This is a genomic window from Flavobacterium piscis (assembly GCF_031457575.1).
GTDB classification, from domain to species: domain Bacteria; phylum Bacteroidota; class Bacteroidia; order Flavobacteriales; family Flavobacteriaceae; genus Flavobacterium; species Flavobacterium piscis_A.
Map to the genome: position 1 here is coordinate 1 of NZ_JAVDWQ010000007.1, position 57,671 is coordinate 57,671.

Below are 57,671 nucleotides of genomic sequence, written 5' to 3' on the forward strand. Positions count from 1 at the left end.
GGTTTAACAGTCCTTGCCCGACAGCTCGGATATGCGCAAAGTTAGCGCGGAAATTCTTTCCGTGCCCGCAACAGTTAGACATCTAAATTAAAACTGGATCACCATCAATAACAATTTATCCACGATAATTATTTTTAAAATGTTAAAAATAAAAGATACAATACTTATTAATAAATATGGGCAGGGAATAACTGATATTTCTCCCATTTTAAGTCTATTTAAAAGTTTTAGTGTAGAAGAAAAGAGAGATTATCTTGAAGAAATAGCATCTCTTATTTTACAATCTAAGCCAAACAATAATGATATAGAGACTGCAATAAAAGAAAGCCAATTAAAGGCAACTTATACACCATGTGTTTTACTTACAAAAGGAGTTGAAAATCATAATTTAAAAAAAATAATCAATTTGCCAAAAACTGAATTAGAAAAGGTTTTGATGTTACTAATGAGTTTATTTAGAATAGCCTATCAGAGAAGATTTATTGAAGAGAAAAATAATTCTGGTAAATGGTGGTATTGGGATTTATCAGATGAACAAAAAGTTGAAATGATATTAAGAAATTATTTTTAAGAATACTACTTAGTCTCCTGCCCTCCAAAGTCTTCCTAATCAAAAGCTGCTCCGCTTTTATATATAGACCCAAGTGGCAATATGACACAACCAAATGGATCTGGCAAAGATTGTGTAGATTGTGGTTGGGGGTAGCTATTGGTAGTGCTATTGCTACTATAGGCCAAAACTGGGATATTGGCGAATTAAGGATTGGGCTAACAGAAATATTAATGGAGACAAGATTAGCGAATTGTGGAAAAGCAAAGTAAGTTTTAAAAATATCTTTGGCGGACGTAATAAAAACTCTGCTCCGCCTCCGCCACCTCCTAATTTGAGTAGTTATGTGAATCTGAATTCAGTCTCTGATTTCGCACAGGGTTTTGGAAAGATGGGTGTCCAAACTGTGATTGATGGCTTTGATTTAATATCGCCAGGTTTTAGTTCAACTTTTGATAAGTTTGGAGGTACAGATTATCTTAATTTAAGACCTACAGATAATCAAAAAGCAGGTTATTATACTGCTATGGCTCTTACATTTTTGTCGCCGGCGGGTGCGGAAGTTGGAGCTGAAAAGTTAACCGTTAAGGGATTAAGGAATATCCTTAAAGGAGGGAAGAGCTTATTAAGTGCAGGAGAATTAGCAAGGATGATACAATGCTCCAATTACATTGAAAAGCGATGATGTAATCCGTCAAAATATTTATATTTAATCGGGATTATCAGGGAACTATTTTAACCATAACCGATGAAAATACAGCTATGTTGAAAACGACTGTTTGATACCTGGGGAAGTCTGATTAAAGTATAGGATGGAGCGGGTGATTTTAATCTTTATCTTTATCAATCACTTGTAAGATGTACCCAATAGTTTGGTTTAATGCCTCATTATAAAATAAAATCGCATTTCTAAATTAAAATTAGAAATGCGATTTTATTAATTGTAAGTAACTTTTATTGCAATTGCTTTTTATAAATCGAATAGATTGTATCTATTGTTTTTCTATCTAAAGTTGAACTCATGTCGGTTTGAATATAATGTAGTTTAAATGCTATTATTGCCGCAGAAAGATTTTTAGTGTTGTATCCAATAATACGCAAAGCAGTTTCTATTTTAAAATCAAATGGAGCTTCTTCTAATATTTCATCTGGCCAAATTCCAAATCCTTTTTCTGCTAATGTTTTCCAGGGAAATAAAGCACTTGGATCTTGTTTTCTTCCTGGTGCAATATCAGAATGGCCTAATATATTTTGAGTAGGAATATTGTAATCTTTTTTTAATTTGGTCAATAAAGCCACTAAACTGCTGATTTGTGCTTCAGAAAAAGGTTCAAAACCATTATTGTCAAGTTCAATACCAATAGAACAAGAGTTTAAATCTGTGGTTTTTCCCCAGTTGGAGTTGCCGGCATGCCATGCTCTTAAATAATCATTAAGCATTTGAACTACTTTTCCGTCGTCAGAAATAATATAATGGGCACTTACTTGTGTTTTGGTCTTTGTAAAAGTACTGATTGTTTGTTGTAAAGAGTCTTGTGCAGTATGATGAATAATAATAAAACTAGGTTTTCTTAAATTAAAATTTACTGTTCCAATCCATTCGGTATTAATCCCATTTAATAATGGTGTTGAGCCGGTTTTAGATAAAGAATCTTTTATAATATGCAATTGTAGTGCATATAAACTGTCAATACTTAAAGGTGCAACAGGCGGTATAGGTTCTACTTCCTTGCTTGTAATTTGTTGTTCTAACGTTTTTAATTGCTGATCATAAATTTTTTCAGTAGCCTTGTAAGGGTTTTTTGTAGCGCAGGAAGTAATAATAATTGCTGAAATCAGGTAAAAAAGAGATCTTTTTAACATGGTGGTGAATTATATTGTGTGATTTTATTTAAGTTGAAACAGTTATTCTGTTGCTTTTATTGTTTCTGCTTCTTCTTTTATTTCTTTAGAATCTTTTTTCTTTTTTGACTTTGTTTTTTTTATTTCTTTGAAATTAGCCATAAAATTGGTGTATTTTTCTACTTGGTCAGGGTTTAAAAAAGCGGTTATTCTTTTTGTAGTTACTTCCCGAAGCGCTTTCATTTGCTCCATTTTCTGTTCCTGATTGCTGTTTTCGTTTTTTAATAATATTCCTTGTTCTCTCATGCTGTCTGCCAAAACATTCGTTATGGCAATTGCCTGCAGTTCATCAAGATTTACTTCGGGTTTCATTTGCTCCACAATTTTCGCTGCAGTTTCTTCAACCGGAATTTCTTTAGGTTTACTCGGTTGCTGACTACCCTGATCCATCATGCTTCTGTCTCTTCCCATTCCGCCGCCTCTTCCGTAACCATTATTGTACCCATTTCCGTATTGGGCAAAAACGGAGTTAAAGCAAAATAGGGAGAAAACCAAAATAAAGAAAAAGTGGATAGGTTTCATAAAGCGTCTTTTTAAGTTTAGTAAAAAAAGGTATTGTAAATTTAAGCAGGTTCTCCGTATAAATCAAATTCTGTTGCTTCTATTATCCTGATATTAACAAATTCGCCCGTTTTTACGTAATGTTTAGAGGCATCTATTAAAACTTCATTATCTACATCCGGGCTGTCAAATTCAGTTCTTCCTATAAAATGCGCACCCTCTTTTCTGTCGATAATACATTTGAAAACCTGACCTATTTTTTCCTGATTCAAATCCCATGAAATTTGTGATTGTAATTCCATGATTTCATTGGCTCTGGCTTGTTTTACATCATTCGGGACATCATCTTCAAGTAAAAAAGCATGAGTGTTTTCTTCGTGAGAATACGCAAAACAACCCATTCTGTCAAATTTCATTTCCTGAACAAAATCTTTAAGAATCTCAAAATCTTCCTGAGTCTCACCAGGATAGCCAACAATCAGAGTAGTTCTGATAGCCATTCCCGGAACAGCAGCACGGAAATCTTTTAATAATTGAGTAGTTTTAGCCTGAGTTGTACCACGGCGCATTGATTTCAAAATAGAGTCCGAAATATGCTGCAACGGAATATCGATATAATTACAAATCTTTGGTTCGCGTTTCATTAATTCCAAAACATCCATCGGAAATCCGGTTGGGTAAGCATAGTGCAAACGGATCCACTCAATACCTTCTACTTTCGCTAAAGCTTCCAAAAGTTCGGCAAGATTTCTCTTTTTATAAATGTCAAGACCATAATAAGTCAGGTCCTGAGCAATTAAAATCAATTCTTTTACGCCATTTTTAGCCAAACCCTGAGCTTCTTTTACTAATTTTTCAATTGATTGTGAAACATGGGATCCTCTCATTAACGGAATTGCACAAAAACTGCAGGGTCTGTCGCAACCTTCTGCAATTTTTAAATAAGCATAGTTTTTGGGAGTTGTGGTTAAACGCTCTCCTAATAATTCATGTTTATAGTCGGCTCCTAATGCTTTCAGTAATTGAGGCAATTCTGTTGTGCCGAAATATTGATCTACATTCGGAATTTCTTTCTCTAAATCAGGTCTGTAACGTTCAGATAAACATCCTGTTACAAAAACCTTGTCAACTAAACCTCTGTCTTTTTTATCAGCATATTCCAAAATCATATTTACCGATTCTGCTTTTGCATTATCAATAAAACCACAAGTGTTGATTACGATAATGTTTCCCTCTTCAGCTGCTGGAGCTTCGTGTTGTACATCTTTATCATTGGCGCGAAGTTGTCCCATCAGGACTTCACTGTCATACACATTTTTCGAACACCCAAGAGTGATTACGTTAATTTTGTTCTTTTTTAAAGACTTGGTTCTCATACTTTTATAAATTGGAGTGCAAAATTACACTTTTTTATCCAAACACCGTCTGTTTAGGTTTGTTTTAGGTGTTTTTCAGGAGCTATTTCCCGCTATTCGTTACAATCTTTTGTGCCGAACACCGGCACAAAAGGATTTTCACTTCTATCGGGGCTAAAAAAAATCCGTCAAGCAAAAACCTGACGGAAATTTTCATTCATCTATTTATTCTTAATTACAATTCAAATAATAAAGTCAACGAAACATTATTTAGTTTCGAAGATATGTTTGCTCCGTCAGTGAAGCCTCTGGCAAAAAATCCCTGATTCGATTTTCTTTCCGCGTAAGAATAAGCTAAATCTACTTTGGTAGCGCCAAAATTAAAGCCTAAACCACCAGAATAGCTATTTAAATCACCAATTGTTGTTCCGTTTTTATAAGGACTTCCTTCAAAACGATATCCACCGCGAAGGCTTAGTCGTTTTATTTTATATTCACCGCCAATTCTAAGTTCTCCATTATTGGTTAACTCATTGCTAATATCATTGTTTAGATTTCTAAAACCAGAATCATTTGTTGGTTTGTATTTTGTACTTGCATAATCTTTAATTGCATAGTCAATGCTGATTAACCCAGATTTTCCAAACACATAAGCAGCACTAAATGTTACTTTTCCAGGTGTTTGTAAGGTATATGAGTCGTAAATATTTATTATATTTGGATTGACATCATAGTCAAATGCCTGATTCGCATCATTTTCTGTAGTTGTATATAAACTTTGTGAGACTTCGTCATAAAGTTCATACCAGGTGTTCGATTCGTATGCTAAACCAACTCTAAATGATTCTGTCACTTTAGCAATAGCTCCTAATTGAAAAGAGAATCCATTTCCATAAGTATATAATTCATTGTTAAAGCGCAGATTTGAAATGGTTTCATTTGGCTGAAGTGCATTTAAATTAGACTCGTAAAAACTGCCCGATCTTCTGTAATCGGTAATGTGAACGTTTAAATTTGCGCCAATGTAAAGAATATCTTTAAATGATGTTGCTGCATTAAAGCTCAGCTTACTATTGTATCCTCTGGTGTAAACCTCGTTTTCGTGATAATAATTACCGCCGGCAGGAACATTACTAGTATATTGAGTGTTAGCATTGGTATTTGTAACTGGATTTATTACTCTTCCGTTAACTCCAAAGTAAGCCTGTTGTTCATCATAAAATAAATCTCTGTAGCTAAAACCATTTATATCACCTAATGGTATTCCGTTAGCATAAGCTAAAAAATAATCATCAACAGAATGAGTTGGATTGGTACCTGCAGAAAAAATATTATTATTGAAATTGTTTGTGTTTTCAAAATTAGCCCCAATAACAATTTTTTTCCAGTTGCTATTTGGATTTCGGTCATTAAAAACAAAGATACCACCAACCTGATTCATAATTAATGAATTGTCGCAATCTTCCGTTTGGTTGCCAAAATAATTTGAATTATTTTTTATGCTTCTATTGCTTAATGTAGCACCAAACTGATTATTAGAAAATATTGCTGAACCGGCCGGATTAACATTTATTGAAGATAAATCACCCCCTACAGCTCCAAAAGCACCACTCATGGCCCTAAAACGGGCAGTACCTGTAAGGTCATCTTGTGAATAACGAATGGCATCTGAGATTTCTTGCGAATAAAAGCTGTTAAAAGTCAGTCCTGTTATAACTAGGAAAAATATTTTTTTCATTGTTCAAGGTTTATTGAGTTTGAAATTTGATGAAAGAAAATTATCGTCTGCCTCCTCCACCGCCTCCTGAAGATCTTCCACCGCCACCGCCACCGGATGATCTCATGCTTCCTCCTCCGCTATTAGATGAACGTGATGGGCTAGGAGAGTAACTTCTGGTTTGAGATGAATTGTTGTTACTATTGTAATTACGATTGGTAGTGGTTGTGTTATTTGATGATGATCTTCTTGATGAATTATAAGTACTGTTATTGTTTTGAGTATTAGAACTTCTTCTGTTAGTAAAAGTAGGGCTTGAAGTCGAATTTCTGTTATTTATAGTACTGCTTCTTCTATCTGTAAAATTACTTGATCGATTAGTACTGTAACTTCTGTTTGTTGTATAGTTTCTATTGTTAGTACTGCTTCTGTTAGTAGAATAGTTTCTGTTTGTAGCATAACTTCTTCCATTATAGTATGCAGCAGAACCTCTGCGTCCTGAGTTGTAAGCATAATGTGAATATCCCGGTCTTCCGCCATATCCCCAATATCCGCCATATCCCCAACCGTATCCAGGACCCCAAAAACCACCACCGTATCCATAATATGGGTAGCCCCATCCGTATCCGGGATATCCCCAACCTCCGCCGTAACCCCATCCATAATAAGGATATCCAAATCCTAAACCAAATCCCATTGCCCAGGTTGGATCAGAATAAACATTTATGGAAACTTCTGAATTACTGCTTCCCCAGGCGGGATAAGCTGTAGCTTGTGTATTGTCATTTTCGGCATAATTACCGTACGAATCTACGTCTGTAAAAATTTCAGTTGGCTGATTATCATCTTGTAACGATCTGAAATAGTCTTTGTACTGATTATTTGTTTCAGTATTTGTTGATTGAGTATAGGAACTTCGTGTATTACCATAAACTCCATCATTATCATTATAGGAAGTATTTTGGTAAGAACCACACGATGTTAGGAGAAAACTCAGTAATCCAATAAAGTAGAAATGAGTTGTGTTTTGTCGGAGGGAAATATAAGTTTTCATATCTGTGGTGTTTTTTATTGTTGCACATTACAAAAATAGTTAGTTTTGCGTAACTATTTAGTTAAAAAAAATAAAACAAAATTTGTGCCAAACTATTCAATATGAGTAAGAACCTTACTACACGATCAGAAGATTATTCAAAATGGTATAATGAACTGGTTGTAAAAGCAGATTTAGCCGAAAATTCAGGAGTTAGAGGATGTATGGTTATTAAACCCTACGGATATGCTATTTGGGAAAAAATGCAGGCTGAATTAGACAGAATGTTTAAAGAAACCGGACATCAGAATGCGTATTTCCCTTTATTTGTTCCAAAAAGCATGTTTGAGGCTGAAGAAAAAAATGCAGAAGGATTTGCAAAAGAATGTGCTATCGTAACACATTACAGGTTAAAAAACGACCCGGATAAACCTGGTAAACTGATGGTAGATCCAAATGCTAAACTGGAAGAGGAACTTATTGTTCGTCCAACAAGTGAGGCAATCATTTGGTCTACTTATAAAGGATGGGTGCAGTCTTATCGGGATTTGCCTTTGCTAATTAATCAATGGGCTAATGTAGTGCGTTGGGAAATGCGTACAAGATTGTTTTTGAGAACTGCAGAGTTTTTGTGGCAGGAAGGTCATACGGCTCATGCTACTAAAGCTGAAGCAATAGAAGAATCTGAGAAAATGATGAATGTTTACGCTGATTTTGTACAAGACTTCATGGCTATTCCTGTAGTTAAAGGTATAAAAACCGAAACAGAACGTTTTGCCGGAGCAGATGAAACCTATTGTATTGAAGCGTTAATGCAGGATGGAAAAGCATTGCAGGCTGGAACATCCCACTTCTTAGGGCAGAATTTCGCAAAAGCTTTTGAGGTGAAGTTTGCAAATGCAGAAGGAAAGCAAGAATATGTCTGGGGGACTTCATGGGGGGTTTCGACCCGTTTAATGGGTGCTTTGGTTATGACGCACTCTGATGATAACGGATTGGTTTTGCCTCCTAATCTGGCACCTGTACAAGTGGTTATTGTTCCTATTTTTAAAACCGATGAACAATTTACTGAGATCAGTATTGCTGTAAATGAATTAGTGGCTAAACTAAGAAAACTAAAAATTTCAGTTAAATATGACGACAGAACAACTCAAAAACCAGGATTCAAGTTTGCTGAATGGGAATTAAAAGGTGTGCCTGTTCGAATTGCCGTTGGTCCAAAAGATTTAGAAAATGGAACTTTCGAAGTTGCAAGGCGTGATACGCTGACTAAAGAGATTGTTTCAGGAGAAGGAATCGTGACTTATATAAACGACCTGTTAGAACAGATTCAATCGGATTTGTTTAACAAAGCATTAGATTATCGTAATAGGCATATTACAGAGGTAAATAATTTTGAGGAGTTTAAGGAAGTTTTAGATGGTAAAGGAGGCTTTGTGTCAGCTCATTGGGATGGTACGGCAGCTACTGAGGAAAAAATAAAAGACTTAACTAAAGCAACAATTCGTTGTATACCTTTGAGTCATGTAGAAGAGGCGGGAACCTGTGTGTTTACTGGGAATCCTTCTTCAAAAAGAGTATTGTTCGCTAAGGCATATTAAAAAAAATGATTTTTTTTTACATCAACTATTGTACATCTTAAAAATAGTTGTATTTTTGCATCCGCATTAGAGAAGCAGGCCCGTTCGTCTATCGGTTAGGACGCATGGTTTTCATCCATGTAAGAGCGGTTCGATTCCGCTACGGGCTACTACTTTTATTGCAGATAATGTTCATTGAACTAAAAATGGCCCGTTCGTCTATCGGTTAGGACGCATGGTTTTCATCCATGTAAGAGCGGTTCGATTCCGCTACGGGCTACAAAATTCAATTTATTTAGATTGAAAAAACTTAGAAGGATACTGGTCCGTTCGTCTAGGGGTTAGGACTCCAGGCTTTCGTCCTGGTAACAGGGGTTCGATTCCCTTACGGACTACAAAAAAGAATTATAAAAAAGGTAAAAAATAATAAAATGGCAAATCACAAGTCAGCTTTAAAAAGAATCAGAAGTAACGAAAAAAGAAGAGTTCTTAACAGATACCAGCATAAAACTACTCGTAATGCTATCAAAGCGTTAAGATTAGCTACTGAGAAATCTGATGCTGCTTCTAAATTATCAACTGTAATTTCTATGATTGATAAATTAGCTAAAAAGAACATCATTCATGATAACAAAGCTTCAAACCTGAAGTCTAAATTAACGAAACATGTTGCTAAATTGTAATTAATTGCAATTTCCTAAATATATAAAAAGTCCTCTTTTGAGGACTTTTTTTGTTTAAAAAAATACAGTTCACTTCCTGAATCTTATAATAAGAAGAAATAAATAAGCTAAATGAACTATTAGATTGACATAATTACTAATTTTGTAAATCTAAACTACATTTCAGATGAATACTCATTTGTTTAAAGAAAGTCCTTTCAGAACTATAATATCGTTCCATAAACTAATTGAATCTTTCGAAGAAATTGCCTTGTCAGATGTTGATTACCGTTCTAATTATGCAAAAGCAATTCTTAAAGAAATTGACCATTTGCCGGAATTCAGAACTGGTATTGAAGATTATAAATTCATTCAAAAAAATGAAGTTCTGATAAAAAATTTACTGGCAGATTTGTTTCCAACTGCTTTAACGAATAACGAGATAAAAGCAGTTACAATTCCTTTTCAGAACTTAACTTTTAATTATACAGAGCGATTCAGGAAAATTTTGAGCAATGCAGGTTCAGAATTTGATATGGAAATTCGGGATTTTGATGAAGATCAGTTTTATATCAATAATTGCTGTTTGATTTTAGCGACTTATTATAATCAAAAAATTGATTTTAATAAACCTTTTTTCTATGATATTCCAGATGAAATAGGGGTGCTAAGGCATTATCGCATCTTGTATAATGCAGATTTTATAGAAATAATTCCTACTGAAAACTCAATACAACTTACTAAAGATGATATTGATTTGCTGATAGATAATTATAATGATATTGAACTTTGGAAATCAAAATTCCCGGCAGGAAGCTGGATTCTAAAAGGTTTCGGAATTGTTTCCTTATTTGATGCCACTACCGAAAATGCTATTTCAAATTTAAAAAGTAATTTATTAAAACCAGAAGATACAATTACCCCAACCGAAATTATAGAATCTATTTTTATATCGTTATTTAAAATTCCGGGCTTAAAATTCGGCTTTATAATTTACAATCCTGAAGAAGAGAAATTCAACAGACCTGCCAAATTTGATACCCAAATGCATAGTTTTTTACTTTTGAATGATCATGAAGTACATTGTAAAAATGCCTTATTTGGATGTTCTTTTGAAAATTTATTAGATAAAAAAGAACCTTTTGTGATTTCGAATGTAGAAAAATTTTCTCAGGAAGCAGGAAATGAAAGACTGGGTCAACATTTACTGGCTCAAAATATTGGCAGTTGTATTTTTGCCCCTATTATCAAAGATGATCATTTATTAGGTGTACTGGAAATAGTATCTCACAACCCAAGAGAATTGAATAGTGTAAACGCAACAAAGCTTGAGTTGATTTTACCTTATTTAACAGATACGATCGATCGTTATAATACGGATATGCAGCATCAGGTAGAAGCTATTATCCAACGGGAGTATACTACAATACACCCTAGTGTTTACTGGAAATTTAAAAAGGAAGCGCAGAGCTATTTTCAAAATATTAACCATTCCAAAGATTATATTTTTAAGGAAATTGTATTTAAAAATGTATTTCCGTTGTATGGGCAAATTGACATCAAGGGTTCCTCTGAGCATCGAAATGAAACAGTAAAAAATGATTTAAAAAATCAATTAACGGCTCTTTTGCGTATTTTTGAAAACCAGGATGCAAATACGAATCTGGTGCTTCTTGAGCAACGAAAATTTGAATTAGAATCAATGCGGCAAGAATTGGATCTTCCTTTGAAAGCTGATACTGAGCAACATATTCAACGCTACATTGAAGAGGAAATTCATCCAATTTTAAAAAACACCAAAGATACTGCTAAAAACGAAAAATTAGAACGGTTGTATTTTGAGAGCCTGGATGAAAAAACAGGAATGTTCTATCAAGACCGAAAGAAATTTGATAATGCAATGTCTATCGTCAATAAAAAACTGGCCACAATTTTAGACAGAAAACAATTAGAAGCACAAGAGATTTACCCACATTATTATGAGCGTTTTAAAACGGATGGTGTGGAACATAATTTATATATAGGAGCTTCTATTTCGCCAACAAAGCCCTTTGATATTATGTATTTGCATAATCTTCGTTTGTGGCAATTACAAACTTTATGCGAAATGGAATTAGAGCATCATCAGCTAAAATCGTCATTGCCGTATGAACTTGACGTGACTTCGTTAATTTTAGTATTCAGTTCAGCACTTTCTATTCGTTTTAGAATGGACGAAAAACGTTTTGATGTTGACGGAACTTACAATGCACGTTATGAAGTTGTAAAAAAACGTATTGATAAGGCTAATATAAAAGGATCAAAAGAGCGAATTACAGAAAAAGAAAAAATTACAATTGTTTATTCTCAAAATAGCGAAGAGGCAGAATATTTAAAGTATATCAAATATTTGCAGCATAAAAAAATACTGGAACCTTCAATAGAGCAATTTGCAGTTGAAGATTTACAGGGCGTTTCCGGATTAAGGGCAATTCGGGTAAAGGTGGTAAATAATACAATAAATTTAGCCTCTCAAAAAATTATTACATATCAGGATTTATTAGATGAACTCAATTAAAGCCCGGCCGTTTTAAAAGCGACTACAAAAGCTATTACAGTAATAATGATTCCGGCCATAAACAGGTTGTAAGCAATACGTAATAAATTGTATTTTCTTTGTAAAACCAAGCCGAGGTAATATAGATCTTTAATCATATTAGAATATAAATAATTACGATCTTTCATCATTTCATTCATTGCCCATTCGTATTCATTTAAGGGCATTTTGAAGAAATTTCCAAAAAACATCAAATTTACCTTTTTAGCCTCAACGTCTTCACGGGTAAAATAACCTGAAGTTACTTTCGGTCTTGTTGAAAGGATGGCGAAAATAATTGTGATTACACTGGACATCAGCATAATAAAAGTAGGGATTACCAAATGGGTATTCTTCGGACTGTCTAATTTTGGAATAATTGACGAAAGTGCAATCGAAATAATAATGGCATTTACAGATAACAATATATTGGCTTTGCTATCAGCAATACCACTTAAACGTGTATGATTTCCTAATGTTACACGAAATAAAGTATCAACGCCCCGATCAGTTTTTTCTGTTTTTTCTTTCTTTTTGCTTTCCTCTTCAATTTTTGCAGTCTCTTTTGTTTTTTGTTTTTTTATTTTTTTCTGAATGCGAATGAGGTTTTTCTCTTTTAATGGTTGCCAGTTTTTTTGAGCATATTCAGTATAAAACCGGTGTTTATTTAGTAAAAAATCAAAATTTTCTGTTGCCCATTCTAAATTAGAAAAATTAATATTTCCGATGTTTTGCAATTCAAGGCGTAATAATTCACATGTGGATACATATTCAGCACTAATAATGTGAATATAATCAGCGTCTTTTATTATCTTTTCTAAATGTGACTGTGGTAGATATTCTTTGGCAGTAGCCGTAATTAATTTTGAGACTTTAGCAATGAATTCCTCTGATTGATTTTTCTCTTTTAAAAATTCTGAGGCAATTTTTACGCTTTCGTTTTCATGGTTTTCAAAACCTTTTACATAGCCAGTGTCATGAAACCAGGCAGCTACTATAAGCAATTCTCTTTCGTCTGCATTTACTTTTTCATTATCGCAAAGTTCTTTTGTTGCATTAACCACACTTTGAGTATGATTAAAATTGTGATAAGAATATAAATTAGATAGTTTATCTTTGAGTAAATTACTGACGAATTCTTCGGATTGTTTAATTAGATTCATGGAGAATTTTTTTATACCACTAAATTATGAAATTGTTTTTGGATAATCATTTTATTGCTAAGATTAAAACCTTTTCCGCAATAATAATCTTATTATTTTTAATCTATTCCTGTGCCACACATCGTGCTCAATTTGGGAAAAATATTAGTATTAACGAAAACGAAAACGCTACAGATACCATAAAAATTGCACATACTTTTTATTTAGTGGGGGATGCGGGAAATTCTGATGAAGACCAAGCTCAAAAAACGCTTGAGTTATTGCATAAAAAATTAAAAAAGTCAGGCAAAAATGCCACTCTGTTGTTTTTGGGAGACAATATTTATCCCAAGGGTTTTCAGACGGATAATGCTGATGTTATAAAACAGGCAGAAATAAAACTTACCAATCAATTAAAACTTACAAAAAGGTTTAAAGGAAAAACAATTTTTATTCCTGGTAATCATGATTGGTATAGTGGTATAAAAGGACTCGAAAGTCAAGCGGAATTTGTATCTAACTATCTTAATAATAAAAAAGCTTTCTTACCTTCAAAAAGATGTGCCATTGAAGATGTAAAAATTGACAGTACAGCTACTTTAGTGACTATTGACAGTGAATGGTTTTTAGAGGATTGGGACAAACACCCAACAATTAATGACAATTGCGATATTAAAACCCGTGAAGATTTTTTTGATAGACTGGAAAATATCTTAAATAAAAACCAGGAAAAAACCGTTGTAGTGGCGATTCATCACCCTTTAATGAGTAATGGTACCCATGGAGGACAATTTTCTTTAGAAAAGCAATTATTTCCTTTAGAGCAAAAAATACCGCTTCCGGTTATAGGTTCATTTATCAATTTAGTACGAAAAACATCTGGCGTAAGTCCTCAGGATGTTCAAAATAAACAATACACCATTTACGCAAAAAGAATAAAAGCTTTGCTTCAGGGGCAAAAAAATGTAATTGTTGTTTCGGGTCACGATCATAACCTACAGTTTATTAATAAGGAGAATATTAATCAAGTTATTAGTGGAGCGGGGTCAAAATCTGAGGCTGCCAGAGCTGTAAACCCAAATGATTTTTCGTATGGCGGAAATGGTTATGCAACATTAACCCTGTTTAAAAGCGGAGATGCAAAAGTGCATTTTTTCGGAAACGAGAATAACAAAGAAAAATTGCTTTTTGAACGTGAAATTATAAAAGCCAAAGAAATCAACTGGGTAAAAAATGCCTCGAATGATTTTCCTAAAACAGTGACGACTTCTATCTATTCAAAAGAAATGACCCAAAAAAACGGGTTTCACAGATTTCTTTTTGGAAATCATTATAGAAAATACTACAGTTTGCCTATTGAAGCAAAAACAGCAGATCTGGATACACTTAAGGGAGGCCTTAAACCAGTAAGAGAAGGAGGAGGGCATCAGTCTGTATCGTTAAGAATGGTTGATTCTCAGAAAAGGGAATATGTAATGCGTGCTTTAAAAAAGAGCGCTACTCAATTTTTACAAACCGTTGCTTTTAAGGATCAATATGTTGTAAATGATTTTCAGGATACTTATGCCGAAGGATTTTTACTGGATTTTTATACTACATCACATCCTTATACACCATTTGCAGTTGGTAATATGGCGGATAAATTAGGTCTTGCACATACAAATCCGGTATTGTATTATATTCCAAAACAAAATGCATTGAAGGAGTTTAATTCGAATTTTGGAGATGCACTATATATGATTGAAGAACGTCCGGCTGATAATCATCTTGATGCTAAAAGTTTTGGAAAACCAACTGATATTATCAGTACTGAAGATATGATGAAAAATCTTCATAAGGATGAAAAGTACATAGTCGATGAAAAGGAATATATGAAAGCACGTTTGTTTGATATGCTTATTGGGGATTGGGACAGGCACGAAGACCAATGGCGATGGGGAGAATATAAAGAAGGAGGTAAAGTAGTGTACAGACCTATTCCGCGTGATCGTGATCAGGCATTTACCAAATACGACGGAACTTTACTTTCATTATTGATGAATATTCCTGTGTTGAGACACATGAGAACTTTTAAAAAAGAAATCGATAACGTAAAATGGCTGAATCGGGAACCTTATCCATTAGATTTGGCTTTTGTCAGGACTTCTGATAAAAATGACTGGGTCGCTCAGGCTCAATATATTCAGGAGCATCTTTCGGATCAAGAGATAGACAAAGCTTTTGATAATTTGCCTAAAGAGGTTCAGGATGAAACTATTGAGGAAATTATACAAAAATTGAAAAGTAGAAAGAAAGAGCTTCAAAAATATGCAGCTGTCTATTCTGATGTTTTATCACGCACTGTAATGATAGCCGGAACAGACAAAAAAGATAAGTTTGTGCTAAATCATAATGCAAAAAAAAGTCTCGAACTAAAAGTTTATCGCATCAAAAAAGACGGCGAGGAATTAATTTATACTAAGACCTATAGTGATAAAACAACCAAAAACCTTTGGATTTACGGATTAGATGGTGATGATGTTTATGAAGTGAATGGAGATCAAAAATCCAAAATTTTAATTCGATTGATTGGGGGGCAAAACAATGATTTGTATACCATTGCGAATGGAAAAAGAGTGAGGATTTATGATTTTAAATCAAAAATAAATACTTATAATCTGGATAAGAAAGCACAAACCAATCTTACGGATGATTACGATGTGAACTTGTATAATTTTAAAAAACCAAAATATAATGTATTTTCAGGTTTGCCAACAGCGGGGTTTAATCCTGATGATGGCGTAAAATTAGGGGTCAATATTAATTATACTGTAAACAATTTCAAGCAAAATCCCTATACCCAAAGACATGTCGTAAATGCATATTATTACTTTGCAACCGGAGGCTTTGAGTTAGATTACACTTCTCATTTTCCTGGCTTATTAGGAAATTGGGTAATTGATGTTGAAGCAAAATATACAACACCCAATTTCGCCATTAATTATTTTGGATATGGAAATAAAACCGAAAATAATGATCAGGATCTGGGAATGGATTATAACCGCGTTCGCATCCAGAAATTAAAAGTAGCACCAGCAATCAGGCATGTAGGGCGCCATGGAGGTGAATTTGCTTTTCAGACGGTTTTTGATCAGATGGAAGTGGAAAATACAGAAGGACGATTTATTAATTCACCCGGAATTGTGAATTCAAAAATTTTTGGAAACCAACAATATGGTGGTGCAAAAATGCAATATAGTTTTAAAAATGCCGATTTTAATTCAAAACCAACTTTAGGAATGGGATTTTTGGTTGCAGGAAGCTGGACTACAAACTTGAATGACACCAAACAAAACTTTCCTGCTTTAGAAAGCAATTTAAGTTTTGTTCATAAAATTGATTCAGAAGGAAAATTCGTTTTTGCCACAATTTTTAAAACCAAAGCTATCTTAAATAATAATTATGAATTTTATCAGGGTGTGACATTAGGTGGAGATAAAGATTTACGTGGATATAGAAACGAACGATTTTTAGGAAATACTTCATATTCGCAGAGCAGTGATTTGCGTTATAGCATTGGTAAAATTCGCAAGACTATCGTTCCGTTAACTTATGGAATTTTAGCCGGATTTGATTATGGACGAATTTGGTTAGATGGTGAGGATTCAAAAAAATGGCACAATGACTTTGGTGGCGGAATCTGGCTTAACGGAATCAACGTAATAACCGCAAGGATTTCTTATTTCAAATCACCGGATGAAGTAGGGCGGGTTGTTTTAGGTGCTGCTTATAGTTTTTAAGGCTTATCGTTATTTCAGCTTAAATTCATAAACATTCCCATTCAATTTATTTGTCTTTTCATCAGCAATGAGCAAAGTATTATTATCTTTAAAAACAACAGATTCTTTTTGAGAAAAATGATTCAGGCTGATTTCGGTTTGAGTTCCTTTATGAAATTGATCATCCTGAAAATTCTCAAATAAAACAATTTTATCGTGACTTAATACTACTACTTTTTTACCATCCGGACTAATTGTGGCGCTGGTTAAAACGCAGTGGTTATAATTATCACAAGTTTTGAATTCGCCCATTTTAATTGCTTTTTGAATTCCGGGAGCATTTAATATTTTGTAAATAAAAGCAGTTCCGTCAAAACCTTTGCTTCGGTTTTTGGTAAAAAGGTAAAAGTAATTCTGGTATTCGAAAAAGCCTTCGACATCGTAGAACATTTCTTTTTTCTTTGGAGGAAACTCATTTTGCTCCGGATATGAGAATGAAATCTTATATTCAGCTACTGCATTTTCTTTATTTAATTCATTATTATTGATTTTATAAATGCACAAATCCCTACGTTTATTGTCATTGTTGCCAAAATCGCCTATGTATAAATTATTGTTTTTATCTTTTGTGATATCTTCCCAGTCAATATTTTCGGCATTTGTAATGGTAATTATTTTTTCTAATTGACCTTCAGAATTCAATGCGTAAATTTTATTAGGATTTCCCCTGTCTTCCAGAGTATATATCAGTTTAGATTCCGGGAAATAGGTGATTCCGGAAACTTCTTTTAGTTTTTTAGGAAGTGAATACAATGTTTTTAAATCAGCATTTGATTGTTGTTGGCAAGCTAATAATATAGCAGAAACGGCTAATAAAAAAGGCTTTTTCATGTGTAAATCAATTAAATAGTGTTTTTAAAATTACGAATTATAAATTCAAATGCAGCAAACATAACATGCCCCATTGATTTTGCATTTTTAAACTTCATATCATTTGTATAACGGTACAATTCCATTTTTAGTTGATTTAAATGTTCATCAGTTGAAATAGTGTCATGACACATAATGTTCAATAATTTATTGACTCTGTTTTCGGCAGAGTGAATTCGCTTTGCTAAAATGGCCCGTTCTTCATCTTTATATTGAACAATTGAACGCTCTTCGAGTTTTTCCTTAATTAATTTTATCATTGGATAATTTTCCTTAAAAAACTGAGGGCGATACACTTTAAAGTTGCCTTCATAACACTGTTGATCAAAATCTATCGGGCGAATTTTATAGACTACCTGATCAAAATCATGTATGGGGACAATTACGTAGTTATAGGCACGCATATCGCCTAAAAGCCGAATCATACAGCGTTCATTAAACTTTACAAATTCTTTAGCTATCTGGGATTTTTCGGTTTCGGTGCAGGTTTCCAGTAAAGTATCCATAAAAACATCTCCGGGAATTCCGATAATATGTTCCTCAATTAAAGTATCATTATAAACCAGAAAATTGATTTTATCCGGTGAAAGAATATCTTCCAGCTCCAGACCGTAAATCCTCGATGCATCAGCCTTTTTGATATAAAAATGAACATAGTTGTCGTTCAGGATATTCCTGACTTTTATTCGGAAAGGTTTTGAGTTTCCAAACGTACAATAATCAATCGCATCAATATTGAGAAACTGAATGATTTCGCTGTTTCCATCAGAATGTAAAAGGGAATATATTTTTTTAAGATTTAAATCGATTTCATTTCTTTCAAATTCATTATAATAAACCCTAATCCATAAGGTATCAGTGTTATTCTTGTCATATACATTTACAGATCCCGAAAAGCGCAATAAATCATCATAGAACACAGATACTTTCGAAATTCGCTCGTATCGTTCTAAATAATTTAAAAGGGATTGTGTTAAAGGATATGAAGGTTTTTTTAACACCATTAAAGGTTCGCTCATTTTGAATATCTTTAATGCAAATTTACATTAATTTATATTCAACCGTAACAAAAATCAAGTTGAAACGTCTTACTAAAAACTAAAAACGAAATAATTTGGAAACCATACTTACTATTGAGAATCTTCATAAAAGATACGGGCGAATTCAGGCCTTGAAAAATGTATCTTTTGAAATACAAAAAGGCCGTGTTTATGGCATCCTGGGGCCAAACGGAAGCGGGAAATCAACTACTTTGGGAATTGTACTGAATGTTGTAAACAGAACATCTGGAAATTACAGTTGGTTTGGCGGAACAATGCAAACGCATGATGCCTTAAAAAAAGTTGGTGCCATTATAGAAAGACCAAATTTCTATCCTTACATGACGGCAGAAGAAAACCTGAAACTTGTCTGTAAAATAAAAAGCATCAATTATTCTAAAATAAACGAAAAGCTGGATTTAGTTGGTTTAACCGAAAGAAAACACAGTAAATTCAGTACTTTTTCGTTAGGAATGAAGCAACGTCTGGCCATTGCTTCGGCACTTTTAAACGATCCCGAAATTTTAATTTTGGATGAACCTACGAATGGTTTAGATCCACAGGGAATTCATCAAATTCGGGATATTATCAGGAAAATTGCTTCACAGGGAACTACTATTTTATTAGCTTCACATTTATTGGATGAAGTTGAAAAAGTATGTTCGCATGTTATTGTTTTGCGAAAAGGAGAAATCCTATATTCAGGTTCAGTTGATGGAATGTCAGCTAATGAAGGTTTTTTTGAACTTCAGGCTGATGATAATGTAGCTTTGAAAACAGTTTTAAAGGAGCATTCAGCCATTGATAGAATCACCGAAGAAGAAGGGAAAGTCCTGGTTTATTTAAAATCAGATTTATCAGCTTCAGAACTGAATCAATTTTTATTTTCTAAAAACATTGCATTATGTCATTTAGTGAAACGTAAAAATAGCCTAGAAGCCCAGTTTTTAGAATTAACCAAAAACGCAACTCCCAAAAACAACTAAACCATGAACAGACTTATCTCTATAGAATTACAAAAAATCTGGAAAAACAAAGCCAGTAAAGTACTTACATTAACTTATTTTATCCTGCTTTCTTTTATCGCTTTAATTGCTTCCATAAAATTTGATTTAGGAATTTTTAAATTTCATTTGGCTGAAATGGGAATCTTCAATTTTCCGTTTATATGGCATTTTAATACTTTTATCGCTGCTTTTCTAAAGTTTTTCTTGGCTATAGTTATTGTTTCCATGATGGCAAATGAATACAGTTATGGGACTTTAAAACAAAATTTAATTGATGGCTTAAGCAAAAAAGAATTCATTTTATCAAAATTCTTAACAGTTGTATTATTTGCTTTATGTTCTACTATATTTGTATTTGTGATGAGCTTAATTTTAGGATTGTGCTTTTCATCTTACACGGAAATTGGAATCGTTTTTACTGATTTAGAATATCTTTTTGCTTTTTTTGTAAAGCTGACAGGTTTCTTTTCCTTTTGTTTGTTTTTGGGTATTTTGGTAAAACGTTCTGCATTTGCATTAGGTTTTCTCTTGGTTTGGAGTATTGTTGAAGGGATTATAAAAGGGATTTTAGCGTTTAAAATCTTTCCGGATAGCAATACAGATGATTATATTATGCAATTTCTTCCTTTAGAGGCAATGTCAAATTTAATTATTGAACCCTTTTCCAGATTATCTGTAATAAAAACCATTGGTAATCAAATAGGTGTTGCAGGAGCGAAAGATTACAGTGTGCATTGGTTTTCAATTGTGATTGTTTTAGTATGGACTTTTTTGTTTGTTTATTTCTCGTATAAATTGTTGAAAAATAGGGATTTATAGTGTTTTTTTGGTGTTGTAATTTCTTTTAGGAGATCTGAACAGGAGTTTTTCTAAAATATGTAAAAGATTATTTTAGTTTAAAAGGTAATGTAAAAATTATTACTTTTAAAATATGCTAAAAAATATACTTTTATATCTTTCTATACTGCTATTACCACTTTTTGGTTTTTCGCAATTTAGTAAAACTCATTATATTCCGCCTATAGTGGCTTCAAGTGGTATGCCTGTAGGGGAGCAATATATTTATATTTCTACTCCAAGCTTAACTCCTGTAAGCTTTAGCATAAACGAAATTGGCGGATCAATTATTACAGGAACAGTTTCCAGGGATATTCCCTATATTTTTGACATTAATGCACACAATGCAAATCAATTGGTTCTTGATGAATTTGAAGTAAGCAGCGTTAAATCTAATCGAGGCTATATTATTGAAGCAGCAGATATTGTTTATGCTACAGTTAGGGTTATTGACAGAACAGGGAATCAAGCAAGTGAAGTAGTTTCTAAAGGTTTAGCTGCATTGGGAACTCAGTTTAGAATTAATGGTCTTACAAATAAATTTAATACTGGTTATTCTGACAGGCATTTGACATTCGCATCTGTTTTAGCAACTGAAAACAACACAGTCATCAATTTTAGAGACATCAAAGCAGGGGCAGTTTTGATTAATAATACCCTTACAGGAAACTCGGCACCCAGTATTATCTTAAATAGCGGGGAGAGTTATACTATTGCAGTACAAGGTCCTGTACCGGCTAATAATGATGCGCTTATTGGGGCATTAATTTCGTCGAACAAACCTATAGCTGTAAATTGTGGCTCCTTTGCAGGCTCGAATGGTGAAATAAGAAATAATGTAGATTTAGGATTCGACCAGATTGTTTCAGCAGAAAGAACAGGAACTGATTATATTTTTATTAAAAGTACGGGTTCTCAAAATGTAGAAAAAGTAATTTTAATTGCCCATGAAGTTAATACGGAGATATTTTTAAATGGTTCTGTAACTCCAAATTATACCATTAATGCTGGTGAATACGTTTCGTTTTTAGGTTCTGATTATAATTCTCAGGGTAATTTGTATGTACGCTCTAACAAAAACATCTTCGCCTATCAGAGTGTGGGTGATGATTCAAGACCTGATGAAGCCAATCAGGAAATGTTTTTTGTACCGCCTTTAAGTTGTCAGACTCCAAAATCAATAGACAATATTCCCCATATTGAGTCAATTGGAAATCGTGTTTTCACAGGAAGGGTTACGCTTACGACTAAAACGGGTTCAGATTTAAGTTTTATAATTGATAAGATTCCTTATACTTTGGCTACATTGCCTTCCTATGTTACCGTTTTAGGACCGACTACTGTTACCGGAAATGCAGAATATGAATGTTATGTTCTAACCGGACTAACTGGAAATGTATCTGTTTTTTCTACTTCTCAATTGTATTTAGCAGCATATGGCAGCGATGGGGCAGCAACATTTGGAGGGTACTACTCCGGTTTTACTTTTAAACCAGAAGTGAATTTCCAACAATTGAATGTAACCCAGTCTAGCTGTATACCTAATGTTCAGCTTAATGTGAGCTCCTTGACAGGTTTTGATATATTTCAGTGGTATTTTAATAATGTTGAAATTCCCCACGCTAATTCCAATACATACTTACCAACACAACCTGGATATTACAAAGTAAAAGCGACATTGTCGACTTGTGGTATAGAATTGTTTTCTGATGAAATTCCTGTTAGTGATTGTCCGGCAGATATGGATAATGACGGGACTAATGACAATGTAGATCTGGATAACGATGGGGACGGAATTACGAATTGTACTGAATCATTTGGAAATCAAAGTATTGATGTCTCTGAGGTAAGTTCAAAAACTATTTCTATTGGTACTTATACTAATTCATTTATACAAACGATCGCTACTTCGACAATAGCAAGCAGTGTGCCTTTTTCAGGGAATGCTGACGGAAGTTTTGTTAGTGAAGTACCTGCAGGAAAAACAAACTGGATGAAATATACTATGACCTTTGCTCAACCCATTTCAATTGGATTGGATTATATTTCAACAGGAAATACTACTGATTTATTGAATTCTACAGCTGAATATGTTGTGAATTCAGAAATAAACAAAACTATAACCGTATTAAATCCGAATAATCAATTATTGATTGATACTAATTATGATGGTTTTTATGAAAGTGGTGTAACTGAATTTTCATCATTTGAAATTCGTTTCCGGTTAAATGGTGCTGTCCCATTAACAGCTGGTACAGGAGCTTTTAAGTTTTTAACGAATCAGTCTAAAATGATTAGTTTTAAGCATCAAAACCTTTCCGATACAGCATTAAATAAAACAGCCTTAAAATTCTATTTGGTTTGCGTTCCTAGAGATTCTGATAATGATGGGGTTTCAGATCAGTTAGATCTGGATAGTGATAATGATGGTATTCCGGATTCTATTGAAGCACAAGGTGCAAACTTTAGGGTTATGACAAATATTGATGCTAATCATGATGGGATTGATGACGCTTATGAAAACGGTCTAATACCTGCAGATTTTGACAATGATAATGTTGCTAATTATTTAGATCTGGATAGTGATAATGACGGAATTTACGATCTAACAGAATCAGGAAGTAATGCTGCAGATACGAATTTAAATGGTATAATTGATGGGAATGATTTTGGAATAAACGGATTGGCAAATTCAGTGGAAACTATTCCTGAAAGCGGAAAATTGAATTATAGTATCCTGGATACCGACTCAGACGGTATTTATAATTATATGGAGCTTGACAGCGATAATGATTTGTGCTCAGATGTAATAGAGGCAGGATTCGTTGATAGTAACAATGATAATTTTCTGGGAGCTGTTTCTCCTCCAACAGTAAATTTAAAAGGTGTTGTGACAAGCGGAATCGGCTATACAAATCCGAACTTAAATTATACTATTGCCGCACCAATCATTATTGATAATCAGCCAGAAAATAAATCGATTTGTGAATTACAAAATACAACGTTTACAGTTGTTGCTGCTTCAGTTTCAGGTTATCAATGGCAGGTTTCCAGCAACAATGGTGCTAGTTGGACTGACTTGGTTAATAATGTGACATATTCGGGAGTAAATTCCTTAATGTTAACAGTATCAAATGTTTCCAGGTCGATGAATATGTACCAATATAGAATATTTTTGAGTCGAACAGGCAATTCATGCGGATTATATTCTAATGCTGCAACATTGACAATACTAGCATTGCCAACAATCAATTCAGTAGTAACTCTGGTACAATGTGATGATGATACAGATGGGATTTCGACATTCAATCTAACACAGAAAAACAATAGCATTTCTGCGAATTCAGCCTTTGAAAGTTTTAGTTACTATACAACCAGGACAGCAGCAGAATTAAAAGATAGTTCATTATTAATTGCGAATCCACTGGCTTATACTTCTTCAGACCAAACAATTTATGTGCGTATTGAAAATGCAAATGGCTGTTTTAGTATCTCACAGCTTAATCTTGTTGTTTCTGTAACCCAAATCCCTACTAGTTTTCAAATTCCTGATTATCAGATGTGTGATGATTTTATAGATGAGATAAACAATGATAAAGACGGTATTTCGAGTTTTGATTTTAGTAATGTAACTCAGGAAATCAAAAACACACTTCCGGCTCCATCAACAAATTACACAATAAGCTATTATAAAAGCAAAGCTGATTTTTTGGCTGAAACAGATGCTTCCGGAAATTCATTAGCGATTCCAAATATTTCAGATTATCGAAATATGGAACATCCAAATAATCAAGAAATATGGGTAAGAGTAGAAAATTCCTTATCTAATGATTGTTTTGGATTTACTACTTTTAATTTAATCGTAAATCCACTTCCCAATATAAATCTAAATATTGACGGAAGCGAAAATAAAATTATCTGTAGTAATTTGCCTGAATTTTTGATTACACTTGAGGCAGGAATTAATGATGGTATACCCATAAATGATTATACTTATCAGTGGTATTTGAATGGAAATGTGATTTCAGGGGCAACAACTTTTTCTATAGAGGTTAATGCAGAAGGAACATATAGTGTTGATGTAATAAATAAAAATAATTGTTCCAGAACGAGAATTATAAAAGTTGTGGCATCAAATGTAGCTGAAATTAAAGAGATTGAAGTTAGGGATTTAAGCGATAATAATTCAGTTTTAATAAATGTTACGGGTTCCGGACAGTATGTTTACAGTCTCACGGATTCAAATGGACCTTATCAGGATTCAAATTTGTTCGAAAATATTGCTGTAGGTTTTCATACCGTTTATATCAAAGATTTGAATGAATGTGGTATCACTGAAAAAACAATTGCAGTTCTGGGAACTCCAAAATTCTTCACTCCAAACGGTGATGGTTATAATGATACCTGGAATGTTGAAGGTGTAAATGCAGATTTTTATTCTAAATCAATCATTTATATTTTTGACAGGTTTGGAAAGCTTATCAAACAAATTTCTCCTTTAAGTTCAGGCTGGGATGGGACATTTGAAGGTAATCCGTTACCTGCTGACGATTATTGGTATACTGCAAAATTTGAAGATGGGCGAGAAGCAAAAGGACATTTTAGCTTGAAAAGATAATGGTGTTTATAAATTCCAAATTCAAAAACCTAAATCCCAATTCTGCTAAATTTAGAACAAAAAAAAACCAAACTCCTGAAAATAGGAATTTGGGTTTTTATATATTGAAATTTAAAACTTATTAGAATTTGAATCTTTTTCTATCAGTTTCTGTCAAATAAATTTTTCTCAAACGAATAGATTTTGGAGTAACCTCTACATATTCATCTTTTTGAATGTATTCTAAAGCTTCCTCTAATGAGAAAATAATCGGAGGGATAATCCTTGCTTTTTCATCATTTCCAGATGAACGAACGTTAGATTGTTTTTTCTCTTTAGTTACGTTTACACACATATCATCACCACGGGAGTTTTCTCCAATTACCTGACCTTCGTAAATTTCGGCATTTGGTTCAACAAAAAACTTACCACGATCTTGCAATTTATCGATAGAATAAGGAATGGCTTTTCCTTTTTCCATAGAAATCAATGAACCTTTGTTACGTCCGGCAATTTCTCCTTTGTAAGGCTCATATCCTATAAAACGGTGTGCCATAATAGCCTCACCAGCAGTAGCAGTAAGCAATTGGTTACGCAATCCAATAATTCCACGTGATGGAATATTAAATTTTACAATCATACGTTCACCTTTAGTTTCCATACTCAGCATTTCTCCTTTACGCATAGTAACGAACTCAACCGCTCTACCCGAAAGTGTTTCTGGCAAATCGATTGTCAATTCTTCGATAGGCTCACATTTTTTACCATCAATTTCCTTGATGATAACTTGTGGTTGACCAATTTGCAATTCATAGCCTTCTCTTCTCATTGTTTCAATAAGAACAGACAAGTGAAGTACACCACGACCAAAAACCATAAACTTGTCAGCAGAATCAGTTTCACCCAATTTCATTGCTAAGTTTTTCTCTAATTCTTTTGTTAAACGGTCTCTAATATGACGAGAAGTTACAAATTTACCCTCTTTACCAAAGAAAGGAGAGTCATTAATTGTAAACAACATACTCATAGTAGGCTCGTCAATATCAATTGTTTTCAGAGCCTCAGGGTTTTCAAAATCAGCGATAGTATCTCCAATTTCAAAACCTTCAACTCCAATAATAGCACAAATATCTCCGGCAATTACTTGTTGTACTTTTTTACGGCCAAGTCCTTCAAAAGTATGAAGTTCTTTGATACGTGATTTAGTGATAGTACCATCTCTTTTTACTAGTGAAATTGGCATACCTTCATTCAAAATTCCTCTTTCCAAACGACCAATAGCAATACGGCCAGTAAATGCAGAGAAATCTAAAGAAGTAATCAACATTTGTGGTGTTCCTTCAGAAACTTTAGGAGCAGGTACATTTTCAACAACCATATCCAATAATGCTTCAACATTATCAGTTACGTTTTCCCAATGATCAGACATCCAGTTATTTTTAGCAGAACCATAAACTGTTGGAAAATCCAACTGCCATTCTTCAGCACCTAATTCAAACATTAAGTCAAAAACTTTTTCATGAACTTCTTCAGGAGTACAGTTTTCTTTATCAACTTTATTGATAACAACACAAGGCTTAAGACCTAAGTCGATCGCTTTTTGTAATACGAAACGAGTTTGTGGCATTGGACCTTCAAAAGCATCCACTAATAAACATACACCATCGGCCATGTTCAATACACGTTCTACTTCACCTCCAAAATCCGCGTGGCCTGGAGTGTCAATAATATTGATTTTTGTTCCTTTATATTGAACTGAGACATTTTTAGAAGTAATAGTAATACCTCTTTCACGCTCTAAATCGTTATTATCAAGAATTAAATCACCTGTGTTTTCGTTATCACGAAATAACTGACAGTGATACATAATTTTATCAACCAAAGTGGTTTTACCGTGATCGACGTGGGCAATAATTGCAATGTTTCTAATAGATTCCATCTGAGATTTTTAATGGGTGCAAAGGTACACTTTATTTTGACATAAAAAACCTTTTACAGATAGTTTACGTACTGCCAACCAATTAGTTTAAAAAAACAGTTTCAAGTTAGCTTTTAAAAATGTATCATTTTATTAAAATTTGCTTAAAATACTTATATTTGAGTAATGAAAAGTAAACCAAAACAAATCACACTGATTTATATTGTCATTTCGTTATTTATGGCCATTTTGTGCCATAAATTCCTTATTAACTGTGGTTTGAAAGACGGATACTATTATTTTGGTTTTGTAAAAGATATTATCTTTATTCTTTTGACCGGATTGATTTTTAATTTCGTACTAAGTAAAAATGAAAGCAGAAATGTTGCTATTTTGAAAAAAATGGAAGCTGCCAACGAAGAAATTAAAGAATCAAACGAAAAGTACGATATAGTTGCCAAAGCAACGAGTGACACTATATGGGACTGGAAAATTCAAGAAGATTACATGATTTGGAATAAAGGAATTGAAACTGTTTTTGGTTATACACATGAAGATGTGGGATTAACATCAAGTTGGTGGTTTGATAAAATTCATCCGGAGGACTCAATAAAAATGTCAGTCAGATTATATTCTTTTATTGAGCTTAAAACCCAAAATTGGCAGGATCAATATCGTTTCAGATGTGCAGATGGGACGTATAAATATGTTTTGGACAGAGGTTTTCTTTTAAAAGATGAAAACGGTAAAGGAATCAGGATGATTGGGGCTATTCAGGATATTACCAAACAAAAGGAAGAGGAACAACGTCTAAAGCTTTTAGAAACGGTAATTACACAATCAAAAGATTCAATTGTTATCACCGAAGCTAATTCAGTAGATGGTCAAATTCCAAAAATTGTTTATGTAAATCCTGCATTTTCAAAAATGTCCGGATATTCTTCTGAGGAAGTTTTAGGTAAATCACCAAATATTTTTAAAGGCCCCAAATCCAATGCTACAGAGTTAAAAAAACTTTTAAATGCAATCAAAAAAGGTGAAGAGTGCTTAATTGAAACTATAAATTACAGTAAATCGCAAAATGAATATTGGGTTCGTTTGTCTATGATACCCATTTTTAATCCAGAAGGCGATATCTCTCACTGGATTTCTATACAAAGGGATATTAGTGAAGAAAAGAAGCTGGAGACAGAAAAAGAACATTTGATACGTGAATTAACACAAAACAATAAAGACCTAAAACAATTTTCATATATTACATCGCATAATCTTAGGGCTCCTTTGTCTAATTTAATTGGCTTGTTGAATTTAATAGAAGATATTCTTATTGAGGATGCTGAACTGGAAGAAATATTAAATGGCTTTCATAAATCTACTCATTTACTAAATGAAACAATTAATGATCTAGTAAAAGTAATTATCATTAAGGACAACTCTTCGATGCAAAAAGAGAAAGTTTCACTCAATGAAGTTTTTGAAAATGTATTTAGCCAGCTATCTTTTCAAATTGAATTGCATAAGCCTATTATAAAATTAAAATTAGATAAAGTGCCTCTGCTGGAGACTAATAAAGCCTATATTGAAAGTATATTGTTGAATTTACTGACCAATTCCATTAAATACAAATCAGAAAACAGGAAGTTAAAAATAACTGTGACTGCTGAACAAATTGGTGAAAATATTCATTTAACATTTAAGGATAATGGAATCGGAATTGATTTGGAGAGGAATAAGGATAAGGTATTTGGATTATATCAAAGATTTCATAATTATCCCGACAGTAAAGGACTTGGTTTGTATTTGGTGAAGTCTCAAGTTGAATCAATGGGAGGGACTATCAGTATTGAAAGTGAAGTGAATAAGGGAACACTATTTACCTTAACGTTTAAAAATTAATTATATGCTTGAACAGATTTTATGTATTGATGATGATCCTATTACATTAATGTTATGTAAAAAAGTAATTGAAAAAGCATCATTTTCTACAGAAATAATTACAGCTCAAAATGGGGAAGAAGCTTTACGGTTTTTTAATGAACTGAAGTATAGTAAAAATAAAGCTAAAAAACCACAACTTATTTTTCTTGATTTAAATATGCCGGTTATGGGTGGCTGGGAATTTTTAGATCATTTTACCTCTGTTGATTATGAGGAATTTAATTCGATAAGCATAATTGTATTGTCTTCTACAATTAATCCGGAAGATTTAGCAAAAGCAAAGAAATATCCTGTAGTTATTGATTTTCTTTCAAAACCCATTTCAAAATCAATGCTGGAATATTTAAAAAACAAGATGGGGGTATAAATCAAAAACCTCAATTGCAAAAAGTAATTGAGGTTTTTAATTTATTTTCAATAGAGAAAATGAATAATAATTAATTAGCTTTTTTCTTCTTTATTAAAATAAACCAAGTAATAATACATTTGTTTCTCTTCATCCCAGCCTTTTTCAACAAATTTCTCGGCACTTTCCGGATTAATGAAATCCATTTTAATCTGAATATGAGTATCCAGATTAATCACATTTTTAATCGATTTTCTTGCGTCAGAAACTGCTGCGTTGGCAATTGGGAATGAGGTTATATCTTCAATACTGTATTTTTCTCCCTTATCAACTTTATAGTTTTTAAATTCCGGAATTAAATCAGGATTATCTAACACCTCATTTAAGAAATTTTGCTCTTCAAACTGATCATTTTTAGCGAAATAATTCACAGACCGGTTCATAAACATTACTTCCTCTTTTTTGTCTTCTGCCGGTAAAACTACATCTTTTGCGAAGTTTTGGCAGAATTTAAGGTATTTTTTTGTGATGAAGTTCTCATCTTCAAAAGCATCAACAGATAAAAAGTGCTCTAACCAATAACGCGCATCATATCGGTTGCTGTCAACAGTTAAAATTTTATAGCCTTCTTCTTTTTTGTAATTAAAAATTAAACACCCTTTGTCTAATTTACTAAGGTTGATTCCCTGTTGTAAAATCATTTCCAGGTTGCTGTTTTTTTCTTCAAACTGTAAAAAATCAGATTGTAATTCGCTTTTGAAAATTCCAATAGCATCAACCACATTATTGTCTATGCTTAAATTGGTTAGATATGTTACATAAACTTCCCCATTTTTAATGTGCGGATGATTAGATTGTTCGAATAAATGTGTGGTAATTTTTTTTGAAATCTCCTGTAAATTAGCCGGGTTGTCAAAAATTTCAGTAGCATATTTAAACATGTCGTTATAATCCAAATCGACTTCGTGTGCAAACTGATAATAGTTTTCCTCCTTATCTCTGAAAGGCTTAAAAAAATACTCTTTTATTAAAGGCACAATTTCATCATTCAAATTAAAAGGCTGTTCTGATAAAAAAATTGCTTCGTTTCTGCTTTTGTTTCCTACGCGGTGTATGGCAAGCGTCTCGATGTGGGTGTTGAATAAGTTGATCATGTTTTTAGTATTTTGTAGATGAAAGAGCCAAGAAGAAAGACAGCATTGAAGTCTTTATTCTTGGCTCTTGATTCTTAATTTGTTATGTCTAATTCCAATTCTCCTCAAAACCAAAATCTTCAAAGTTGTCATCGCCTTCAAGCATATCCAGATCCTCTTCGTCAAGGTCATCTTCAAATTCACTGTAGATATCATCATGCATATCAGCTTCAAAACTTTTTTCACCAGAATCTTCAGGTATTTCTCCATGAGAGAATAAAGTTTCAGGATATGGTGCTCCGGCAATTTGATCTTCAATAGCAGCCAATTCGACTAAGAATGTCCACATATTAATAAAATCATAAACATAGATTATTTTGGTGTTTTCCTTGTCTAAGATAGAAGATAGCGGATAATCACTCATAGTTCGCTGCTCTCCGGGAATATCTCCGGTATCAAAAAGTGGAATTTCATCTTCCTGATTCCAGGTTTCATCGCAAGTATAAAACGAAGCTACTTCCATTCCGTCAAAACCAAAAGCGTTGAAGATGGCATTGTGTAAGTCTTCAAGAGTATCGTCTTCAAGAATTGCAATGTCTCTAAAAATATCTTCTTCGGCGTCAAGAATTACTCTAAATTTATAAACCATAATCTTTGTATTTATTGAAAAGCCAAAGGTAAAATATAAATTATGATTTACGAATTAGGAATTACGATTTGTTGAAAAGATTTTAGTTGATAAATTTTCGGCTTGCATGTCATTTCGACGTAAGGAGAAATCACACTTGAAGCTCCGTAAGGAAAATCGCCCATCTTTGTCGAGTTACGCGTGTGATTTCTCCTTACGTCGAAATGACAAACCAAACTTATTTTCCAGTCAGTCTTTTTCTGATTTTGTGATAATGTTTATGATAGGTGCTATGACTTGGATACGTTCTGCTGGAAGTCATATTATTAAAAATTAAAGCTGTAAAAAGCAAAATTAAAACGCCAATTAATACTGGTGAGAGGACATAAATATAACCCAAATCCTTAATTTTATCTGAACCAATAATAGCAATAAGGGCTGTCGCACCACCGGGAGGATGTAAAGTTTTGGTAATCTGCATTAATATTATAGAGAGTGAAACAGCGAGCGGTGCTGCAATCCAGATAATATCAGGAGCCAGTTTGTGTACCGTAACACCAATGAGCGCAGAAACTAAATGCCCGCCAACTAAATTTCTGGGTTGCGAAAATGGACTTTGAATAATACCATAGACCAAAACACTCGACGCACCAAATGAGCCAATTAAATAAACAGCATCGTTTCCTGAAAAATGAATAGACTGAATATAAGCCAAAATTCCGATACCAACAAAAGAACCTAAAAAAGACCAAAATTGCTCTTTATAATCTATTAAAGTTTCCTTGTAAAGAATGTAACGTGTTTTGCGGTATCCTCTTTTTATTTTTTGAACAGGCATGGTTTTCTATTTTAATAAACTTGGAGAATAAGTATAAACCGTAAACGGATAAATCATTTTTGCAGTATATTTTGAAATTAGGCAAACCACCATGATAGGCAAAAATAAAGTATAATCGTTTGTTAATCCGCAAACTAAAAAGATAGCTGTAAATGGAGCATGGATGCTGGCGCTTAAAACCGCTGCCATTCCGATAATCATAAAATTAACCGGAATTACATGTACCTGAAAAAAGGTATTTAAAATAGAAGCAAGCAACAAGCCAAGAAAAGCCCCAATAAAAAGACTTGGAGCAAAAACACCACCGTCACCACCGGAAGCAAGCGTTATTGATGTTACAATTGGTTTCAAAATTAAGATTCCAATAAAGGTAAAAGCTAAAGTTACAGTTAATGGAATTTCAGATGGATTACCAAAAATTACTTTAATGGCATGATATCCTTCTCCGTACAGTTGCGGAAAAATAAAGAGTGAAATGCTCAATACAGCAGATCCTAGTATGATTTTGTAATAATGAGTTCCGATTTTTCCAAATTGGGATTTAAAAAATAATACGCAGCGGGTTAAGTAAACAGAATTCATTCCGGCCAAAATTCCTAAAAGAATAAAGTATGGTATCGCTTTTAAATGCCAGGTTGTGATAGAAACTGTAAATAAAGGTTCTTCTTTTAAGATAGAAAGTAAACCGAAGGCAATTGAAACTGCAATGATATTTGAAATAATAAAAGCCCGGGTGACTTTTCTGGAAATCACTTCAAGAGCAAATAAAATTCCGGCAATCGGGCTGCTGAACAAAGCGGTAACTCCAGCTGCAACTCCGGCACAAATTAATTCTGTTTTGTATTTACGAAATACGTTTTCTTTTTGCTGCGCTACAGAGCCAATTGTGGCTGTAGCAACAACTGTAGATACTTCGATTCCGGTTGAACCACCAAAAATAACAGTCAGTAATCCGTTTATAAAGTGAGATGGAATTTTATAAGAAGGCAGATTTTTTGATTTTGATTGTGTACTCTCAAAAACTTCTTTGATACCTTTGTTTTCTTTTTTCTTAAAAAGATATTGCCTAAGGAAATAAATAACGGATAATCCGAAAACCGGAAATAAGATATAATAAAGAGGATTTACCGTGACTTCATAAAAAAAGATTTCTTCGTAATATTCAGTAATTTTTTTAAGTGAAATTCCTAAAAAGGCAGATAAAAAACCAATTAAAATTGATACAATAACTAATTTTTGAAGAACAATAAATTGATGATTTTTTTTGATTTGCGCCGTTTTGTTCATCAGGTTTTTTAATTTTTTGAACCGTAGAGTTTTTACGATTTCACAAAATTAAAGAATCAAATTGGTTTTATATTAATATTTGCTCTACATAAAATGTTAAATTTATGAATATGATTTTTTATGTATTTGATTTATACACTGATAGCTAATCTTGCGAAGTTCTCAGTAAATAAATACTTATTTTTCATAAAACTCTATTGGCAGTAAATCCGGGTCAGCGATAAAAGTAAATCGTTTTTGTGTTGTTTCATCAATTCGGATAGGTTCTGATTCGATTTTTTTAGAATTCAAAAAAGCAATTGTTTCGTCTAAATCTGTTACTTCAAAAGCGAGATGACGTAAACCAACAGCTTCTGGATTTGACGGACGTTCAGGCGGATTGGGAAATGAAAACAATTCGACTATATAAATTCCATTCAATGCTAAATCAAGTTTGTATGACTGACGTTCTTCACGATAGATTTCCCTAATAATAGTCAGTCCTAAAACGTTGGTATAAAAAGTTTTGGATTTCTGATAGTCAGAACATAAAATAGCAATATGGTGAACTTTATTTAAGGTAAGCATTATGATTTTGATTCAGGTTCCTGATTTAATTTTCGAATTACTTTTGCCGGATTTCCAACGGCTAATGAATTGTCCGGAATATCTTTGGTAACAACAGATCCTGCTCCTATGACACATCCTTTTCCAATCGTTACACCTGGACAAATAACAGAATTTCCGCCAATCCAGCAATCATCTCCAATTGAAACAGGCAAGGCGTTTTCTAATGTTTTTCTCAATTCAGCGTCAAGGGGATGAGTTGCTGTATATATTTGCACATTCGGGGCAAAAAACACATTTGAGCCAATATTTACTGGTGCACAATCCAGAACCACACAGTTTACATTAAAATAAACGTTGTCACCACAAGTAATGTTATATCCATAATCGCAATGAAATGGGGGTTCAATATAAAAACTCTTGCCTGTATTCGCAATTAATTCTGCCAAAATTTCTTTGGCTTTTTTAGTCAGACGATATTCCGTGACATTCAGGCGATGCAATAGATTTTTTGCTTTTCGGCGCTCTTTTACTAAAACAGGATCACCCGCAATGTAATATTCACCGGAAATCATTTTTTCTTTTTCTGTTTTCATATAATGCGTTACATTTTTTTCTTGGCAATTTTTTCGTGTATTTTTAAGGTTTCTGCCAAAGCTGCGGTTGCATACCAAGGCGTTAATTCGGCTTCAAGTAAATTAGCGTTTATTGCCGGATCTGTTGCTACGAGTACTTTTGCTTCTTCAACAGTTTCTACATTAAAAATATAAATTCCTCTATAATTTCGGTCATTTTTCATGAAAGGCCCGGCTACAACCAATTTTCCTTCTTTGGCTAATTTGCTGATATTCGCCATGTGACCTTCAAATAATTTTTGGGTTTCTTCTTTTGATGCAGCTGTGTTGGTACCTGTTTTTAAAAGACAGAATACATATTTTTTCATTCCGTTCTGGTCTGCATTTAAGGATTTGGCCAGTTTTTCGTCAAATTTTGCTTCGGTTTCCTGTGAAATTCCGATAGCATTCATGAATAAAAACACGAATAATACTATTGATTTTTTCATGTGAAATGTTTTAAAGTAACTTTTTCAAAATAACAATCTGCCCCAAATGATAAACATCATGCTGAATAATTCCGTGAATATGTTCGTAATATGTATGATTATTGTTAGCGTATATTTTTTCAAAATCCGCATCATTAAAATCATCGAAAAAGGTATTCCACAATTCTTGTGATTTTGCCAGACTTTGTAGTGATTGTTCCCAGGCTGCTTCAGATGAATCTAAAACAGGTACAAAATAATTATGATCAGGAGTTGTGATTATTTCTCCCTGAACCCGTCTTAAAATATTTCTTCTCCATTGTATAAGATGGTTGACAATTTCCCAAATCGTGTTTAAATTAGGATTTGTTTTTTGGTATGCCTGCTCTGCAGTTATATCTTTTAGTGTATTTGCTAAAGTTACTTCCAGCCACGGATTTCCATTATAAATGGATTGATACAGATTTGAAATTCTTTTGCTTTCTGACATAATTAGTGGTTTTGCAATTCATAGCTAAGATACAAATTAGAAATTTACAACTCATCCTTGATTTTCTACAATTGGGTTATTTAATATTTTTTAGCTACGATTGTTAAAATACATTTGGCTCATCAAAACCAAATGTTATGAAAACCAAACTACTTTTTACGATTACATTTTTATTTCTTACTACTTTAAATTTTGCTCAAAATACCATTTCAGGAAAAGTGGTTGATCAAAAGGGAAAACCGGTTCCGGGTGCAAATATTTATATAGACGGGACTTATGATGGAGCTACAAGTTCTGAAACAGGAGAATTTTCTTTTGAAAGCACATCCACAGGTAATCAATTTTTAGTGGTGAGTTTTTTACTTTATGAAACATTCAAAAAAGAAATAGACGTTACGAATTTTAAAAACCAAACGGTTAAACTAAGAGAAAATGTCAATGCACTCGATGCCGTTGTAATTACTGCCGGAACTTTAGAATCAGGAGATAAAGCAAGAGTTTCAGTTTTAAAACCTTTAGATATTGTCACTACAGCAGGTTCTGCCGGGAATATCATTGCCGCACTGCAGACATTACCGGGAACACAAACGGTTGGTGAAGACGGACGTTTATTTGTACGCGGGGGAGAAGCCAGCGAAACACAGACTTTTGTTGACGGAATTCGTGTTGCACAGCCTTATGGGGCAACAACCAATAACTTACCGACACGAGGCCGTTTTTCTCCTTTTTTGTTTAGCGGAATTGCTTTCTCAACAGGAGGCTATTCAGCTGAATATGGTGAAGCGCTATCAAGTGTTTTATTGCTGAATACACAAGATGAACCGGATATGAATAAAACGGAAATTGCTTTAATGACAGTTGGTTTAGGTTTAGGGAATACGCAAAAATGGGAAAAAAGTTCATTAAGTGTGAATACGGCTTATATTAATCTGGCACCTTATCAGGCGGTAATTCCACAAAATGTAGATTGGAATAAACCGTATCAGTCTTTGTCAGGGGAAACCGTTTATCGTTATCATTTTACAAATGGAATCTTTAAACTGTATGCTGCTTTTGATGCTTCTAAATTTGATCTGAACCAAAAAAACATCAACTTCGAGGATAAAATAAGAACCGATCTGAACAACAATAATTTTTATATGAATGCTTCTTACAAAGGAACTTTTGGAACTGGCTGGCAATTAACTTCAGGGATGAGCTACGGATACAGTAAAAACAAAATCAAATTTAATGTAAGTGATATTGATAATGATGAAAACGCAGCTCAGTTAAAATTAAAGTTGAGAAAAAATGTCTCAGATTATTTTAAATTATCTTTTGGAGCCGATTATTTCATAACCAAATTCAATGAAAATTTTGATGATAATGATTTAATTCAATCAGCAACTGGTTACGAATCAAATATAACCGCATTTTATACTGAAGGAGATATTTTATTTTCAAAAAATCTGGCAGCAAAAGTAGGTTTCCGACTTTCCAATAATAGTTTGTTAAACGAAACGGATATTGCACCAAGAGCTTCAATTGCTTATAAAGTTTCTAAAAGAAGTCAGTTTTCTTTTGCGTATGGAGATTTTACACAGACGCCGGTGGTTGATTATATCAAATATTCAAGATTCCATCAGTTTGAAAGTGAAAAAGCAAGTCATTATATCCTGAACTACCAGTTTACAAGACCAGGGCAAACTTTTAGGGCAGAAGCATATTATAAAGATTACAGCAATCTTGTACAATACGATACGCAGGATATTCAATACAATTCGGTTTTCAATAATAATGGATCAGGTTATGCCAAAGGCTTGGATTTATTTTGGAGAGACAGCAATTTGTATAAAAATCTGGAATATTGGATATCGTATTCCTATATTGATTCAGAAAGGCAGTACAAGAATTTTCCAACTATGACGACCCCAAATTTTATTGCCAATCATAGTTTATCTATTGTAACTAAATATTTTATCACCGACTGGAAATCACAAATTGGTTTCACCAACAGTTATAGTTCAGGACGTCCTTATAATGACCCGAATCAAACGCAGTTCATGAACGGTAAAACGAAATCATACAACAGTTTAAGTTTTAACTGGGCGTATTTATTAACTACTCAAAAAATCCTTTATTTTTCAGTTTCAAATATTTTAGGAAGCCAGAATGTTTTTGGATACGATTATGCAAGAACACCAGATGCAAATGGGACTTACAATAGACAAGCCGTTATACCAACCGCAGATCGTTTTTTCTTCGTTGGTTTCTTCTGGACGATTAGTCAGAATAAAAATGAGAATCAGTTGAAGAATCTTTAGAAAAGAGGTTCACAGTAGCAGAGGTACAGAGGTTTCTTTTAGCTTTTTTAATACCTCTAAAATTCGCAGAATTTAGAGAAAAATCTTTATCCCTTTGTAACTCTGAACCTTTGAGCCTCAAGAAAAAACAATTCAGTAACCAAATTCGACAACTCAGTATCATTTAATTTTAAAACAGCTAAAACCAATATACTTTTGAAGTATAAAATAAATAAAGTTTCAATCATCAAAAAATAATAACTAAAAACAAGAAATCATGACCAAAATTATTACAGCGATTACATTATTTATCTGCAGTTTATTATCTGCCCAGACACAATTTGAACAAGGAATGGAAAAAGCTATGGGGCTTTGGAAAGAAGGGAAAAATGATGAAGCTTCGGCCATGTTCGAAAGAATTGCTTCGGCAGACAAAACAAGTTATTTGCCAAATTATTATGTAGCCTTAATCAATACTACATCAGCATTTACTGAAAAGGATAAAACGAAAATCGATTTGTTATTGGTAAAAGCGCAGGATGCTTTAGATATTGAATTAATTAAAGACCAGAACAATGCAGAATTAAATGTATTGCAGGCTTTGATTTATACAGCCTGGGTAGTGGCTGATCCTATGACCAACGGAATGAAATATTCGTCTAAAGTAATGGAAGCTTACGCAAAAGCAAAAGCAATAGACGCGAATAACCCAAGAGCCGTTTTTGGTGAAGCAGATTATCAGTTAGGCGGAGCAAAATGGACAGGAGTTGATACCAAACCTCTTTGCGTGCAGGTTGATAAAGCTATCGAACTTTTTGCTACTTTTAAACCAGAAACTGCTTTCTCTCCAAAATGGGGATTGGAAAGAGCGTTGGAAGCACAGAAAAATTGCAAAAAATAAAACCAATCTAAGCTGATTACAATGAAAGATCATAGAAATACATTTTCAGATTTAAAGAATGGAACAATAGTGTGTTTCAAGATTTCTATGATCTTTACGGTTATATTTTCAGCCTTTTTAGGTGCAGACTTAACCTTAAGAAATGTCGTAATTACGTTCTTATTAAGCTGTCTCTATTCATTTGGACTTGGTTTCGGCAACGGTTTTATCAATGTTTTTCTGGATAAAAAATGGGACTGGCTTGAACAAACCAATTTACGGGTCTATTTCGGAATTTTGGTTACTATCTTATATACCGTTCCCGCTGTTTTAGGTGTAAACTATATAGTTTTTGTATTGATACAAAATCTTCCTTTAGAAAAATTTTTCAGCGAAAGAATGATTTGGGTACATCTGTTTTATGTTATTTTATCGTTGGGAGTTTCCACTTTCATGCAGGCGAGAAGTTTTATGGTAAAATGGAAACAGGCATCAAAATTTGAAATTACACAACAAAAGATTATTGCGGGAACGGCAAATGCTAAATTCGAAAGTTTAAAAAATCAAATCGACCCGCATTTTCTTTTCAATAGCCTAAATGTATTAAGTTCCTTGATTGAAGAAAATCCTGATAATGCCCAGCGATTTACCACTTCTTTATCAAAAATTTACCGTTATGTTTTAGAACAAAAAGATAAAGAACTGGTTTCGGTTGAAGATGAATTGTCGTTCGCTAAAACGTATATGAACCTGCTGAAAATGCGTTTCGAAAATAGTTTGTTTTACGAATTACCAACAACAGAGATTAATCCGGATGCAAAAGTAGTTCCGTTGTCATTACAACTTCTACTGGAAAATACCGTAAAGCACAATGTCGTAAGCGAACAAAAGCCATTGCATATCAGAATTTTTATTGATGGGGATTATTTAGCTATCCAAAATGATTATCAAAAGAAAGAAGTCTTACAAGACAGGCAGGGAGTTGGGTTGCAAAATATTGTAAACCGTTACGGAATTGTAACCAACCGAAAAGTATTGATTGAACAAAATGAACAAACATTCACAGTTAAGATTCCGGTTTTAACAAAACAAATAACAGTTATGGAAACAAGTGCAGACTATAGCGATGAAAATAAAGCTTATTTCAGAGCTAAAAAAAGAGTAGAAGAATTAAAAGGATTTTATGGAAATGTAATTTCGTATTGCTGTGTGATTCCTTTTTTAGTTTTTATAAATTTGAGGTATTCTTCTGGATTTCAGTGGTTTTGGTTTTCGGCTTTAGGATGGGGATTTGGAGTTGTAATGCATGCTTTTAAAGTTTTTGGTTACAGCTCAGATTGGGAAGAAAGAAAAATCAGAGAGATTCTGGAAAAAGAAAACAACAAACAAACATGGAAGTAATTATGGAGCCTAATTATGCAGAAGCACAACGTTACTATCAAGCTCAAAAAAGAGTAAAAGAAATAAGGGAATTTTACGAGCATTTGACTGCTTATCTTATTTGCAACCCTATTGTAATAGTGGTAAACCTTATGACATCACCGGGTTATTTATGGTTTATATGGTGTGTATTTGGTTGGGGCTTTGCAATTGTTATGCACGGATTGAAAGTTTTTAGAATCTCACCGATTTTTAATAAAGATTGGGAAGAACGAAAGATCAAAGAGTTGATGGATAAAGAAAAAGAAAGTGTAAAGCAAATATGGAAATAATTATGCAAACAAAACTTGATAATGATCAGAAAGAGCTAGAACGAAAATTGCATAAATTAGCCAGTAAAAATGTTGCAAAACTGAAGGCTTTTTATTCACACGCTTTTATTTATATTATTGGTGTTATAATCTACATATTAAAAGAATATTTTGGGGCTCCTTTTAATTTTTTTCCAATACAATACCTTAACTGGTTTGTAATGTGTATCTGGACAACTGTATTTTTAGTATCTGCAGTAGAGTTATTCACTTACAATAACATCTTTGGAAAAGAATGGGAGAAACGCAAATTGAAAGACATCTTAGAGAAAAAAACAACAACACAAAAATGGGAGTAGTCATGGAAATAAATTATAACGAAGAGGACAGATACTATCTGGCAAAAAAGAAAGTCGAAAATATAAAAGGTTTTTATAGTAATTTAACTTCTTACATTGGTGTTAACATAGTTTTGATTTTTATCAATTTATACACGACTCCACATCATTTATGGTTTTATTGGCCATTAATTTGGTGGGGACTGGGCGTTGTTTTTCATGGGTTGAAGGTTTTTAACGTATTTCCGGTTTTAGGTAAAGGTTGGGAAGAAAGAAAGATCAGGGAGCTTATGGATAAAGAAAAAGAGAACCAAAGAAAGTGGCAATAATTTTTAAATAGGAATAAAATGGGAAACTACAGAAGACGTATGTACGAAGATTACGGACAGGAGTTTAATAATGACGAACGTTTTGAAATGGCATTCAAAAAAGTAAAAAGAATAAAAGGCTTTTACTCGCATTTGAAGGTTTATATTATTGTAAATATTATAATTATCATCTCAAATTTAAATAGGGATTTTGCTGGATTTAGATTTCAGGAGAATGATTTACTAAATTGGCATACCTATTCTACAGCATTTTATTGGGGTATAGGTTTATCAATTCACGCCTTTACAGTTTTTGGACCAGATTTATTTTTCAATGGGGATTGGGAGCAAAGAAAAATCAGGAAATACATGGATAAGGAAGCTTCGAATGGCAATAAATGGGAGTGATTTTAAATTATTATTTTTCAATTTTTTCAGTTTAGTACATGACCACATTAATTATAGAAGACGAAAAACCGGCAGCAAGATTATTGCAGCGAAAGCTGGAAAAGTTAGAGATTGGCGTAGAAACCATGTTACACTCTGTAGAAGAATCAATTCATTGGTTTGAGAACAACGAGCATCCGGATTTGATTTTTTTGGATATTCAATTATCCGATGGTTTGTCGTTTGAAATTTTTGAAAAAATTGATGTTAAAAGCGCTATCATTTTTACAACAGCGTATGATGAATATGCTTTAAAAGCATTCAAGCTAAACAGTATAGATTATCTTCTGAAACCAATTGACGAAGATGATTTAGAAGTGGCCGTTACTAAATTTAGAGCACGTTTACCAAAATCAAATTCACAGAATCAAAATCTTCAGCTTGATTTTGAACAAATCCGAAGAATGCTTTCAAATCCTTTTGAGAAGAATTATAAAAAGCGCTTTACAGTCAAAATCGGTCAGCATTTAAAAGTTATTACTACGGATGAAATTGAATGTTTCTTCAGTGAAAACAAAGGAACATACATTCATACTTTCGATAACAGAAACTATTTAATCGATTCGACATTGGAAATTCTGGAGCAGGAATTAGATATGAAGGATTTCTTTCGCGTAAGCAGAAAATTCATTGTGCCGCTTCAGGCAATCAAAGAAATTCAGGTGTATACCAATTCACGCTTAAAAGTAATTTTACCTACTTATAAAGAAGATGAGGTTATTGTAAGCCGTGAAAAAGTACAGGATTTTAAGAGTTGGCTGGGCTAGCTTTTTTAGCTTCTAATATCATATAAAACTGAATTCCAAATAGGATAGAGGCTATTACCAAATGTATCGCCTGGCTTCCAGCAGGGAAATCAAAATAAGCCATAGCCAATCCGGTTATAATCTCAAATCCAATTAAAATAAGTACCCAGTTTATTTTTGAAAAGCCTAAGCCCAGTTTTGTATTTCTAACATACAAATAGACATTTACAAGTAAGACCAATATTGAAAACGAGCGGTGAACGTAAAAAGTAACCGAGGGATTTTGTAACCAGAGAATGCTTTCAGTTAAGCCGTTTTTCACTTGCTCATCTACAAATTGACGAACTTGTGTGCCTATTGCAATCTGAATTAAAGTTAGTAAAAGTGAAAATAACAGTACATTTTTAAAGTTTGTATTGTATCGCACGGCAGCTAATCTTGGTCTCGCTAATTGAATGATATACAAAATTACGGCAACAATCACCAAAGCCATAACCATGTGAACCGAGATCTTTATTGGATTCAATACAGAATAAACGACTTTTGCTCCTAACCATGCCTGAAAGCCCATCATAAATACAACCAGCCACGAAAGGAGTGTGATTTTTTTGTTTTCTTTCCAAAATTTGAATGAAGCAATTGCCATAATAAAACAAGCTATTCCTGCTAAAGCACCGAACAATCTGTTGATATATTCAATCCACGTATGTAACGGATTAAAAATCGCATAATCGTGTTTGGTGTATTTTTTCCAATAAGAAGCATCAAAAGAAGTTTGGGTTGTAAAATTATCTTTGGCAACCAAAAGTGTTTCATCTTTAATAATTACCTGACCTTTCTCGAAAACACGATTTGGCGACCAGGTCAATTCTTTTAAATCGGTTGGCGGAATATAATATCCAAAACATTTTGGCCAGTCCGGACATCCCATTCCGGAACCTGTCATACGAACCAAAGCACCTGCAACGATTACTAAATAAACTAAAACTAAGGCTGTTTTTGCGATTGTAGGGAAATGTTTTTTCATTCTTTTTAGAGTGACTAAGATTCTATGTTGCTGAGGTTCTATGTTTTATTTTATTGGAAAATTATTGGGATTCTGTCGAGTGTCCCAGATGTCAAGAACAATTATTTCGTTTGGAGTTATTTTATAAATTATTTCAAAATGACTAACAATTTTAAGGCGGATATTAAAATTATCTGATTCAATTGAGCTTTCAGGAAATTTCAAAACTTGGTTTAAAGCTTCCTGAAATAAAACGTTTAATTTTCTACTGTAAGCTGTTGATTTATTTCTTTGATTCCAATACAAAAAAATAGTGTATTTTGACTCTTTTGCAAACGTAGTCCAGACTATTCTTCTTGTTCTTTGAACCATTTTTCTAATTCGATTTGAGCTTCTTCATTAGAGATGTATTCTCCGTTTTCGTATTCTCTTAGAGCCTGATCTATTTTTTTTTGTTCTGAAGTAGTAAAAATTCGGATGTTTGAATTCTCTAAATTTTCATATTTTAGAGCAGGTTCATTTACTGAAGATGAATTTTCTTCGGATATCAAATAATTATTTTCTTCCAATAAAGATTTTATTTTTAACAACAAATCACTATCGTCAGTTTTTATTATTTTTCGTATTAAATAAAGTTTTAATTCGGAAGCTGTCATAACTCATAAATTTTTATAAAATTAGAATAAAATCTTTTACAATTTTTTAAAACCTAAGCTTAAACTTTTTTAAGTCCTAATTTCTCAGCACGCTTTAATATAAATTCATAAGCTGCATTGTATTCATTAGGAATATCACCTTCTAAAATGGCTTCTTTTACGGCTTCTTTCAATACCCCGATTTCACGAGAAGGTTTCAAATCGAACATCTCCATGATTTCTTCACCAGAAATAGGCGGCTGAAATTTACGAACATGATCGCGTTCTTCCACTTCAACAATTTTCTTGCGGACGATTTCAAAGTTTTTATGGTATTTTTTAAACTTCGACGGATTCTTGGTTGTTATATCGGCTTCGCACAAAGTCATTAAATTTTCGACATCTTCACCTGCATCAAATACCAAACGACGAACAGCACTATCGGTTACAAGATCCTGCGCCAAAACAATAGGACGGGAACTCATAATCACCATTTTTTGCACAAATTTCATTTTGTGATTTAATGGCATGTGCAGGCGTTCAAAGATTTTTTTAGCCATTTTTCCGCCAAGAAATTCATGCCCATGAAACGTCCACCCTTGTTTTTTATTGAAACGTTTTGTAGGTGCTTTTCCAATATCATGCAATAAAGCAGACCAGCGTAACCAGACATCATCGGTATTCGGACAAATATTATCAACCACTTCCAATGTGTGATAAAAGTTGTTTTTATGGGTATGACCTTCAATTTCTTCCACCTGGTTCAAAGCTGTTAATTCAGGTAAAATGATATCTAAAAGTCCGGTTTGGTATAAAAGTAAAAATCCGATCGAAGGTTTGTCTGTAGAAAGAATTTTGTTTAATTCATCAACAATGCGTTCTCCTGATATGATTTTAATTCTCTCTGCATTTTTGGTAATCGCGTCAAGAGATTTTTTTTCGATTTCAAAACCTAATTGGTTTGCAAAACGAATGGCACGAAGCATTCGTAAAGGATCGTCAGAATAGGTGATGCTCGGATCTAGAGGTGTTTTAATCGTTTTATTTTCAAGATCAGCCAATCCGTCAAAAGGATCAGAAAGCTCTCCAAAAGTTTTTTCGTTTAAAGATAAAGCCAATGCATTGATGGTAAAATCACGACGGTTTTGATCATCTTCTAAAGTTCCGTTTTCAATAAGAGGATTTCTGCTGTCAAAATTATAAGATTCTTTTCGGGCACCAACAAATTCAATGTCAGTGTCTTCGAAGCGTAACATGGCGGTTCCGTACGTTTTAAAAACCTGTACTTTAGGTTTTTTTGGAAGCAATTCAGAAACTTTCAGGGCCAATTCGATTCCACTGCCAACGGCAACCACATCAATATCTTTTTTAGAACCACGGTTTAAAAGCAAATCGCGAACAAATCCGCCAATGACATAACTGTCAACGTTGAGTTCCTGAGATGCCTGCGAAATAATTCCGAAGATTTTATGTTGTAAAGCTGTTTTATAGTTTGTTTGTATAGCCACGAATTCACAAATTTTTTAAATAATCATTTCTATTCTTGAAGAGATCGAAACGTGTGCAAATTTACAACATAGAAAATGCCTTTTATAATCTATTGTTCACTTTTTTGAACAAATTGATAGTTTATAGTATTGAAATTTATCGAAATAAAAAAAGTTGCCACGAATTTCACGAATTTGTACTAATTTTTTTGAAATTAATTTGTACGGTTTGTGATAATTCGTGTAATTCGTGGCGAAAAACATTTATAACACTATCGAATAAATCAATTCATATCGCTTATTTTTATAATTTCAATTTGTATTTTTGAATCATACAAAAACGTACAAATGAAAATTGTTATCTCGCCAGCGAAGTCGCTGAACTTCGAAAAAGAATTGCCAACTACACAGTATACTGAACCTTCATTTTTAAAAGAAGCACGTCAGGTTCATAAAATATTAAAAACTAAAAAGCCAGCTGAATTATCAGAATTAATGTCGATTTCAGATAAATTATCAGATTTAAACTGGGAACGTAATCAAAAATGGAAAACGCCTTTTTCTCCTGAAAATGCGCGTCCGGCTGTTTATACTTTTGATGGTGATGTTTATACTGGTTTGGATGCTTATACAATTCCTTTGGAAAAATTAGAAGTTCTACAAGATAAACTTAGAATCTTATCAGGACTTTACGGTGTTTTAAAACCATTGGATTTAATGCAGGCCTATCGTTTAGAAATGGGAACTAAATTGCCTGTTGGGGATTATAAAAATCTCCACGAATTTTGGAAGCCAACCGTCACAAAAGCCTTAAATAAAGAATTGAAAAAAGGCGAATTATTTGTGAATCTGGCCAGCAATGAATATTTCTCTGCAGTTGATGTAAAAGCCTTAAAAGTTCCGGTAATCACGCCTGATTTTAAAGATTACAAAGACGGAAAATTAAAAATGATCAGTTTCTTCGCGAAAAAGGCGAGGGGAATGATGGTGCGTTATATTATCGATACAAATGCTGAAACAATAGATGATTTGAAAGGTTTCAATTACGATGGATATCAATTTGATGCCAATCTTTCCAAAGGAAATCATTTGGTTTTTACGAGGTAACTTATAAGGGACTAAGGTTCAGAAGTTCAAAGTAACAAAGGTTCAGAGGTTTTTATTTCAAGCAGTTGAATAGCCTCCTGCTTTAGCTGGAGAAACAAGTAGTTTGTTAGAAGGCTTTAGCCAAATTTTGAGATAGATTAATCACAATACACAAAACGCCGAATTCTAAATTTAAAATTCGGCGTTTTGTGTATTATAAATCAATTATTATTAATGCATTGCATCAGCAGGATTAATCTTGTTTTTACCTCTTTTGATAAAGAAGATAATGGGAATACAACATAAGAACATAATTCCGAGATACATAAAAATATCTATGTAAGCCATTACAGTACTCTGTTTTAAAACAGCATAGTCTATGGCCTGATATGCTTTTTTAAGCGCAACTTCAGCACTATATCCTTTTGACATAAAAGCTTTCTGCATTCCTAAAAGACGCTGCTGTACTTCATATTTGGCAGGATCTAAATTTGTCAATAAATTTACCCGGTGTTCCTGACTGAAACGTGTGATAAAAGTGGTGATAATGGCAATACCAAATGACCCTCCTAATTGTCTCATCATTCCGGTAAAAGCAGCACCTTCCCCAATGTGTTTTCCTTTTAAGGTCGAAAGCGAAAGTGTCGTAATAGGCACAAAAAGCAAACCTAAACCCACTCCTCTTAAAATCAAAGGCCAGAACATATGTTCTACACCTGTATCAGGTGTCATACGTGTCTGCATCATAAAGGTGAAAAAGAAAAAAACTAAAAATCCAACTCCCACCATATAAGCTTGCGGAACACCTTTCTGTATCATGTTTCCCACAAAAGGCATCATTATAGCTGTAGTAATAGAACCTGGAATAAGTAATAATCCGGCATCCATTGCGGTCCAGCCTAAAATAGACTGTGTATAAATCGGAATAATTAATGTAGAGCCATATAAACCAAAACCAAGAATAAAACACATTATGGTACCTATCCTAAGATTCCCGTCTTTTAAAACGCTTAAATTTACAATCGGGTGTTTGTAAGTAAGTTCTCTCCAGATAAATAATACTAAACCAAGAACTGATACAACACTTAAAGTTACAATAAGCGAATCGTTAAACCAGTCGTCCTGTTGTCCATGTTCTAATACGAATTGCAATGATCCAATAAAAGCGGTTAATAGTATAATTCCCCACCAGTCAACCTGATTGGCTTTTAATTTCTCTCCATATTTTGGACTTCTTACGAATGTAATTGCCAAGATAGTAGCAATAATTCCCAGTGGAATATTAATGTAAAATATGTAAGGCCAGGAATAGGTATCTACCAAATATCCTCCCAATGGAGGCCCTAAAGTTGGTCCCACAATTACACCCATTCCGTAAATGGCCTGTGCCATACCTCGTTTTGCGACCGGATAACTTTCAGTAATAATAGTTTGTGCTGTTACTAAAAGGGCACCTCCGCCCATACCCTGTACGAACCTGAAAGCGACCAATTCCCAAATATTAGTGGCGTTACCGCACAAAAAGGAACAAACCGTAAATATTATGATAGAAGCCACAAAATAATTACGTCTTCCAAATTGCTGCGACAGCCAGCTGGTCATTGGTATTACAATAACATTTGCAATTGCATATGCCGTAATTACCCACGCTACATCATTTAGGGTAGCGCCAAGGCTGCCTCGCATATGTGTTAGCGCTACATTTACAATGGTGGTATCTACGATTTCCAGCAAGGCGCAAAGCACTGCAGTAATCGTAATAATGACACGCCTGTAACCGTATTCAACTAAATCGTCTTCTCCTTGTACTGCTGTCATTTTATTTTAAATGTACGTCTACATCAACATTCATTCCTGGTCTCAATAATTTTATTTTCTCAGGGTCGTTGGTGGTGTCTAAACTAATTTTTACCGGCAATCTCTGAATTGTTTTTACGAAGTTACCTGTTGCATTATCAGGTGGCAGCAATGAAAAACGAGAACCAGTGGCCGGAGAGAATGAGGTTAGCGTTCCCTTAAATTCATAATCAGGATAGGCATCAACTTTCAGGCTTACTTTTTGGCCCACAATCATTTTGTTTAATTGTGTTTCTTTAAAATTTGCCACAACCCAGGCTTCATTATTGTTGATGATATAAAATAAAGACTGTCCCGGCTGTACCAATTGCCCCGGCTGAATGTCAACTTTAGAAACCTGACCGTCAATAGCAGCTGTAACAATCGTATAGGTAAGATTAAGTTTTGCCACTTCTAACATGGTTTTTGCTCTTTTGATGTTGGCTGCAGCTACTTCAGTTTGTTTGTCTGAAGCCCTTGATTTAGATTCAATAACTGATTTCTGATAAGAACTTGCTCTTTGTTGTTGCTCTAAAATGCGAACCTGATTTTCAGCTTCATCTTTAGACGCCAAAGCTTTTTCGTATTGTTGCTTTGTAATTGTATGGCTTTTGTATAAATTGCTGTAACGATTATAATCGCTGGTAATTTGTTTCAATCTGATTTTAGCACTTTCGATAGATCCGCTTGCCGATTTAACATTCGCATCAGATACGGAGATACTGGCATACGCACTTCCAATATCAGCTTTTGCAGCTTCATATTGACCTTCGGCACCTAATAGGGTAGCGGTTGCTTCATCAATTTTTAATTGGTAATCTCTTTTGTCGATTGTAAATAAAGTATCTCCCTTTTTTACAAAGTCATTATCTTTCACATACACTTTACTAATATACCCTGATACTCTCGGAATAATTGGGTTCATTTTTTTCTCTATCTGGGCATCATCAGTTTCTTCGTGATTTAATGAATGTATATATTTTGATATTCCGTATGTTCCGCCAGCCAAAACTAAAACGATTATTATAATGATGAATCTGGTATTTGTTTTTTTCTTTTCCATGAGAGCTGTCGATTATATTTTAGAAAGATTGAAAGATTGTGATAATTGTCCTGAGACTGATAGTAGTTCGTAATATTTTTGAATAATATTCGCTTTTGAAACTGCTTTGTTAATTTGTGTACTAAGCTGTTCTACATCCGCTTCTAGTAAATCATTAGTATCAGCTAAATCGTTATCATATTTGTCTTTTACCAGTCTAAAATTTTCTGTAGCCTGTTCGACTGCTTCTTCATAAACAACGCTTTGGTTGATGGCCAAATGATAATCTTCGATAGCTTTTTGAACTTCTATTTTTATATGATCTGTTAAGATGGCTTCTGAAGTTTTTGCTTCCAGGGATTTACTTTCTGCTGCCTTAACAGAAGCACTGTTTTTTAGAATTCCTGACAGGTCATAAGATAATCCAATTCCAAAATTCATTGCATATTTTACTGTAATAATATCTTTTAGGTCTAAAGCAGTATAACCTCCCAATAAGGCAATCGAAGGGTAATATCCTGATTTCGCTATTTTTATATTCGCCTCACTTGCCTTGCCCTGAAGCCGAATCGCTTCCAGATCTTTTCTGTTTTCTAATGCCATCTGATCTGACATTGGGGCATTGTCTGTTTTTAATGCAAAAAAATCATTTTCGTTAACGACTAATTTTGTCCCTGCTGGTAATTTTAGCAGCGTAGTTAAATAATAGTTCAGGATATTTACATTTTTATTTGCCTCATCAATAGATAACTGTATTCTGGAAACTAATAATTGTGATTTCAATAAATCATTTCTCGGGATAATCCCGTTTTTTTCTAACTCGATAAAATCCGTAACCCGCTGTTTTGCTTGTTTTTGATTTTCATTAAGTAATTCAATTGTTTTCTGGGCTTTGTATAAGTCTGCATAATAATTGATTACCCTCATGGCCACATCTTCTTTTGTCTTAGCAGAGTTGGCACTTTCTGCCTGATACAGGTTATCATATAATTTAATGTTATTCTGAATTTTGAAACCTGAAAAAATCGGTAAGCTCAGACTTGCCTGCCCAAACATCATCTGCTCTGGTGTGGGCATAGGTTCAGAACTGGCCTCATCATTAATATGAATATCTACAGATGCTTTTGTCAATCGCTGATATTGCCCGGAAATTTTAAAATCAGGATACTGATTATTTTTGACTGACTGTAATTCATATTTCTTAGAGTTTACCTTAGTATCGGCAAGTGTAACTTCGTTGCTTTTTGTCCAGGCCAGTTTAACGGCTTCGTCTAGGGTCAAACTTGTTTTTTCTTGTGCTTCTATTGATGAAATTCCGATGAAGAAAATCCCAAAGAAGATAAATTGATTAATTTTCATAAACAAGTAATGCTTTTATAGTTTGTTGAATGTGCTTTGTAAGACTGGTTTTTATATACTCGTTGTAGAGTGCTTCAGTATTTAAATGCAGTAGGTCCTGAAAAAACGTTTTGTTCATGTGAAAGTGAAAAAAAGTGCCTAATATAGTGGGCGTTATAAGCGGAATAATAACATCTTTCCTGAAAACCCCCTTTGACTGACCTTCCTGAATAATACTTTCAAGCGATTTTAAATTCCCTTTTTTTAGCTCTGTAAATGCTTTTAAAGTTTGCTCCTTTTTTTTAGAAGTGAATTCAAAATGCAAAATCCTGAAAATGCCTTTATTAGAATTGATCCTGTTAATGTAGATTTCAATTAATTTATTGACTTTATCCAAAGGATCCAGACTTTCCTGCAACAAATTTTCGAGTTGTAATTTTAAATCAGATGTTTTGTAAAGAATCAGGGCTTCAAGCAATCTTTCTTTTGAACCAAAATAATACGAAACCATGGCAATATTAATTTTTGCATGTTTTGAGATATCCCGTATTGATGTTCCTTCAAATCCTTTTTCAGAAAAAAGCTTTTCAGCCACTTCAAGAATCTGAATCTTTTTTTCGTTTAATTCGATGTTTGACATGGTAGTGTTTCTAATCGGACACAAAATTAAACAAGTGTTTAAATTAAACACTTGTTTAATTTTTGTTTAACATAATATTAACAAAAAGTCATGTAGTGGTTTATTATATAGTTCTAATTAGAACGGGAATTATTCTTCTAAATATAAGTTTTTTGGGGTTTTGTCTGGTGTCAAAAATATTAGAGACAAACACTATTTGTTTGTCTCCATCAATCCAATAAGTAATTTTATAATTCTTAAAAACCAGATATCTGAAATCCTGAATTCTTTCAGATAAAAGTTCTTCTTTTTGACCACCGTAAGCATTGAATTCTAAAGTAAATGAAACAAAACATCAATTATTCCATTTACCAAAGTTTGAGCAACTTTAATTCCAGCTTTAAATTTGTAATATTCAAAAATATCATCGAGTTTATCTTCAGCTAATTGTGTCCAATAAACTGTTAATCCTATTTTTGAATTTTAGATTTTAAATCTTTTGCAGATATAATTCGGCCATTCTTAGCATCATCTATGGACTGATCAGTTTCTTTATTAAATTGATCAATACTCATTGATTTCATTTCCTGGTCAATTAATTCAACTTTTTGTTTATGAAGTAAATTTTCAAGATGAATTACAATTTCCTCACTTTGGAGTCTTAGAAATTCCTGAACGAATGATATTTTGCGGGCTTCTAAATCCATGATAATTGATTTTATTCAAATGTACAAATATTTCTAAAAGTTGAATTAACAAATCTCCCCAACAAACTCCTTAATTTTTCCTGAACCGCTTTCAGTTAGATGTTTAATAAAAGCACTTCCAATAATGGCACCTTTTGCAAATTTCGTTGCCTGATTAAATGTTTCTTTATTCGAAATTCCGAAACCAATGATTTGTGGATTTTTCAGGTTCATTTTTGAAATCCTTTCGAAATAACTTTCCTGAACATTGCCAAAACCGGATTGAGAACCCGTAACGCTTGCAGAACTGACCATATAAATAAATCCGTTTGAAACACTGTCGATAAAACGAATACGCTCATCTGAAGTTTGAGGCGTGATCAAAAACACATTGATTAATCCGTATTTTTCAAAAATAGCTTTGTATTGGTCGGCGTAAACATCAACTGGTAAATCCGGAATAATTAATCCGTCAATTCCAATTTCGGCACATTTTTTACAAAATTCTTCGACTCCGTATTGTAACATCGGATTGAAATATCCCATAATAATCAATGGAATACTCACACTTTCGCGAATAGTACTCAGCTGGTTAAAAAGAATTTGGGTCGTCATTCCGTTGTGAAGCGCCTGAGTAGAACTCGCCTGAATGGTTGGCCCGTCTGCCAAAGGATCGCTGAAAGGCAAACCAATTTCGATTAAGTCAACGCCATTTTTTTCTAAATCCTGAATGATCTGTACAGTATCATTTAAGTTAGGATATCCAGCCGAGAAATAAATTGAAAGGATTTTTTTATCTTCTTGTAATTTTTGAGTTATTCTGTTCATTGTTTTTATTTTTTATCCTGACAGGTTTTTAAACCTGTTAGGTATGTTAAGTTTTGTTTGCCACAAATTAAAAGATTTTTATAGTTTTTTATTTTAATAGATCTTTGTGAATCTGTGCAGTCTCGGGTATTATTTTTCTTTAAATTTTCACAAGCGTACCAGTCCAATTATCATTTTGATTTTCCACAAGCAACAACCCAGAATCTGAATCATTCATATGAGCAATAAGTTCTCCTTTGTTATTCCAGAAAGCACTTTTTCCGCCGGAAGGATATCCCCAGGATTCCCCGCTGAAATTAGACATTAAAACATTCATTTTATGTTTTTGAGCATAATTTTCTAAATCCCGGTAAGCATTCGGTATTCCGTTTGGTGAAAAGAAAATACTGGCAATATAAATATCGGTTTCTCTTTTACAGGCATTTTCAGGATGCAGCGGATTGTCAATATCAGCACAAATAGCAAATGAAACTTTCTGATTTTCGATTGTAATTATTGGATTATAATCGAATGAAGATTGAAAAAAAGCATCTTCCCCTTCATGTAAAAATTGTTTGGTATAGATAGTAACCGAATTATCCGGAAAAATAATAAACTCACCAATAAACAATTCCGATTCAATTTGAATTGGGGCACCTGCAATAATGGTTATATTATGGTCAACAGCTAATTCTCTTAAATGATTTATTCTGGAATCATCCTTTGAAAAGGCTAATTGTGCTGCATTTTCTCTTTCGTAACCCGTGATTGATAATTCAGGAAATGCAATTAAATCAGCTCCTTTTTGCGCAGCGATTTCTATAAGACGATAATGGTCCTTTAAATTAGAATCTATATCTCCTCTTTTAGGCTTTGTTTGTGCAGTTGCTAAAATCATTTTTTATTTCTATACTATTAATTATTGATGAAGATCTTTGGAAATCAGTTCCATTATTTATATTCAAGATTATTAACTTTCAACATAAATCCAGGCAGTTGTGCCAGATTTCATTGTTACTTCAACCCTTTTGTATGCATTAGATTCGAATAAATCTGCTTTTGCCAGATCTTTACCCGTAACAGTAAAAACAATTCCGTCTATTGCATCCGAAGGATTTTCGCTTGGTGTTGCCACAAAATAATCTTCCATTCCAAATTCTTCTTCTATTTGAAGATCTTTTATTTTATAACCTGTGAGCTGATCTGGTGTTCCAGTCAATAGCTTATTAAAAACCTGCATCTGAATCTCTTTTGATCGTAAGGTTCCGTAAGAGAATATCTTTTCCATAAATACTGTTTTTTTCTCGTTGTTCATTTGCGTTAGGGATGGGAGCGATATCCTTTTTTGTAGCTTTTTCTGTCACGAAAAAGATTTAGCGGACAGCTCTCCCGATGGCTATCGGGATTAGGGAACGCCCAGATTATTCTTAAATTATAATTTAAAATGTTTGATATAATTATCTAAATCCTTGTCACCACGACCGGAAAGACTGATGACCACAATATCAGTGGGCTTGAATTTCTTCTGATCTAAAACCGCAAAGGCATGCGCACTCTCGATCGCCGGAATAATGCCTTCTAATTTCGTAAGCTGAAGACCTGCATTCATCGCATCATCATCGGTTACAGAGAAGAATTCACCACGGCCTGTTTGCGCCAAATGCGCGTGCATTGGACCAACTCCGGGGTAATCCAATCCTGCAGAAATAGAATACGGTTCTGTAATTTGTCCGTCCAAAGTTTGCATCAAAAGGGTTTTACAGCCGTGAATAACGCCCACTTTCCCTAATTTGCTGGTAGCAGCACTAAAACCGCTGTCGACACCTTTTCCTGCAGCTTCTACAGCTATAATACCAACTTCAGGCTCGTGTAAAAAGTGATAATAGGTTCCGGCAGCGTTACTTCCTCCACCAATACAAGCAACCACATAATCAGGGTTTTCACGTCCTTCTTTTTCTTTTAGCTGCCATTTTATTTCTTCGGAAATCACGCTTTGAAAACGCGTCACCATATCCGGATATGGATGAGGTCCAATTGCCGAACCGATAATATAATGGGTGTCAACCGGGTTGTTAATCCAGTCACGAATGGCTTCGTTTGTAGCGTCTTTTAAAGTTCTGGAACCTGAAAGAGCTGGACGAACTTCAGCACCTAACATTTTCATACGTGCCACATTGGGTGCCTGACGAGCAATGTCGATTTCGCCCATGTAAACGATACATTCCATTCCCATTAAAGCACAAACAGTAGCCGTTGCCACACCATGCTGACCCGCGCCTGTTTCGGCAATAATTCGTTTTTTGCCTAAACGTTTTGCGACTAATATTTGCCCAATCGTATTGTTGACTTTGTGAGCGCCTGTATGGTTTAGGTCTTCTCTTTTTAGATAGACTTTTGTATTGTATTTTTCAGACAAACGTTTTGCAAAATAAAGAGGGCTAGGGCGTCCAACGTAATCTTTTAGCAATTGGTCGAACTCTGCCTTGAAATCAGGTTCAGCTGTAATTTGTAAATAATTCTGGCGTAATTCTTCTACATTTGGATAGAGCATTTCGGGAATATAAGCTCCTCCAAATTCTCCGTAATATCCTTTTTCGTTGACGTTGTATGACATAATTTATTTTATTTTTTTGTTTTCGCGTAGGGACAATTCGGGAATTGTCCGTACAAGATTGATATTTTTTAATCCGGGTTCAATTTCAAATCTGCTGTTTACGTCGATGGCATAAATAGGCAATTTGAGATTTTTTATGGTTGGAATTTCTTCGATTCCGATTCCGCCACTTAGGAAAAATGGCTTTTCAGATTTGTATTTTTCTAATATTTTCCAGTCAAAAGTGGTTCCGTTGCCGCCTGGTAGTTTTCCTTTTGTGTCAAACAAAAAGTAATCGCAGACATTTTCAAAAGGTTTCAGAACATCAAAATCAAAATCATCTCCAACTGAAAATACTTTTATGACTTCGATTTTAGTATTAATTTTGTTTCTCAAATCCTGACAAAATTCCACAGACTCTTTTCCGTGTAACTGAACTGCCTGTAAATTATATTTGTTGATTTTCGCAACTATATTCTCTACAGATTCATTTACAAAAACACCAACTTTTTTAATAGTGTCTGGCAAATTAGGAATTTCACCATCAAAAAACCGAGCTGATTTTTCCCAGAAAATAAATCCCATATAATCGGGCAGGAGCGCTCCCACTTCGAGAATATTGTCAGGATATTTCATTCCGCAGATTTTGATTTTCATTTTGTTGTCTTTTTAACCGCAAAGTTTGCAAAGATTTTTTATTTCGTTAATGTCTAAAAAACGCAAAGTTCGCAAAGTTTTTTTTGCCACGAATTGCACAAATTTTCTCAAATTAATTCGTGCTGATTCGTGAAATTGCTTCGCCAATTCGCTATCGCTCGGGTCGTGGCAACTTTTAAATATTTAATTTGCTTATAAATTCTGTTGCAGCTTTTCCGGCGTTATCGGTTTTCATGAAGTTTTCTCCAATTAGGAAACCATTGTAACCGTAAGGTCGTAATTCTGAAATGGCTTCGATTGATGAGATTCCGCTTTCTGAAACTTTTACAAACTCATCCGGGATTTGTGATGCCAGTTGCTTGCTGAAATCCAGGCTTACTTCAAAAGTTTTTAGGTTTCTGTTGTTTACTCCAATCATGTCTAAACTGGGCATAATCGATTTTTCCAATTCTTCCTGATTGTGCACTTCCAGTAAAACTTCCAGACCTAATTTCTTCGCAAATTCAGATAATGATTTGATTTCTTCACGGGTTAAAACCGCAGCGATCAGTAGAATCAAGTCGGCTCCAAAGGCTTTTGCTTCCAGAATTTGGTATTCGTCTACAATAAATTCTTTTCGCAAAAGCGGAATATTCACACTCGCCCTTGCTAAAAGTAAATCGTCTAATGAACCTCCAAAATATTTTCCGTCGGTTAAAACTGAAATTCCGCAAGCTCCGGCATTTTCATATCCTTTAACGACTTCTTCAACTGTAAAATTGTGATTTATAACCGATTTTGACGGTGAACGACGTTTGTGTTCTGCTATAATTCCTGTTGTACTTGTTTTTAATTTTTGGCTTAAAGAAATTGTTTCTCTTCCAAAAAACACTGAGCTTTCCAATTGTGAAACCGGAATGATTGATTTTTTAAGCACAACTTCTCGTTGTTTGTCAAATATGATTTTATCTAGTATATTCATTTTAATATTATTGTTAAAGCTTTTTAGTGTTTTGAAAGATGTTATATAGTCTTATTATTTGCTACAGATGCTTTAATAGCTTCAAATTCTTTCGAGATAATTTTTTTTACAATAGTTTTAATTTCTTCGTCTGTAAGTAATTCGGAATATAATTTTTTTGTAAAATTATTATCATCATTTTTTCCATGATCATTGATAATATAATTGTATTCATTAAAACCAATGTGTATATAAGAGTAAGTACTAAATGTATTTAATCCGTCATTTTTAAAACCACTGTAATATACTTTAAGCTCAATCGAATTAATCGCTTCAATTGGTTTTAATTCTAATTCATTTAATTCTTCTTTTGAAAGTTTCGAACGATTGATTATATCGACGAACAATTCGTCAAAATATTCAAGTTGAATTGAATTTAAGAGTTTAGAATTAATTTGATTGGTAATCTGTTTTCTTGTAAACAAATCATCAAAAGAGGATATTTGTTTCAAAAAAGCTGTAAATAATTTTTTTAATGTTCGTTGATAAATCTCTGCAATTGCATAATTGGATCGTAGAAAAACTTCATCTTTTTTAGCTAATTGCTTCTTCCATATAGAAATTTCTTTTTGCAAATCGTCTTCTTCTTCAATGTCAATATCCTGAATTGCATTTAAAACCAATTGCTCAGAACGTTGTATTAATCCTGCGCAATATTCAAAAAACAATTCTTTAGAACCTCCATATCCTTGAATATCGCTTATGTAGTTGTAATAAATGGCACGATCTTTTTCATTGATCCAAAACGGATTATAGCCTAAAGAGATAAGGATCAGATTTGTTAGAATTCTGGCTGTTCTGCCATTGCCATCATAAAAAGGATGAATTTCTAAAT

Annotated in this window: 53 protein-coding genes and 3 tRNA genes (1 of these 56 running past the window's edge); 23 read left to right on the top strand and 33 right to left on the bottom strand. The window is 33.5% G+C overall.

What is annotated here, in order from left to right; translation table 11 throughout:
• Positions 1-139: 139 nt before the first annotated feature.
• Both J2W48_RS11335 and J2W48_RS11340 read left to right on the top strand, forming a co-directional pair.
• Complete coding sequence (locus tag J2W48_RS11335) at positions 140-571, top strand: DUF5958 family protein (RefSeq protein WP_310281348.1); 432 nt, start codon at positions 140-142, stop codon at positions 569-571.
• A 232-nt stretch (positions 572-803) separates the two neighbouring features.
• Positions 804-1,235, top strand: coding sequence for a hypothetical protein (locus J2W48_RS11340; protein ID WP_310281350.1), 432 nt, complete (start codon positions 804-806; stop codon positions 1,233-1,235).
• Between the two features lie 269 nt (positions 1,236-1,504).
• On the opposite strand, the gene J2W48_RS11345 is transcribed toward J2W48_RS11340, so the two are convergent.
• From J2W48_RS11345 to J2W48_RS11365, 5 genes are all read right to left on the bottom strand, one after another.
• Entirely contained in the window at positions 1,505-2,413 is a 909-nt protein-coding gene (locus J2W48_RS11345; protein WP_310281352.1) for an N-acetylmuramoyl-L-alanine amidase, read from the bottom strand.
• 42 nt (positions 2,414-2,455) lie between these two features.
• The gene (locus J2W48_RS11350) at positions 2,456-2,974 is read right to left on the bottom strand and encodes a hypothetical protein (protein WP_310281354.1); all 519 of its coding nucleotides are present in this window, start codon (positions 2,972-2,974) and stop codon (positions 2,456-2,458) included.
• 41 nt (positions 2,975-3,015) lie between these two features.
• Positions 3,016-4,329, bottom strand: coding sequence for a 30S ribosomal protein S12 methylthiotransferase RimO (rimO, locus tag J2W48_RS11355; RefSeq protein ID WP_310281356.1), 1,314 nt, complete (start codon positions 4,327-4,329; stop codon positions 3,016-3,018).
• Positions 4,330-4,543: 214 nt separating this feature from the next.
• Entirely contained in the window at positions 4,544-6,046 is a 1,503-nt protein-coding gene (locus tag J2W48_RS11360; protein ID WP_310281359.1) for an OmpP1/FadL family transporter, read from the bottom strand.
• A gap of 40 nt (positions 6,047-6,086) precedes the next feature.
• Complete coding sequence (locus J2W48_RS11365; RefSeq protein WP_310281362.1) at positions 6,087-7,079, bottom strand: hypothetical protein; 993 nt, start codon at positions 7,077-7,079, stop codon at positions 6,087-6,089.
• A gap of 101 nt (positions 7,080-7,180) precedes the next feature.
• Here J2W48_RS11365 and proS point away from each other — a divergent pair, with 101 nt between their 5' ends.
• The 6 genes from proS to J2W48_RS11395 all read left to right on the top strand — a co-directional run bounded on the left by proS (position 7,181) and on the right by J2W48_RS11395 (position 11,857).
• Entirely contained in the window at positions 7,181-8,659 is a 1,479-nt protein-coding gene (proS, locus tag J2W48_RS11370) for a proline--tRNA ligase (RefSeq protein WP_310281364.1), read from the top strand.
• A 77-nt stretch (positions 8,660-8,736) separates the two neighbouring features.
• Positions 8,737-8,808 (top strand) — tRNA-Glu (locus tag J2W48_RS11375).
• A 38-nt stretch (positions 8,809-8,846) separates the two neighbouring features.
• Positions 8,847-8,918: transfer RNA gene (locus tag J2W48_RS11380), tRNA-Glu, on the top strand.
• 43 nt (positions 8,919-8,961) lie between these two features.
• Positions 8,962-9,033: transfer RNA gene (locus J2W48_RS11385), tRNA-Glu, on the top strand.
• A 36-nt stretch (positions 9,034-9,069) separates the two neighbouring features.
• Positions 9,070-9,321: a 30S ribosomal protein S20 gene (gene rpsT, locus J2W48_RS11390; RefSeq protein WP_007803459.1), complete on the top strand. Its 252-nt coding sequence runs from the start codon at positions 9,070-9,072 to the stop codon at positions 9,319-9,321.
• 166 nt (positions 9,322-9,487) lie between these two features.
• Positions 9,488-11,857, top strand: coding sequence for a GAF domain-containing protein (locus J2W48_RS11395; protein ID WP_310281367.1), 2,370 nt, complete (start codon positions 9,488-9,490; stop codon positions 11,855-11,857).
• Here J2W48_RS11395 and J2W48_RS11400 read toward each other — a convergent pair.
• A complete protein-coding gene (locus tag J2W48_RS11400) occupies positions 11,854-13,038 on the bottom strand; it encodes a Pycsar system effector family protein (protein WP_310281369.1) in 1,185 nt (394 codons plus the stop codon). The two genes, J2W48_RS11395 and J2W48_RS11400, sit on opposite strands and share 4 nt — an antisense overlap.
• 26 nt (positions 13,039-13,064) lie before the next feature.
• Here J2W48_RS11400 and J2W48_RS11405 point away from each other — a divergent pair, with 26 nt between their 5' ends.
• Positions 13,065-16,796 carry a metallophosphoesterase gene (locus J2W48_RS11405; protein ID WP_310281371.1) on the top strand — a complete coding sequence of 1,244 codons (3,732 nt, stop codon included), beginning with the start codon at positions 13,065-13,067 and terminating at the stop codon, positions 16,794-16,796.
• A 9-nt stretch (positions 16,797-16,805) separates the two neighbouring features.
• On the opposite strand, the gene J2W48_RS11410 is transcribed toward J2W48_RS11405, so the two are convergent.
• Both J2W48_RS11410 and J2W48_RS11415 read right to left on the bottom strand, forming a co-directional pair.
• Positions 16,806-17,666 carry an SdiA-regulated domain-containing protein gene (locus tag J2W48_RS11410; RefSeq protein ID WP_310281373.1) on the bottom strand — a complete coding sequence of 287 codons (861 nt, stop codon included), beginning with the start codon at positions 17,664-17,666 and terminating at the stop codon, positions 16,806-16,808.
• 11 nt (positions 17,667-17,677) lie between these two features.
• On the bottom strand, positions 17,678-18,724 hold the full coding sequence (locus J2W48_RS11415) for a hypothetical protein (RefSeq protein WP_310281375.1): 1,047 nt from the start codon (positions 18,722-18,724) through the stop codon (positions 17,678-17,680).
• Positions 18,725-18,819: 95 nt separating this feature from the next.
• Here J2W48_RS11415 and J2W48_RS11420 point away from each other — a divergent pair, with 95 nt between their 5' ends.
• The 3 genes from J2W48_RS11420 (at position 18,820) to J2W48_RS11430 (ending at position 25,207) form a co-directional block, all read left to right on the top strand.
• Entirely contained in the window at positions 18,820-19,731 is a 912-nt protein-coding gene (locus tag J2W48_RS11420; protein ID WP_310281376.1) for an ABC transporter ATP-binding protein, read from the top strand.
• A gap of 3 nt (positions 19,732-19,734) precedes the next feature.
• Positions 19,735-20,571 (top strand): ABC transporter permease, encoded by an 837-nt coding sequence (locus J2W48_RS11425; RefSeq protein ID WP_310281378.1) that lies wholly within the window; start codon positions 19,735-19,737, stop codon positions 20,569-20,571.
• A 112-nt stretch (positions 20,572-20,683) separates the two neighbouring features.
• The gene (locus tag J2W48_RS11430; protein ID WP_310281380.1) at positions 20,684-25,207 is read left to right on the top strand and encodes a T9SS type B sorting domain-containing protein; all 4,524 of its coding nucleotides are present in this window, start codon (positions 20,684-20,686) and stop codon (positions 25,205-25,207) included.
• Positions 25,208-25,328: 121 nt separating this feature from the next.
• Here the strand turns inward: J2W48_RS11430 and typA are convergent, their stop codons facing one another.
• A complete protein-coding gene (gene typA / locus J2W48_RS11435; RefSeq protein WP_310281382.1) occupies positions 25,329-27,125 on the bottom strand; it encodes a translational GTPase TypA in 1,797 nt (598 codons plus the stop codon).
• A 165-nt stretch (positions 27,126-27,290) separates the two neighbouring features.
• On the opposite strand from typA, the gene J2W48_RS11440 reads away from it, so the two are divergent.
• Both J2W48_RS11440 and J2W48_RS11445 read left to right on the top strand, forming a co-directional pair.
• Positions 27,291-29,000, top strand: a complete 1,710-nt coding sequence (locus J2W48_RS11440; RefSeq protein ID WP_310281384.1) for a PAS domain S-box protein — start codon at positions 27,291-27,293, stop codon at positions 28,998-29,000.
• A 4-nt stretch (positions 29,001-29,004) separates the two neighbouring features.
• The gene (locus tag J2W48_RS11445; RefSeq protein ID WP_310281386.1) at positions 29,005-29,409 is read left to right on the top strand and encodes a response regulator; all 405 of its coding nucleotides are present in this window, start codon (positions 29,005-29,007) and stop codon (positions 29,407-29,409) included.
• 74 nt (positions 29,410-29,483) lie between these two features.
• Here the strand turns inward: J2W48_RS11445 and J2W48_RS11450 are convergent, their stop codons facing one another.
• From J2W48_RS11450 to J2W48_RS11485, 8 genes are all read right to left on the bottom strand, one after another.
• Positions 29,484-30,542, bottom strand: a complete 1,059-nt coding sequence (locus J2W48_RS11450; protein ID WP_310281389.1) for a nucleoid-associated protein — start codon at positions 30,540-30,542, stop codon at positions 29,484-29,486.
• 88 nt (positions 30,543-30,630) lie between these two features.
• A complete protein-coding gene (locus tag J2W48_RS11455; RefSeq protein ID WP_310281390.1) occupies positions 30,631-31,170 on the bottom strand; it encodes an IS1096 element passenger TnpR family protein in 540 nt (179 codons plus the stop codon).
• A gap of 217 nt (positions 31,171-31,387) precedes the next feature.
• Entirely contained in the window at positions 31,388-31,987 is a 600-nt protein-coding gene (locus J2W48_RS11460) for an HPP family protein (RefSeq protein WP_310281392.1), read from the bottom strand.
• 6 nt (positions 31,988-31,993) lie between these two features.
• Positions 31,994-33,274, bottom strand: coding sequence for a chloride channel protein (locus J2W48_RS11465; RefSeq protein ID WP_310281396.1), 1,281 nt, complete (start codon positions 33,272-33,274; stop codon positions 31,994-31,996).
• A gap of 177 nt (positions 33,275-33,451) precedes the next feature.
• Entirely contained in the window at positions 33,452-33,841 is a 390-nt protein-coding gene (gloA2, locus tag J2W48_RS11470) for an SMU1112c/YaeR family gloxylase I-like metalloprotein (protein WP_310281398.1), read from the bottom strand.
• Positions 33,841-34,416 (bottom strand): sugar O-acetyltransferase, encoded by a 576-nt coding sequence (locus J2W48_RS11475; protein WP_310281400.1) that lies wholly within the window; start codon positions 34,414-34,416, stop codon positions 33,841-33,843. The genes gloA2 and J2W48_RS11475 overlap by 1 nt, the downstream gene beginning before the upstream one ends.
• A gap of 8 nt (positions 34,417-34,424) precedes the next feature.
• Positions 34,425-34,883, bottom strand: a complete 459-nt coding sequence (locus tag J2W48_RS11480; protein ID WP_310281402.1) for a YciI family protein — start codon at positions 34,881-34,883, stop codon at positions 34,425-34,427.
• Between the two features lie 10 nt (positions 34,884-34,893).
• Positions 34,894-35,352, bottom strand: a complete 459-nt coding sequence (locus tag J2W48_RS11485) for a DinB family protein (RefSeq protein ID WP_310281404.1) — start codon at positions 35,350-35,352, stop codon at positions 34,894-34,896.
• 137 nt (positions 35,353-35,489) lie between these two features.
• Between J2W48_RS11485 and J2W48_RS11490 the strand changes: the two genes are divergently transcribed.
• The 8 genes from J2W48_RS11490 (at position 35,490) to J2W48_RS11525 (ending at position 42,065) form a co-directional block, all read left to right on the top strand.
• Positions 35,490-37,655 carry a TonB-dependent receptor gene (locus J2W48_RS11490; RefSeq protein ID WP_310281406.1) on the top strand — a complete coding sequence of 722 codons (2,166 nt, stop codon included), beginning with the start codon at positions 35,490-35,492 and terminating at the stop codon, positions 37,653-37,655.
• Between the two features lie 256 nt (positions 37,656-37,911).
• Positions 37,912-38,535, top strand: a complete 624-nt coding sequence (locus tag J2W48_RS11495; protein WP_310281408.1) for a hypothetical protein — start codon at positions 37,912-37,914, stop codon at positions 38,533-38,535.
• A gap of 21 nt (positions 38,536-38,556) precedes the next feature.
• Positions 38,557-39,915 (top strand): 2TM domain-containing protein, encoded by a 1,359-nt coding sequence (locus J2W48_RS11500; RefSeq protein ID WP_310281410.1) that lies wholly within the window; start codon positions 38,557-38,559, stop codon positions 39,913-39,915.
• Positions 39,906-40,226 (top strand): 2TM domain-containing protein, encoded by a 321-nt coding sequence (locus J2W48_RS11505; RefSeq protein ID WP_310281412.1) that lies wholly within the window; start codon positions 39,906-39,908, stop codon positions 40,224-40,226. The genes J2W48_RS11500 and J2W48_RS11505 overlap by 10 nt, the downstream gene beginning before the upstream one ends.
• Positions 40,227-40,228: 2 nt before the next feature.
• Positions 40,229-40,564, top strand: coding sequence for a 2TM domain-containing protein (locus J2W48_RS11510; RefSeq protein WP_310281414.1), 336 nt, complete (start codon positions 40,229-40,231; stop codon positions 40,562-40,564).
• 2 nt (positions 40,565-40,566) lie between these two features.
• On the top strand, positions 40,567-40,872 hold the full coding sequence (locus tag J2W48_RS11515; RefSeq protein WP_310281416.1) for a 2TM domain-containing protein: 306 nt from the start codon (positions 40,567-40,569) through the stop codon (positions 40,870-40,872).
• Positions 40,873-40,890: 18 nt separating this feature from the next.
• Positions 40,891-41,259 carry a 2TM domain-containing protein gene (locus tag J2W48_RS11520; RefSeq protein WP_310281418.1) on the top strand — a complete coding sequence of 123 codons (369 nt, stop codon included), beginning with the start codon at positions 40,891-40,893 and terminating at the stop codon, positions 41,257-41,259.
• A 38-nt stretch (positions 41,260-41,297) separates the two neighbouring features.
• Entirely contained in the window at positions 41,298-42,065 is a 768-nt protein-coding gene (locus J2W48_RS11525) for a LytR/AlgR family response regulator transcription factor (protein ID WP_310281420.1), read from the top strand.
• Here J2W48_RS11525 and J2W48_RS11530 read toward each other — a convergent pair.
• From J2W48_RS11530 to J2W48_RS11545, 4 genes are read right to left on the bottom strand one after another with little or no spacing between them, the layout of a single operon-like run.
• Entirely contained in the window at positions 42,046-43,071 is a 1,026-nt protein-coding gene (locus tag J2W48_RS11530; RefSeq protein ID WP_310281423.1) for a COX15/CtaA family protein, read from the bottom strand. The genes J2W48_RS11525 and J2W48_RS11530 overlap by 20 nt on opposite strands.
• 45 nt (positions 43,072-43,116) lie before the next feature.
• Entirely contained in the window at positions 43,117-43,422 is a 306-nt protein-coding gene (locus J2W48_RS11535) for a type II toxin-antitoxin system RelE/ParE family toxin (protein WP_310281425.1), read from the bottom strand.
• Positions 43,398-43,706, bottom strand: coding sequence for a hypothetical protein (locus J2W48_RS11540; RefSeq protein WP_310281427.1), 309 nt, complete (start codon positions 43,704-43,706; stop codon positions 43,398-43,400). Before J2W48_RS11540 ends, J2W48_RS11535 begins: the two co-directional genes overlap by 25 nt.
• A gap of 59 nt (positions 43,707-43,765) precedes the next feature.
• Positions 43,766-45,193 (bottom strand): CCA tRNA nucleotidyltransferase, encoded by a 1,428-nt coding sequence (locus J2W48_RS11545; protein WP_310281429.1) that lies wholly within the window; start codon positions 45,191-45,193, stop codon positions 43,766-43,768.
• Positions 45,194-45,520: 327 nt separating this feature from the next.
• On the opposite strand from J2W48_RS11545, the gene yaaA reads away from it, so the two are divergent.
• On the top strand, positions 45,521-46,279 hold the full coding sequence (gene yaaA, locus J2W48_RS11550; protein WP_310281431.1) for a peroxide stress protein YaaA: 759 nt from the start codon (positions 45,521-45,523) through the stop codon (positions 46,277-46,279).
• Positions 46,280-46,489: 210 nt separating this feature from the next.
• Here the strand turns inward: yaaA and J2W48_RS11555 are convergent, their stop codons facing one another.
• The 12 genes from J2W48_RS11555 to J2W48_RS11610 form a co-directional block, all read right to left on the bottom strand.
• A complete protein-coding gene (locus J2W48_RS11555; RefSeq protein ID WP_310281433.1) occupies positions 46,490-48,076 on the bottom strand; it encodes an MDR family MFS transporter in 1,587 nt (528 codons plus the stop codon).
• Between the two features lies 1 nt (position 48,077).
• Positions 48,078-49,157 carry an HlyD family secretion protein gene (locus J2W48_RS11560; RefSeq protein ID WP_310281435.1) on the bottom strand — a complete coding sequence of 360 codons (1,080 nt, stop codon included), beginning with the start codon at positions 49,155-49,157 and terminating at the stop codon, positions 48,078-48,080.
• A 12-nt stretch (positions 49,158-49,169) separates the two neighbouring features.
• A complete protein-coding gene (locus J2W48_RS11565) occupies positions 49,170-50,495 on the bottom strand; it encodes a TolC family protein (RefSeq protein ID WP_310281437.1) in 1,326 nt (441 codons plus the stop codon).
• Positions 50,485-51,114, bottom strand: coding sequence for a TetR/AcrR family transcriptional regulator (locus J2W48_RS11570; RefSeq protein WP_310281439.1), 630 nt, complete (start codon positions 51,112-51,114; stop codon positions 50,485-50,487). Before J2W48_RS11570 ends, J2W48_RS11565 begins: the two co-directional genes overlap by 11 nt.
• Before the next feature lie 449 nt (positions 51,115-51,563).
• Entirely contained in the window at positions 51,564-51,800 is a 237-nt protein-coding gene (locus J2W48_RS11575) for a hypothetical protein (protein WP_310281441.1), read from the bottom strand.
• Positions 51,801-51,845: 45 nt separating this feature from the next.
• Positions 51,846-52,607 carry a tryptophan synthase subunit alpha gene (trpA, locus tag J2W48_RS11580; RefSeq protein ID WP_310281443.1) on the bottom strand — a complete coding sequence of 254 codons (762 nt, stop codon included), beginning with the start codon at positions 52,605-52,607 and terminating at the stop codon, positions 51,846-51,848.
• Between the two features lie 139 nt (positions 52,608-52,746).
• Positions 52,747-53,484: a carbon-nitrogen hydrolase family protein gene (locus tag J2W48_RS11585; protein WP_310281445.1), complete on the bottom strand. Its 738-nt coding sequence runs from the start codon at positions 53,482-53,484 to the stop codon at positions 52,747-52,749.
• Positions 53,485-53,556: 72 nt separating this feature from the next.
• The gene (locus J2W48_RS11590) at positions 53,557-53,874 is read right to left on the bottom strand and encodes a gamma-glutamylcyclotransferase family protein (protein ID WP_310281447.1); all 318 of its coding nucleotides are present in this window, start codon (positions 53,872-53,874) and stop codon (positions 53,557-53,559) included.
• A gap of 144 nt (positions 53,875-54,018) precedes the next feature.
• A complete protein-coding gene (gene trpB, locus J2W48_RS11595) occupies positions 54,019-55,200 on the bottom strand; it encodes a tryptophan synthase subunit beta (RefSeq protein WP_310281449.1) in 1,182 nt (393 codons plus the stop codon).
• Positions 55,201-55,203: 3 nt separating this feature from the next.
• Positions 55,204-55,836: a phosphoribosylanthranilate isomerase gene (locus J2W48_RS11600; protein WP_310281451.1), complete on the bottom strand. Its 633-nt coding sequence runs from the start codon at positions 55,834-55,836 to the stop codon at positions 55,204-55,206.
• A gap of 175 nt (positions 55,837-56,011) precedes the next feature.
• Positions 56,012-56,797, bottom strand: coding sequence for an indole-3-glycerol phosphate synthase TrpC (trpC, locus tag J2W48_RS11605; protein WP_310281453.1), 786 nt, complete (start codon positions 56,795-56,797; stop codon positions 56,012-56,014).
• 41 nt (positions 56,798-56,838) lie between these two features.
• A protein-coding gene (locus J2W48_RS11610; RefSeq protein WP_310281455.1) for a Fic family protein crosses the window boundary here: on the bottom strand, positions 56,839-57,671 show its 3' portion. It continues 556 nt past the right edge of the window; only the last 833 of its 1,389 coding nucleotides appear in the window; its start codon lies beyond the right edge, outside the window; its stop codon occupies positions 56,839-56,841.

What these genes read in the sequence shown, in the direction of transcription:
- J2W48_RS11335 (WP_310281348.1), top strand. Translation starts at nt 140, where the DNA reads ATGTTAAAAATAAAAGATACAATACTTATTAATAAATATGGGCAGGGA.
- J2W48_RS11345 (WP_310281352.1), bottom strand. Translation starts at nt 2,413, where the DNA reads ATGTTAAAAAGATCTCTTTTTTACCTGATTTCAGCAATTATTATTACT.
- J2W48_RS11350 (WP_310281354.1), bottom strand. Translation starts at nt 2,974, where the DNA reads ATGAAACCTATCCACTTTTTCTTTATTTTGGTTTTCTCCCTATTTTGC.
- rimO (WP_310281356.1), bottom strand. Translation starts at nt 4,329, where the DNA reads ATGAGAACCAAGTCTTTAAAAAAGAACAAAATTAACGTAATCACTCTT.
- J2W48_RS11360 (WP_310281359.1), bottom strand. Translation starts at nt 6,046, where the DNA reads ATGAAAAAAATATTTTTCCTAGTTATAACAGGACTGACTTTTAACAGC.
- J2W48_RS11365 (WP_310281362.1), bottom strand. Translation starts at nt 7,079, where the DNA reads ATGAAAACTTATATTTCCCTCCGACAAAACACAACTCATTTCTACTTT.
- proS (WP_310281364.1), top strand. Translation starts at nt 7,181, where the DNA reads ATGAGTAAGAACCTTACTACACGATCAGAAGATTATTCAAAATGGTAT.
- rpsT (WP_007803459.1), top strand. Translation starts at nt 9,070, where the DNA reads ATGGCAAATCACAAGTCAGCTTTAAAAAGAATCAGAAGTAACGAAAAA.
- J2W48_RS11395 (WP_310281367.1), top strand. Translation starts at nt 9,488, where the DNA reads ATGAATACTCATTTGTTTAAAGAAAGTCCTTTCAGAACTATAATATCG.
- J2W48_RS11400 (WP_310281369.1), bottom strand. Translation starts at nt 13,038, where the DNA reads ATGAATCTAATTAAACAATCCGAAGAATTCGTCAGTAATTTACTCAAA.
- J2W48_RS11405 (WP_310281371.1), top strand. Translation starts at nt 13,065, where the DNA reads ATGAAATTGTTTTTGGATAATCATTTTATTGCTAAGATTAAAACCTTT.
- J2W48_RS11410 (WP_310281373.1), bottom strand. Translation starts at nt 17,666, where the DNA reads ATGAAAAAGCCTTTTTTATTAGCCGTTTCTGCTATATTATTAGCTTGC.
- J2W48_RS11415 (WP_310281375.1), bottom strand. Translation starts at nt 18,724, where the DNA reads ATGAGCGAACCTTTAATGGTGTTAAAAAAACCTTCATATCCTTTAACA.
- J2W48_RS11425 (WP_310281378.1), top strand. Translation starts at nt 19,735, where the DNA reads ATGAACAGACTTATCTCTATAGAATTACAAAAAATCTGGAAAAACAAA.
- J2W48_RS11430 (WP_310281380.1), top strand. Translation starts at nt 20,684, where the DNA reads ATGCTAAAAAATATACTTTTATATCTTTCTATACTGCTATTACCACTT.
- typA (WP_310281382.1), bottom strand. Translation starts at nt 27,125, where the DNA reads ATGGAATCTATTAGAAACATTGCAATTATTGCCCACGTCGATCACGGT.
- J2W48_RS11440 (WP_310281384.1), top strand. Translation starts at nt 27,291, where the DNA reads ATGAAAAGTAAACCAAAACAAATCACACTGATTTATATTGTCATTTCG.
- J2W48_RS11445 (WP_310281386.1), top strand. Translation starts at nt 29,005, where the DNA reads ATGCTTGAACAGATTTTATGTATTGATGATGATCCTATTACATTAATG.
- J2W48_RS11450 (WP_310281389.1), bottom strand. Translation starts at nt 30,542, where the DNA reads ATGATCAACTTATTCAACACCCACATCGAGACGCTTGCCATACACCGC.
- J2W48_RS11455 (WP_310281390.1), bottom strand. Translation starts at nt 31,170, where the DNA reads ATGGTTTATAAATTTAGAGTAATTCTTGACGCCGAAGAAGATATTTTT.
- J2W48_RS11460 (WP_310281392.1), bottom strand. Translation starts at nt 31,987, where the DNA reads ATGCCTGTTCAAAAAATAAAAAGAGGATACCGCAAAACACGTTACATT.
- J2W48_RS11465 (WP_310281396.1), bottom strand. Translation starts at nt 33,274, where the DNA reads ATGAACAAAACGGCGCAAATCAAAAAAAATCATCAATTTATTGTTCTT.
- gloA2 (WP_310281398.1), bottom strand. Translation starts at nt 33,841, where the DNA reads ATGCTTACCTTAAATAAAGTTCACCATATTGCTATTTTATGTTCTGAC.
- J2W48_RS11475 (WP_310281400.1), bottom strand. Translation starts at nt 34,416, where the DNA reads ATGAAAACAGAAAAAGAAAAAATGATTTCCGGTGAATATTACATTGCG.
- J2W48_RS11480 (WP_310281402.1), bottom strand. Translation starts at nt 34,883, where the DNA reads ATGAAAAAATCAATAGTATTATTCGTGTTTTTATTCATGAATGCTATC.
- J2W48_RS11485 (WP_310281404.1), bottom strand. Translation starts at nt 35,352, where the DNA reads ATGTCAGAAAGCAAAAGAATTTCAAATCTGTATCAATCCATTTATAAT.
- J2W48_RS11490 (WP_310281406.1), top strand. Translation starts at nt 35,490, where the DNA reads ATGAAAACCAAACTACTTTTTACGATTACATTTTTATTTCTTACTACT.
- J2W48_RS11495 (WP_310281408.1), top strand. Translation starts at nt 37,912, where the DNA reads ATGACCAAAATTATTACAGCGATTACATTATTTATCTGCAGTTTATTA.
- J2W48_RS11500 (WP_310281410.1), top strand. Translation starts at nt 38,557, where the DNA reads ATGAAAGATCATAGAAATACATTTTCAGATTTAAAGAATGGAACAATA.
- J2W48_RS11505 (WP_310281412.1), top strand. Translation starts at nt 39,906, where the DNA reads ATGGAAGTAATTATGGAGCCTAATTATGCAGAAGCACAACGTTACTAT.
- J2W48_RS11510 (WP_310281414.1), top strand. Translation starts at nt 40,229, where the DNA reads ATGCAAACAAAACTTGATAATGATCAGAAAGAGCTAGAACGAAAATTG.
- J2W48_RS11515 (WP_310281416.1), top strand. Translation starts at nt 40,567, where the DNA reads ATGGAAATAAATTATAACGAAGAGGACAGATACTATCTGGCAAAAAAG.
- J2W48_RS11520 (WP_310281418.1), top strand. Translation starts at nt 40,891, where the DNA reads ATGGGAAACTACAGAAGACGTATGTACGAAGATTACGGACAGGAGTTT.
- J2W48_RS11525 (WP_310281420.1), top strand. Translation starts at nt 41,298, where the DNA reads ATGACCACATTAATTATAGAAGACGAAAAACCGGCAGCAAGATTATTG.
- J2W48_RS11530 (WP_310281423.1), bottom strand. Translation starts at nt 43,071, where the DNA reads ATGAAAAAACATTTCCCTACAATCGCAAAAACAGCCTTAGTTTTAGTT.
- J2W48_RS11535 (WP_310281425.1), bottom strand. Translation starts at nt 43,422, where the DNA reads ATGGTTCAAAGAACAAGAAGAATAGTCTGGACTACGTTTGCAAAAGAG.
- J2W48_RS11540 (WP_310281427.1), bottom strand. Translation starts at nt 43,706, where the DNA reads ATGACAGCTTCCGAATTAAAACTTTATTTAATACGAAAAATAATAAAA.
- yaaA (WP_310281431.1), top strand. Translation starts at nt 45,521, where the DNA reads ATGAAAATTGTTATCTCGCCAGCGAAGTCGCTGAACTTCGAAAAAGAA.
- J2W48_RS11555 (WP_310281433.1), bottom strand. Translation starts at nt 48,076, where the DNA reads ATGACAGCAGTACAAGGAGAAGACGATTTAGTTGAATACGGTTACAGG.
- J2W48_RS11560 (WP_310281435.1), bottom strand. Translation starts at nt 49,157, where the DNA reads ATGGAAAAGAAAAAAACAAATACCAGATTCATCATTATAATAATCGTT.
- J2W48_RS11565 (WP_310281437.1), bottom strand. Translation starts at nt 50,495, where the DNA reads ATGAAAATTAATCAATTTATCTTCTTTGGGATTTTCTTCATCGGAATT.
- J2W48_RS11570 (WP_310281439.1), bottom strand. Translation starts at nt 51,114, where the DNA reads ATGTCAAACATCGAATTAAACGAAAAAAAGATTCAGATTCTTGAAGTG.
- J2W48_RS11575 (WP_310281441.1), bottom strand. Translation starts at nt 51,800, where the DNA reads ATGGATTTAGAAGCCCGCAAAATATCATTCGTTCAGGAATTTCTAAGA.
- trpA (WP_310281443.1), bottom strand. Translation starts at nt 52,607, where the DNA reads ATGAACAGAATAACTCAAAAATTACAAGAAGATAAAAAAATCCTTTCA.
- J2W48_RS11585 (WP_310281445.1), bottom strand. Translation starts at nt 53,484, where the DNA reads ATGATTTTAGCAACTGCACAAACAAAGCCTAAAAGAGGAGATATAGAT.
- J2W48_RS11590 (WP_310281447.1), bottom strand. Translation starts at nt 53,874, where the DNA reads ATGGAAAAGATATTCTCTTACGGAACCTTACGATCAAAAGAGATTCAG.
- trpB (WP_310281449.1), bottom strand. Translation starts at nt 55,200, where the DNA reads ATGTCATACAACGTCAACGAAAAAGGATATTACGGAGAATTTGGAGGA.
- J2W48_RS11600 (WP_310281451.1), bottom strand. Translation starts at nt 55,836, where the DNA reads ATGAAAATCAAAATCTGCGGAATGAAATATCCTGACAATATTCTCGAA.
- trpC (WP_310281453.1), bottom strand. Translation starts at nt 56,797, where the DNA reads ATGAATATACTAGATAAAATCATATTTGACAAACAACGAGAAGTTGTG.